We start from the raw sequence: 56,662 nt of genomic DNA, 5'->3' as shown, positions 1-56,662 counted from the left end.
CAACGCGGCCACCGATCCCGACCCGGACTGGACGCCGCTGCGGGTCACCGCCCCGTCGCCGGAGTACCCGTCGGGCCACGCCTGCTTCACCACGGCGGTCATGACGGCCCTGGGGTCGTTCTTCGGCCGTGACAACCTCACGTTCGCCGCGTACAGCCCCGCCTCCGGCACGACCCGCCACTACGACAGCCTTCAGGCGGCGACAGCCGAACTCCAGGAGGCGCGAATCTGGGCCGGCGTGCATTACCGCTTCGCCGCCGAGCACGGGCACCGGCTCGGGCTGACGGTCACCCGCGACGTCCTCAACCGCGCCTTCCAGCGGCGCTGACGCGGCCGTCGCTTCCACCACCGCAGGGAGGACAGCTCGGGACAGCACCGACACCGGGACGGTGACCGAAGCGCAGTTCAGCGGGGACGGGCCGCGGAGAGGATGACTGGTCTCCGGCCAGGAAATGGTGGTTGTTGCGGGCATGGTCCGGCACTGAGCGTCCAACGGAGTTTCTGGGCGAGGAGCTCGCGGGGCCGCTCACCGAGGCGACCGATGATGATCCAGACCTTGAGATGCGGACAGCAGTCGACATTCCGTTGCCGCTGCTTCTCGCCGAGTACGAGGAGCAGAGTGCCCGCTACCGTCGCCTGGTGTCCGAACACGACCTGGACTCGACGGCCAAGCGTCCCATCAGCGACGGCCGCCACGTCGATCTCCGGTGGGTGATCCTCCACCTCTTTGAGGAGACGTCCCGCCATAACGGCCACCTCGACGTCGTGCGTGAGCTCGTCGACGGGCGGACCGGCGCCTGACTGGTTCCAACACGAAGGAGCGAGAGACCTGATGGAACCCGTGGTGCCCGATCACGTGCCCCTGCCCGCGTCCTTTCCCATCGTGCCCGCGACCAATCCCGACGGCGGCTGGGGTAAGCGGCGCACTCCGCTGCCCGCGCCACCGCTCGACCTCGGCCCCGCGCGGTCCGGCGGAGAGATCGGCTACGTCGCACTGCGCACCCTCGTGTTGTCCACGCTGGCGCCGGAAGAGCGTCGAGCCCTGCGCGAAGGGCTTGCCCCCGACGAACGGGCCCGCCTCACCGCGCAGACGGCGGGCCCGGAAGGAGAGCGCCTCCTGATGGTCCGCGCGGGACTGCGGCTGCTCCTGGGACAGTTGCTGGACGCCGACCCGGGGGCCGTCGTCCTCGATGACGGCCCCTGTCCGCACTGTGGCCGGCTCCATGACCGCAGTGCGTGCTCCCCGGCCGGCCGTCGACTGCACTTCGCCACGGTCGGGCGAGAAGATCTCGTCGTGTATGCGGTCAGCCGCTTCCCCGTCGGGCTCGGGCTCGCTGTGACGGACGGACCCGACCGCGAGGCATGGCTGCGGGGCCGCAAGCCGGCCCGGCTCGCCGCGTCCCGAGAGGGGGTGGCTCGGGGACGGTGTTCGCGCACGCGGGACGGTTCGGTGGAGCACATCGTGCGCTTCGTCCATACGGCGCCAGAGCACTGCTGCGTCGTATCGGTGGTGTATGAGGTGCCCTTCAACGAGGACGCCCCCATTTCCCTGGACCCGGCGACCGACTAACGACAGCCGCGCAACCGGCTGTGGCGGCTGCGCATGCGGGGTACGACCACTGCGCAGGCCACGCTAGGAAGCCGCTCCGAACAGCGGCGCCTCGCCGGGCTCCATGTCGGGGCGGATACGGGTGAGCCGGACCGGGCGGCGCCAGCGTCCGGGCGCTGTCCCGGGCGCTGGCGACGGCGACTTCGGCGGCGACCTCGGGCACGACCAGGTGCACCGGCAACTGCTCCCGCGAGCCCCACCCCCACACGGAAGGTGCGCCCCGTCCACGGGCGACCGGTGTCCCCGGCGTGCAGCTGGTCGGCGACGGCGTGCCGGGCGGCCGCGCCCAACGTCGTGGTGCGGCCGGCGTACCGCAGGCGCCCGCTCTCGTCGCAGCGGCGCCCAACAATGCGGTGGTGGGCGCCCGCAGACTGCCGGTGACCACACCCTCGATCGCTTCCACGGTGTGCCGCGCCGTGTACTTGGTCCACCCCCGCCCGCCCGGCACATACCTGCTTGCCAGGGGCCGGAACACCAGACACTCGATGCCGACGGCCGTATAGTCGGCCAGCCACGCGGCCGCCTGCTCCGGGTCGGTCGTGGTCGGGCACAGCGACCACGGCGCCGACAGACCCTCCTCGAGAAACAACGCCTGAAGCGCGGCGTAGCGGTCACTGAAGGGGAGACCGGTCAGGTCCGAGCCGTGCACGCGCAGCAGCTCGAACGCGACCAGGTGCGCCGGGAACTCGACCGCCGCGCGGGCCGCGGCCGCACCACGGCGGTGCATGCGCTGCTGGAGACGCTCGAACGCGAGCCGGCCCTGCCGAGCAGCGCGTAAGCAACTCCTCCGGCAGTTACGGGGACGCCGAGCGATGGTCAACCCGTCGCGCACCGGCAGCATCACCGAGTTCACCCGCTCACCGACCGTGATGCAGGTCGTTCAGCCGCCGGAGCCCGGGCCATAGAGCGCGGCGATGTCTTTGGACGTCGTCCACCGGCTGTAGGTGGGCGACTGAGGCCAGCCCTCGGGCGAGTCCTGCCACTCCTCCTGCCGTCCGTACGGCAGGACGTCGATCAGCGGGAAGGTGTGACTGAGCTGTTCGGTGCCCCGGCCGTTGGTGTGCCAGGTGCGATAGACGGTGTCGCCGTCGCGCAGGAACACGTTGACCGCGAATCCTGCGTCGGGCGGTGCACCGACGTCGGCCCCGAAGGAGCTGTTGGCAGTGGAGTACCACGTCATCTGGTTGCCGACCCGCTGCTGGTCGGCGAGTGCCTCTTTGATCGGGCCCTGGGTGACGATGACGAATCGCGCATCGTAGTTGTCCAGGAACTCCAGGCGGGTGTACTGCGAGGTGAACCCCGTGCAGCCCGGGCACTGCCATTCCTTGCCGGCGAACCACATGTGGTTGTAGACGATCAGTTGCCTCTTGCCTTCGAAGACGTCCGCCAGCCGAACGGGGCCGTCCTCGCCCTCCAGGGTGTAGTCGGGCATCTCGACCATCGGCAGGCGACGACGCTCGGCGGCGATGGCGTCAAGCTCCCGCGTCGCGGCCTTCTCCCGGGTACGCAGCGCCTCGAGTTGGCGCTCCCAAGATGCGGCGTCGACGACGGGTGGTAGTGCGTGGGTGGTCAAGGTCCCTCACAGAATCGTGTGCAGCTTTCGCTCGTGCAGAGGTAGACCCCACCGGGCCCCGGAACTCATCGCCCCGAGCCGCCCCTTCGGCGCTCGCGTTGCCGGGCCGGCTGAGCGGCGGCGTACCCCGGTTCCCGAGCGCTCGCAGGCGGGTCGCTTCGATGTCGTGGGCGGTGACGGCTGCTGGCAGGTGGGTTTGTGTGTGGGAGCTGGCACCGCTTGTCGCTCAGACCCAAAAGGCCACCGCGAGCTGATCAGTCTTTGCTTTCCCCGGCAGTGGCTTGTGCGCCGTGCCGTGTCGGGTCAGTTGTCGAGGGGTCGAGTTCGTCGGCGGTACGGGCCCTGCGGGTGGGAGAAAACGTCAGTACGAGTGCCTGGATGACTGCTCCGGACAGTCCGGTCCACAGGGCGAAGCGATAGCTGACCTGGTCGGCGAGTACTCCGCCCAGTGGTGCCCCCACCGCTACCATTCCCCAGTTCATCGAGCGGATCGTCGCGTTCATCCGCCCGCGCAGCCGATCGGGTGTGACCGCCTGGCGGTAGCTCATCTCCACCGGGCTTTCGATGCCGATGGCCAGGGATACGAGGAAGAAGCCGAGCGACACGGAGGCAAGCGCCCACGGTCCACGCTCGGCCAGGACCAAAGGCAGCCAGCCGACGGCGGCGAGCAGGCGGAAGGCGATCACAGTGGCGCCGACGTCCAGTCTTGTGGCCACGCGCCCGGAGAGCGCACCGCCGAGTAGCACGCCGACACTCGCGAAGGCGTAGGTGACCCCCAGACCGAACTCCCCGATCTTGAGCTGTTGCAGGGCGAAGACCACGAAGACCGTGCTCACCATGCTGTTGAACAGGAGCATCGCGTGCGAGGTCAGGGCGATAGACGCCAGCGTGCGATGCCGGTAGACCCAGGCCACGCCCTCGCGCAGCTCGCTGCCCAGGCTGCGCCGTGCGCCGCGATCAGGGACAGGGTCGGGTGCCTTCACCGAGGCGAGGAGCAGGCCGGACATCAGATAGGTGAGGGCGTCCACCAGCACGGCAAGCGGCGCTCCCATGATTTTGATCAGTGCCCCGGCGATCAGCGGGCCGGTCGAGCCGGCCACCGCGTCGGCCTGTTGCACACGGGCGTATCCCGCGTTGAGCAGCTCTTTGGGTACCAGCTGTGGCACATACGACTGGTTGGCCGCCTCGAACAGCAAAGACAGCACCCCGAACGCGAAGACGAACATGCACAGCGCGGGGATGCTGAGCCGATCCAGCGCATACAGCACCGGTATCGCACCGAGCAGGACTGCCCTTGCGAGGTCCGTGGCGACCATCATCGGCTTGCGCCGCCAGCGGTCCACCACGACCCCGGCTATGAGCCCGAAGAGCAGATACGGAACCCAGCGGGCGGCATTGACGATGCCGACCTCCGTGGCGGATGCGCTCAGCACCACCGCGGTAAGGACCTGCAACGCCAGTCCCGTGACCTGAGAACCGAACGCAGACACAGCCGAGGCGGTCAAGAAGCGTACGTACCCAGGGACTTCCACCAGGCGCGGCATGATCGGACCGTATCAGCGAAGATCACCGGCAGATGATGGCGGAACAGGTCACCCAACGCCGGCAGAGATGCGCCAGTGTTGACGGCTCTCATCCATATTTCCGAGCGCTCTGATCGTTAAGTGCTCCCGAAGCCAGCGATAAACGTTGCCCGCTCTCGCTTGCGAAACCAATGCCTCGTGCAGCGGGATGAGGGGAGCCATCGCAGGGGTGTGGGGAGCCAGGGCACTCGTTCGGGCGTGGTTGGTCAGCCTGCTGTCGGGCTCTGCGGGTCCTGTGCTCGCGTGAATCCGTTGCTGCGTTCCACTTTTGCCACATGCAGTGTGTAGCTCTGGTACCACTGGGCTCGCCCGCGCTGTTGCGCCGCGCGGTGCTCGGCGTTGGTCCGCCACTGGGTGAGGGCGTCGGCGTCGCGGAAGTAGCTGACGGTGATGCCAAGCCCGCCGGGAGTCTGTGCGTGGTCCATCCCCAGGTACCCGGGGAGGTCTATCACCAGGTCTTCCAGGCGTGCGTTGGTCTGGCTGTAGTCGTTCTGGGTCTGGGTTCGCACCGTGGTGAAGACCGCTACGTAGTAGGGGGGTGCATAGGCTTCGACGGGCGTGACAGGTGCTTGGGGGTGACTGCTCACGGCGCCCTGGTGAGGGAGGATGCGCACAGTGATCCGGTGTCCTTTCCTGAACGGGATGCGTAGGGGATACGGCTCGTGGTCAAAGGTGTCCGAGCGGGCATTCTTGGTGCCGTGTGAGGGCTTGGGTTCGGGTATGGGCGAGCCGGTAGGATCCGGCGCCTTTTCGGCTGATCGCCCCACCCGTCCGCAGGCACAACGGCCCTGTCGCACCAGAGCCGATTGCGCGGACGGTCACGCGGTGGGCCGCCGTGCGTACACCTCGATCTCGATCTTCATGCGGGGATCGGCGAGGCCGCACATGAGCATCGTGGCGGCCGGCCGGGCCTGGCCGAAGGTGCGGCGCAGTACTGGCCAGCAGGGTTCGAAGTCGCCCCGGTCGGGCAGCAGATAGCGCACCCGTACCACGTCGGCGAAGGTGCACGTCGCCTCGGCCAGCGCGGCCTCGATGTTGCGCAGGCACTGCTCGGCCTGCTCCACCACGTCGTCGGAGATCGTCATGGTGGCGTAGTCGAACCCGGTCGTCCCGGACACATGAACCCAGTCGCCGTCGACGACAGCGCGGGCGTAGCCGATCCGCTCTTCGAACGTCGAGCCGCTGAGGATGGAACGTCGCTCCGTCATGCGCCGAACGCTAAGTGAGCAGCACAGATACGTCTAATACAGCTTTGGGTGTGGGGTGATATCCCTGAGCGTATGGAACGCCCTGAACTTCCTCTTCAGCAGCTGCACGCCTTCGTCGTACTCGCCGAGGAACTCCACTTCGGCCGCGCTGCCACCCGCCTGGGCATCGCCCAGCCGCCACTGAGCCAGCAGATCCGGCGCCTGGAGGACAAGGTCGGCCACGCGCTGTTCAGCCGCGGACCAGGAGGTATCACCCTCACCCCGGCAGGCCGAGAGCTCCTTCCTGCCGCCCGGCACGCCCTCAACGGCCTCGCGGACGGCCTGGCCGCTGCCCGCGATGTCGGCAGCGGCAGGACCGGCCGGCTGCGGATCGGCTTCGCTGCCTCCCTCGCCCTGACCGTCCTGCCCGGCCTGCTGCGAACCTTCCGGGAACGGTTTCCCGCCGTGGACCTGGACATCCAGGAAATGACCACCACGCCGCAACTGGCCGCTCTGCGCGAGAGGACGATGGACATCGGCCTGGTGCGCGAACCGCCGACCGACGACGCGGACCTCGGATTCGCGACCGTGCTGACCGAGCCGTTTGTAGCTGTCCTGCCGTCCGCGCACCCCTTCGCGGCGCAACGCGCCGTCCGCGTCGAGCAGTTGGCGGACTGCCCCTTTGTGCTTCTGCCACGCGCCGTCGGCCCCTCGCTGTACGATCAGATCACCGGGCTGTGCATCGCGGCAGGCTTCACGCCCCGGGTGGCACAGCACGCCGTGGAATGGCAGACCGTCTGCGCCCTGGTGGAAACCGGCCTGGGTGTGTCACTGGCCCCGGAAAGCATCCGCCGCATCCGCCTCAAAGGCGTTGCCTTCCGCAGGATCGAGCCCAACACCACTCGCACACGAGCCGCCGTCGCCTGGCGTAAGAACGACTCAAATCCCCTGGTCCCACGCCTCTTGGCCGCTCTCGATCGAGATCCCTCGGGAAGGCTTTAGGCCCATGTCACGGGGGCGTCGGGCGCAGCCGTTTCCGTGATGGCAGGGGCTCAGTTCCGCTGTCGGCTCTTCGAGCGGCGGCTGAGTTCGGCGGTGTACTGCGCGCGGGAACTGATAGAGGCGGCGGCCGAGCCGCGATGCCGTTGTTTTAGTTGCGGGCGTACGCTGCTTCGTAGTGCTTCCCGGGGGTGGTACGGGTGTCGGTGCGTTTTCGGGGCTAGGGCTGATGACCTGGGTGTATCGGCCTGGGCCAAACGCTAGACGCTCCAGGGCCGCAAGACCTGGTCCAGTGGACGCGACGCCCGCCTCGACGCGTTCGGCTGGCTCAACCGCTACAACATCCGACGCCGTCACTCCCGCCTCGGACAACGCAGCCCCATCGCCTACGAGACAGCACTCGACACAACAACAACTACCCTGGCCCAAGCCGCATAGCCCGTGTCCAAGATTCCGGGTCAAGGCCCCTCCGTACATACACCCCCCGTCCAGTTAATCTCCTTCGCCTCGCTGTGGCAGCGCATTTCGGCTGCTGATCGCTCTTCGGGCGGAAGAAGTATTGCCACCTGTGGAAACAGCCACTGAGCGTTTCCAGCGTTGACGTTCCGGCTGAGGACGGCAGCGGTGATGACCGTCATGCGGTTGGGGCTGCAGCGGGCTCTGCGGAAGACGCGCCAAGGCTGCTGCGCCTGCGCCAGGTTTTTGCACGGCCATGCTGCTGTGGGCCCAATGGCGGCTACGCCCGACCGCTTGGCGCCTGGGCGAAGGGGAAACTGCAGTTCACCTCGGAGGTCGGTAGAGGCCGCGTCCAGTCGATTCGGAGGCGTACGTGCCACCGGCGACAGCGGCGGATCACAGGCGTCATCTGGACAACTGAACCGAGGGCCCCCTTGTGTTGGGCGTGCCCCTGGTCAAGGGCGGGTGCCGCCCTCCCTGGCGACGGGTTCCGGTCAGGCGGTGTCACGATCCTGTAGCCCGGCTGCCGACCCCTGTCAGCATGCTGACACCGGTGTCTCCTCTTGTGCGGCTTTCGCGCTGGCATCGTCGAATTGGCCGGAAGCGATCCGGTGAGGAGTTCCGACCCTGGGGGAAATCGTGACCAGGACACTGCCCTGTAGGAAGTCATCCGTCCCCGCGCGGGTCGTCACCGCGCTGGGGTTCGCCCTCGTCGTGGTGCTGGTCTCGAGCGGGGCCGCGGCGGCGTCCGACGTCGAGGGGCCCGCGGCGTCGGCGCCGCTCGAGGAAGTCGCTGCGGCCCTTGTGGCCCAGCTCCTTTGCGAGCGGCCGGCCGAGGCCGTGGCCGTAGATCGCCACGCTGCGCTGGAACGGGCCCACCGCGGCGAAGCGGATGACCGGCCTGCTCGCCACTCTCCCGTCGCTGAGGCCCCGGTCTGCAAACTGGTCAACGGCTGGGACTAGGCGGACGCGATGCGGTTTCGCATTCTCGGGCCGCTGAGCATCACCGACGGCTCAGACAGCGCAGTACTCCAGCCTTCCAAACCCACCGTCCTGCTGGCCGTGCTTCTGCTGCACGCCAACACGGTCGTCTCCGCCGAGTACCTGCAACGGGCCATCTGGGGCGAGGAGCAGCCCGTCACTGCCCGGGCCGCGCTCCAGACCTGCGTCCTGCGGCTGCGGCAGCTCTTCACCCGGCACGGAGTGATCGAGACTTCCGTCGAAGCGGTGCCCGGCGGCTATCGGATCACCGCCGGACCGCGGGCCCTGGACCTGATCGGATTTCGGGACGGGGTGGCCCGGGCGGAGTCGTCCCGCACCCCGGAATCCGAACTCCATCTCCTCAAGGACGCGCTGTCGCTGTGGGAGGGGCCGCTGCTGGCCAACGTCCGCTCCGACGTGCTCCACCGCGACGAGGTGCCCCGACTCGAGGAGGAACGGCTGAGGACCTTGGAACGCGTCTACCACCTGCAGTTGCGTCTCGGCCACTGTGGCGAGGCGCTCGTCGAACTGTGGGGAGTGACCCGGAAGCACCCCGGCCACGAGCGGTTCCGCGAGCAACTGATCGAGGCCCTCTATCGCAGCGGCCGGCAGGCCGAGGCGCTGGCGGAGTACCGGCGGGTCAAGGAGTACCTGCACGATGAGCTGGGCGTGGACCCGTCCCCGGCTCTCCAGAGACTTGAACTGGCCGTCCTGCGCGGCGAGGACCTGGGTACCGCGGCCGAGGCACGGCCGAAGTCGTGGGCGCTCGCACCGGAACAGTGGGCGGGCGCCGCGCAGCCGGGACCGTCGCTGGTGGTCCCCGTGCCAGGGGTGCCGTCCTTCACCGGGCGGACGGCCGAGGTCACCGCTATGGTGGCCCGGCTCGCCGCGGCCGAGAACAGCGACGGCGAACCCGTGACCGTGCTGGTGTCCGGAGCGCCGGGCATCGGCAAGTCGGCCCTCGCCCACCACGTCGCCCACCTGGTGCGGGACAGCTTCCCCGCCGGTCGGCTGCTGGTAAGGATGGTCCACCCGGACGGGGTGCCGCGCAGTTCGTCCGCGGTGGCGGAGGATGTGGCGGCGGCCCTGCGCGGCCGTCGGCCCGGTGATGCGGCGCTGCTCGTCCTCGATGACGTGGTCGACGCCGACCAGGTGAGACCTCTGCTGTCGGCCCGTCTTGGCGGTGCCGCCATCGTCACCAGCCGGATGGGGCTCGCGAGTCTGATCGCCACACACGGCGGCTGGGTGCACCGGCTCTCCACCTTCGACGACGAGGACGCCTACCGGTTGCTGCTCGCCGTACTCGGTGCCGAACGCGTGGAGGCCGAGCCCGAGGCGGCCCGGCGACTCGCGGCGGCCTGTGGCCACTATCCGCTCGCCCTGCGCATCATGGCCGCCCGGCTGCTGACCCGCCCCGGGCTGCGGCTCGCCGACGGGGTCGACTGGCTGGCCGAGGACCCGCTCGCCCGGCTGTCGTTGGCCGACTCACCCCGGATGTCCGTCGCACACGTACTCCGCCAAGCGTTCGCCCGGATCGATCCCAGGCTGGCCGAAGCCTTCGTACGGATCGGGCGGCTGCCCCTGAACGCGCTGCGGGCACAGGACTGCGCACCGGTGCTCCAGATGGCGGCCCCCGAAGCCGAGAGCGTCCTGGAACGGCTCGCGGACGCCGGATTTCTGGAGGAAGGGCCGCCCGGCCCGTACCGGGTGCACGACCTGCTCCGCGTGTACGCACGCGGCCACGCCCCGAACGAACTCGACCGGACAGAGCTCCGGACGGCAGACCGGACAGAGAAGGTGTGATCCTCCATGGCTGAAGCCATCGCCGAAGAAATGACCGACAGGTTCGACTCGCTCGCTGGCACCCGGCCCCGCATCCGCCGGGACGTGCTGTTCACCGAGACCCCGGGCGGGGTTCTCTTCCACAACGCCGACGGCGGCTTCCATCTCACGGGCCGTACCGCCTACCGCTTCGCTTCCCTGCTGGTCCCGCACCTGGCCGGGCACCACCGACTGGCCGACGTCTGCCAGGGTTTCGGCCCGGCCCAGCGGGCCATGGCGGCCGAACTGGTCAAGACGCTGTACGAGCGGGGGTTCGCCCGCGACATACCGGAGGCCGAGGACGGCGACTTGGCCAGGCTCGGCGCGGACGTGACGCGGCGGTTCGGCGCGCAGATCGCGTACGTCGACCACTACGTCGACGGCGCCAGCGAGCGGTTCTCGCGATTCAGGAACACCCCGGTCGCGGTGCTCGGCGACGACGCCGTCGCGCGCTGGTGCGCGTTGAGCCTGGTCCGCAACGGCTGTGCGCGCATCGGCGTCACGACCGGCTTCGCCGATGTCGAGGCCGAGGCGCACGAGGCGAGCGCGGACGGCTGCACGGTGCGGCTCGACCGGATCGGTCCGGACGCGGGTGGTGAGGAGCGCACCGTCTGGGACCGTCTCGCCGAGTACGACGTGGTGGTCGTCACCGGTGTGGACTCCGCCGCCCGCGCCCAGCGGCTGCTCGCCGACGAGGTGCCCGAGGGTAAAACGCTGATCCCCGCCTGGACCTTCGGCGAGCGGGCCGTCACCGGTCCACTCTCCACCGCCGCTTCCACCGGCTGCCTGTGCTGCGCGGTGCTGCGGCTCGGCGGCAACGTCGACTCCGGTGCGGCCGCCGACCTGTGGAGCGGGATCGCGGCCGGTACCGTCGCCCCGGCGCCGGACGCCGGCGGTCCGCTGCTGGGTCCGGTCGCCGCGATGTCGGGCAACCTCCTTGGCTACGAGGTCTTCCGGATCGTCACCGGCGCGCTGCCCGCGGAGACGGACCGGCAGGTCCTCGTCCAGGATCTCGAGTCGCTGGACGTCATGGCCGAGCCGGTCCTGCCCCACCCGCGCTGCCGCCGCTGTGCCTTTCTCGCCGAGGAAGGCACAGCGGAGCTGCCCGAAGGGCTCTCGCTGCCGGTCACCCCGACCGTGGACACGGCCCGTGAGGCGCAGTCGCTGGTCGACGAGCTGAACCGGGTCAGCACCGCGCTGGTCCGCCCGTACACCGGGGTCTTCAGCCGGTACGACGACGAGGGCCTGACCCAGACCCCGTTGAAGATCAGCCGGGTCGAGGTGGCACTGGGCCACGGCGTGAGCCGCAGGATCGCCGCTTTCGACGTGCACCATCTCGCGGGTGCGCGCACGCGGGCGCTGTACGCGGCGGCCGAGACGTACGTGGAGCACGTGGTGCCCCTCGTGGCCACGCAGGACCGCGCCGGTGCGGTCGCGGCTGTCGGCCCCGACGCCCTGACGACGGGCGCGGGCACCGGCTGGACCGGGGAGGACGTCACCGCCTGGATCACGGCGACCTCGCTGCTCACCAAGGAGCCGGTCGCGGTGCCCGCGGCCGCCGTGCGCCCCTTCGGCGCGTACAACCGGCACCGGCTGCACCAGGCGACGGCCGCGGGCACGGGTGCCGGCGGCACGGCGGAGGAGGCGGCGGGACGCGGACTGCTGTCGGCGCTGGCCCATGACGCGCTGCTGCGCGCCGTCCGCGGCGCCGCCCAGACCGGCACCGTGACCGCCGACGCCGACCCGGAGCTGGTCTTCCTGCTCAAGTCGGCGGCCAACCTGGACATCGAGGCGGAGCTCGTCGATCTGGGCGAGGGCGCGCATTCCTCGGCCCAGGTCGTGCTGGCCCGCGAGACCGGCGGGCGCTGGGCGGTCGGCGCGGGCCTGTCTCGCCGGGCGGCGGCCTGTGCGGCGCTGCGCGACCTGCTGGGGCAGATCCAGCTCGCCGCGGAGGACGCCACGGAGGCGGTCGACACCGGTGACCCGCTGCTCCGGGACCTCGCTCCCGGCACGATCGCGGTGACGGGCGGTTCCGTTCCCGCGGACGGCACCGCCACCACGTTCGACGCGGTGCTCGAGCGGCTGCGCGGCGCGGGGCGGGACGTGCTCCATGTGCCCACCACCCCGGCCGACCTCCCCGAGGGTGGCATCAGCACGGCCCGGATCCTGCTCACCACCGCAGCCACGGGCGGCAGCGATGCCCGCTGAGACCACCGATCCGCTGGAGCGCTCCTGCGGGGACCTGGCTGAACGGCTCCGCCGTGGTCTTGCCGCCCACGGAACGGGGGCACCGCTCGACGTGGCGCCCCTGGGTGTCCACGACGCTTTCGCCGACGCGGCGCCGGACGCCGTGCCCGGCTCCGTACCCGTGCGGTTCTACGGGCGGCACGCCGTCGTCGGGCCCTTCCCGGACCCGGGCGGGAGCCGGCCCGGGGGTACGGTCGGATCCGACACGGTGGACGGATCCGACGGCGTGGACGGATCCGGCGAGGTGGACGAAACACTCGCCCGGCCGTGCGCCCGCTGTCTCGCACGGCGCTGGCAGGCTGTGCGGTCCATCGCGCTGCGGGAGGCACTCGAACTCGGCTCCGGTACCCGGGCCGCCGGCGAGTCGCCGTACGTCACCCCGTTCACCGCGTCCGCGCTGGCAGGGCTGATCGCCGCCCGGCTGGAGGGAACCGGACCGCGCACCGGAACGTTCCCCGCCATCCACCTCGTGGACCTGGCGACCTTGATGGTGCGTCACTACCCGCTGGTGCCCGACCCGGAGTGCCCTCACTGCGGCCGCAGTGAGCAGGACACCGCCCAGGCCGCGGTCCTCACCCTCCGCCCCGCCCCCAAGCACAAACCGGGCACCTTCCGGATACGTGACATCAGCGCGTACGAGCTGCCCGTCGAGCCCTACGCCAACCCCGTGTGCGGATCCCTCGGCCCCTCCGTCATCCACGACGTGTCGTCGCTGTCCACCTCCGCCACCATCGGCTGCTTCTCGATGCGGTCGGGCGAGTACCTCCGCGAGACGTTCTGGGGCGGACACGCCGACACCTTCGGGCAGAGCGAGCGGATCGGCGTACTGGAGGGCCTGGAGCGCTACGCGGGCATGCGTGCCCGGGCCAGGGCCGCCGGCGTCCGGGACTCCCTGACCGGACTGCGGGCGCGCGGCGAACACGCCCTCGACGCCCGGGAGTGCGGGCTGTACTCGCCGGAGTTCCACCGCGCCAACCCGCGTGTCGCCCCCTTCACACCCGACCGCGAGATCCCCTGGGTGTGGGGGTACTCCCTGCGCGACAGTCGGCCGATCCTGGTCCCCGAGGTGCTGACGTACTACCACGCGCCCGGCCTGGAGAACCGCTTCGTTCAGGAGAGTTCCAACGGCTGTGCCTCCGGCGGCTGTCTGGAGGAAGCCGTCTACTGGGGCCTGATGGAGGTCGTCGAACGCGATGCCTTCCTGCTCACCTGGTACGGCCAGGCGGCTCTCCCCGAGATCGACCCCCGCACCAGCACCCGGCCCGCCACCCGGCAGATGGTCGACCGGCTGGAGATGTACGGCTACGAGGCCCGCTTCTTCGACACCCGGATCTCCTTCCCGATCCCCGTCGTCACGGGCGTCGCCGTACGCCCCGACGGTGGCCTGGGCCGCATGTGTTTCGGCGCGGGCGCGGGACTCGACCCGGAGTCCGCGCTGGCCGGGGCGCTCTGCGAGATCGGCACCGACGCCGTCAACCTCCAGGGCCGCACCGAACGCGACGAGGCACGGCTGCGCGCCATGGCCACCGACTTCACCAAGGTCGAGGCGCTGCACGACCATCCGCTCGCGTACGGCATACCGGAGATGGGGGAGCACGCCCACTTCCTGATCGGCGCACCGGGCACACCCCGCCGGCCCAAACGCTCCATGAGCGAGCTGTACGCGAACGGTTTTGTGCTGCCCGTCTCCGACGACCTCCGCGACGACCTGACGCGCTGCGTCGAGGCGGTCACGGACGCCGGGTTCGACGTCGTCGTGGTCGACCAGACCATGCCGGAACAGCGGGACCTGGGGCTGACGACGGTCGGTGTCATCGTGCCCGGTCTGCTGCCGATCGACTTCGGTTGGACGCGCCAGCGCGCGCTCGGAATGCCGCGGCTGCGCACCGCACTGCGGGAGGCCGGCCTGCGCGAGCGCGATCTGGCGCCGGCCGACTTCAACCCGGCGCCTCATCCCTTTCCGTGACCCGGACGCCGGTCCCTCGTGGTGAGGGGCCGGGCGTGCGACCGAGCTCAGACCTCGAACGTGACCAAGGAGTTCACCATGGGGTACGCCCATGACTACGCCGCTGCCATCCTGCAGCGCGGCCGGGTCCCGATGCCACCGGCCGACTTCGTACCGAACTGGACCGACAGCCCGCGCAAGACCAAGTTCTACCCCGGCACGGACATCGTGCCGCTGCCCGACGGCGGTTGTCCGGCCGAGGCGACCCTGGACCGTGGACTGGCCGAAGTCCCGTACGGGGAGGCGTTGTTCGACCTCGACTCGCTCTCCGGCATGCTGCGCGACTCCTACGGACTCATTGGCCGCCGCCTCGGTGTGCAAGCCAACACCGACCTGAGCGCACTGCCGTCCTACCCGCTCGCCAACTGGTCGCGCGGCACGGCCTCCGGAGGCGGCCTGTACCCCGTCAGCGTCTACTGGGTCTCCGGGCCGGGCGGGCCGCTGCCGCCCGGAGTGCACCACTACTCGACCCGGCACCACGCCATGCGCCGGCTGCTCACCGGCGACGTCTGTGGCGAGGTGCGCGCGGCCCTCGGCGAGGACGCTCCCGGCGCGGACACCGACCAGTACCTGGTGCTCGGCATCAAGTACTGGCAGAACGCCTTCAAGTACAACAGCTTCTCCTTCCACGCCGTGAGCATGGACGCCGGCACCGTCGTGGGGACCTGGCGCATGTGGGCGCGAGCGCGGGGCCTGGACATCGAACCGGCGCTGTGGTTCGACGAAGAGCGGCTCGCCCACCTGCTCGGCGTGCGCACCGAACAGGAGGGCATCTTCGCGGTCGTCCCGCTGAACTGGCAGGGCGCGCAGGCGAGTTCACGGAACACATCGCCCGTTCCTGCCGCCGTGCGGCACCAGGACGTCGAGCGTTCCAGGACTGTCCTCACCTTCGACGCCCTCCGCAAGATGCAGGCCGCCACCGCCCGGCACGCGAGTCGGCGGCCCGCTCCCGGCGTGCTCGCCCCGGCCGCCGCCTTGCCCGCGGACCCGGCCCGGCCGCACGTCGCGCTGCCCGACGCCCGGCCGCTGGACACCGACGTACGCAGCGCGCTGCGCCGGCGTCGCAGCAGCTTCGGCCGTTTCGACGCACAGCGCCCCATCACCGGCGATCAGCTCGCCGCCTGCCTGGCCGCCGCGACGTGCGGGGCTCGGCTCGGCGGCGACACGGGAGATGCCCGGCTGGCGAAGCTGTACGCCTTCGTCAACCACGTCGAGGGGCTCGCCCCCGGCGCCTACGAGTACGACCCCGACAGCCGTGGTCTGCGGATGGTCCGGGAGGGCAGGCCGGGAAAGTTCCTGCAGAAGAACTACTTCCTGTCCAACTACAACCTGGAACAGGCCGGCGCGGTCCTCGTGCCCACGGTCCGTACCACCGCCGTCCTCGACACCGTGGGCGACCGCGGCTACCGGCTGGTCAACGCCACCGTCGGCGCCGTGTCCCAGGCCGTCTACACGGCGGCCTCCGCTCTGGAGCTCGGCTGCGGTGTCGCGCTGGGTTTCGACAACATCTCGTACATCGAGGAACTCGGCCTGGAGCACACGTGCGAGGCGCCGCTGCTGATCATGATGATCGGTAACGAGCGGCCCGCTCCGGCCGACTTCCGGTACGAGATCGCCTAGCCGTTGAGTACCGGAAGGGGGGAACCCTCGATGCCGTTCCTGATCCGGGTCGCCGGACTGCCCATCGAGACCGTGCACAGCCTGCGCTGCCCCGACAGCCGCCGTTGGGCCGACGAAGTGCTGGCCAGGACCGAGGAGTTGCGTGCCGTCGGCGAGCGCGTGGGCGATCTGCTGCATGCCCTCGTCGGCGCGAACGAGGACGATGCGGTGCGACGCAGGCTGCTGAAGCTGCGCCGCGAGGTGTTCAACAATCGGCTGCCGCTGGACGCTGACAGCGCTCTTGCTCTGGTCCGCGCCCTGGACCAGAAGGCGGGTGAACACCTCGCCGGCTGGCTGGCCGGCCGGCACCGGCTGGCGGGCCTTAAGGCCGAAGGCGCCGCACTGCTCGCCGCCGAGACCGGGCGCAGCCGCGCCGAACTGCGCCGCCTGGTGGGGGAGGAGCGGCTGCGCGGCGGCCTGCTGCTGGCCTCGCCCTCGCTGGACGCCCAGCTCGATGCCTTCGCGTCGACGGCACCGGAGCGTCCCGGCAAGAAGCAGCGCAAGATCGAGCGCTCCCTGCTGGCGTACCTGTACCGGACGGTGTGCAAGACCAGCCCGTTCAGCACCTTCACCGGCGTCGCCCTGGGCGAGTTCGGCCACGGCGGCCTGGAGGTCCGGATCGACGACGAGTGGACCAGCCACCCCAGGCTCAGCGTGGTCGCCGTGGCGCGGCTCGCCGAGGCCGTGGTCGCCGACCCCGTCCGCCGCGCCGACCTACCGGTGACGCCGGCCTCCGGCTGGGGGCGCGACGACGACCGGGTGCGCTATGTGCGGCGCTGGGTGACCGCGGGCGACGACGACACCGCCGTCACCTTCGACGCCGTCAAGGACCGGCTGTTCTTCCTGCGCCGCAGCGGCACCCTGGAGCGGCTGCTCGGCCTCTTCGAGGAGCGCGGGACGCTTCGCTACGGCGAGTTGTCCGCGTGGCTCGCCGCCGACCGTAACGCCCCGGCGGACGAGGTGGAGCAGTACCTGGATGCACTCCTGGATCTGGGCATGGTCCAGGTGCCGTGCCTGCGCACGGAGGTGCACGACACTGATCCGCTGCGGGCTTTCCAGGAGTCACTGCGGGCCCTTGGCCGCCCCTGGGCCGGGCAGTTGGCGGACCGCCTCGAGGCACCGATCGCCTGCGTCGACAGCTTCGCCGCGGCCGGCCCCGCCGAACGCGGGGAGCTGATGCGTCGGCTGCGCGAGGGGCTGCGGACCGTCCAGGAGGAGCTGGGCGCCGAACGCGCCCGGGTCCCGCAGACCGTGCTGTACGAGGACGCCGCCGCGGGCCGGGACGTCACGCTCGGCCTGGACGCCTGGACCAAGCTGGCCGCCAAACCGCTGAGCGCGGTGGAGGGGATCCTGCCCGCCTTCGACCTGACCCTGCCGCAGCGGATCACGTTCCAGGGCTTCTTCCTCGCCCGCTACGGTCCGGGCGGGCGCTGTGACGACCTGCTCAAGCTCGTGCACGACTTCCACGAGGACTTCTTCGATCAGTACATGTCGTTCACCGCCGGGCGTACGTCGTTCGACGCGCAGGGGCGGTACGTGCCCGAGGAGAACTGGCTGGGCCTGGCCCAGCTGAAGGCGCTCGACACCGCGCGCCAGTCCTTCGTGGATCGGATGCGGGCCTTGTGGGACGAGGCGGCAGGGGTGGCAGGGGTGGCAGGGGTGGACGGTACGGCCGGTGTCGACGAACTCGTCCTCGACGAAGCCTTCCTTGCCGACGTGGCAGGCGAACTGGCCGACGTGGCACCGAAGTTCGCCCCCATGAGCCACCACCTCCAGCTCGCCCACGACACCGGCGAACCGCTGGTCGTCCTCAACCGCTCCTACGGCGGGCTGTCGTTCCCCTTCAGCCGGTTCACGCACTGCTTCGAAGGGCTCGACGACCGGCTGCGCGAGAACGCGGACGGCCTGTGCCCGCCGGGCGCGGTGTTCGCCGAGGTCACGGGGGGCCCGGTCACCAGCAACCTGAATCTGCACGGCCGGCTGACCGAGTACGAGATCGTCTGCCCCGGAGAGAGGGGCACGCTGCCCGAGGAGTTCTGCCTGCGTCTGGACGACCTCTGCATCGAGCACGACGAGGCCGAGGACCGGCTGGTGCTGCGCTCGCTGCGGCTCGGCCGTGAAGTGATCCCCGTCTATCTCGGCTACCTGGTGCCCCTCGCCCTGCCGGAGCTGCCGCGCACCCTCCTGCTGCTCTCCCCGACCTCGATGGCTCCGCTCAACGTCTGGGGCGGCGTCCCGGAGAGCGAGCCCGTGGACCAAGTGACCCGGCGTCCGCGCGTGCGGCACGGCAGCGTCGTACTGAGTCGGCGCAGCTGGAGCGCGTCCGCCTCCGTACTGCCGCTGCACGCGCCGGGAATGTCGGACGAGGAGTGGTTCCTCGGCTGGCACCGCTTCCGACGGGCGCACCGGCTGCCCGACCGGGTCTTCGTGACGGTCTCCGACAGCGGGGCGCGCGGCGCTACCGGTGCCAAGCCGCAGTACCTCGACTTCGACAGCCCGCTGTCGCTCACCGCGTTCGAGGCGCTGCTCAAGAGCCCGGAGGCTCGCGTGGTGTTGAGGGAAATGCTCCCCGACGAGGACGGCCTGCACGCCGTCTCCCACCGCGGTCGCCATGTCGCCGAACTGGCGGTGGAGACCGCCGCCTTCACCGGCACGTCCACCGCTGCCACCGACATCGCCACTGCCGTCACCAGCCGACGGAGGACCACGTCATGACCAGCACCATCGTCTCGGGAGCCGGCGCGTGGCAGGCCACGCACGTCTTCTACGCCGCCAACCCGCGCCCCCTGCTCATCGAGTGCGTCCGCCCTCTGGTGGACGAACTGGAGGCAGAGGGACTGATCGCGAGCTACTTCTTCATCAACTACTGGCTGGAAGGCCCGCACGTCCGGCTCCGCCTCAAACCCGCCACACCCGAGGCGGGGCCGGAGGTACGCCGCCGCACCGAGCGGGCGATCGACGCCTTCCTCGCCGCGCGCCCCGCGCTGTACGAGGTGGACTCGGGCTTTCTCAACGACTTCTACAACACGCTCTTCGAGATCGAGTTCCCGGGCACCGAGCGCGGCCACTACATGGACGACCAGGGGCGCATGAAGCTGCGCCGCAACAACTCCCGCAGCGCCGAGGGGTACGAGCCGGAGTACGGCAAGTACGGCGGCCCGGCCGGCATCGAGCTGGCCGAGTGGCACTTCCGGCACTCCAGTGACCTGGTCATCGATGCCTTGCGAACGAAGAACCTCCATCTGCGCACGGTCCTGCTCGGTACCGCGGCCCAGCTGATGATGGTGATGTCCGGCTCCTTCCTGCCGGGTGATCAGGAGCTGGCCGACTACCTGGACAGCTACTACGAGTTCTGGCACAAAGCCTTTCCCGGCACCGGCTTCATCGGCACTACCGAGTACGACAGCAACTACGCGGCGATGGCACCCGACCTGGCCGCCCGCTTCGCCGGGATCCGCGCGGCCGTCGGCCGGGGCGAGCCCGGCGCACTGCCCGCCTTCCTGGCCGGTTGGGCCGAACACTGCGCCGAACTGCGGGACAGGGCCCGTGTGCTGGCGGCCGACGGTGACCTCGTGTTCCGGTCCTGGGACGGCGAACGGGACGAGACCGTCACCGATCCGGCGGTGGCCCTGCCGCTCCTGCTGTCCCCGTACATGCACATGACGAACAACCGGCTGCACGTCACCATCCGGGACGAGGCCTACCTCTCCCACGTGTTGGGCCGCTGCCTGCGCGAGAGGCCCACGGAGGCCAAATCATGAGCACCCGGCTCCCCCCGGAGGCATCGGTTGCTTCCGTGGAGCGCTACCGCCCGGAGCTGCGGCCGGAGGTACGGGTCAGCGACGAGCTGCTGCTGGGCAACGGGACCGTACATCTGATCAAGAACACCGAGAACGGGCAGTCCTTCAAGGTCGGGACCAGGGAGCACTTCCTGATCTCGCGGATGGACGGCTCGCGGAGCCTGGACGAGATCGGCGCGGAGTACGCGGGGCGCTACGGGCGGCGACTGTCCGACGCCAACTGGCAGCAGCTACTGGGGATGCTGGGCACCCGGGGGCTGCTGGCCGGGGCACCCGCGGCGGCCCCGGCACGGGACGCGGCACCAGAGGCACCAGAGGCACCGCAGAGCGGCACAGCGCCGAAGGCCGGACGGACGCTGCTGCGCGGCACGTTGCCGCTCGTCGCCGACGCGGACGCGACCGCGGGCCGACTGCACCACGCGGCCGGGTTCCTGCTGTCCCGCTGGTGGATGGTGCCGCTGCTCACCCTGGTCGTCGTCATGGAAGCCACCTTGGTCCTGCGGGCGGGCGAACTTGCACTGGCCACCCGGGAGACGTTCACCAACCCGGTCCTGCTCACCGCGACAGGCGCCCTGCTGTGGCTGAGCACCGCCCTGCACGAGCTGGCCCACGGTGTGGTGGCCAAGCACTACCAAGGCCGCGTCTCGGAGATTGGCCTGCGCTGGCGGCTGCCCTCGGTGATCATGTACTGCACCGTCGACAACTACCTGTATCTGCCCACCCGTTGGGCGCGCGTCGCGACAGCCCTGGCCGGTGCCGTGATGAACCTGCTGTTCCTGCTGCCGTTCTGCGCACTCTGGCTGCTGGCGCCTGTGGACGACGCCACCCAGGACGCCCTGGCGGGGCTGCTGTTCCTCGGCAGCATCCAGGCGTTCGCCATGCTGGTTCCCCTTCCGCCGCTCGACGGATACAAGATCGCCGGCCAGGCGCTGGGCGCGACCGAGCTGGCGGCGTCCAGCGCCGCGTATCTGCGCCTGGCCCTGCGCCGCGACGCCCTCGCGGCCGGTTACCCGCGCCGCGCCCGGATCGCGTACACCGCCTACCCGCTCCTCTGCCTGCTCGTCCTCGGCGCGCTCGTCGCGGGCGCGGTGTCCCTCACCTACTTCCTGCTCGCGACGCCATGAACACCGTGAGCACAGCACCCCGACCGACGCGAGCACCAACCCCAGGGAGAGTTCCATGACCGTCGCCTCCGCCCGGTCCGCCGCGGACGGGCCGGCCGTCGTCCTCGACGGCGTCCACAAGCACTACGGAAGCATCCACGCCGTCGACGGCATCTCGCTGACGGTGGCACGCGGCGAGTTCTTCGGACTGCTCGGTCCGAACGGCGCGGGCAAGACCACTCTGGTCGAGATCATGGAGGGGCAGCGGCAGGCGGACTTGGGCACGGTGTCGGTCCTCGGCGAGCAGCCCTGGCCGCGCAACGTCGCGCTGCTGCCCCGGTTGGGCGTGCAGACGCAGTCCTCGGCGTTCTTCGTGCGGCTGACCGCGCGGGAACACCTGCAGACCATGGCCGCGCTCTACCGGACCGACCGACAGGCGGCCGAACGCGCCCTGGCGAGCGTCGCGCTGACCGACCAGGGCGACCACCGGGTGGACGACCTGTCCGGCGGCCAGCGCCAGCGGCTCGCCATCGCCTCCGCGCTGGTCCACGGACCGGAGCTGATCTTCCTCGACGAGCCCACCGCCGCCCTCGACCCGCAGGCGCGCCGCGCCCTGTGGGAGGTGCTGCGCGACCTCAAGCGAGCGGGCCGCACCATCGTCTACACGACCCACCACCTGGACGAGGCCGAGGCGCTCTGCGACCGCGTCGCCATCATGATCCACGGCCGGATCGCCGCCCTGGACACCCCCAGGCGACTGGTGGCGGCGGGCAGTCCCACGACACGGCTGCTGGTTCCCGCCGAGCGGCTGACCCTGGAGGCCGCGCGAACGATTCCCGGGGTGGACCGGGTCGTCCAGGAGGCCGACGACATCGTGCTGGAGACCCTGCAGTCCGGCCCCGTGCTGGCCGCCATCGACGCACTCGTCGGTCTCCAGGGCGTACAGACCCGCACGGTGAGCCTCGAGGACGTCTACCTCGAACTCACCGGCACCCCCCAGTCGTAGACCCGGCGCACCGGCCGGCCTCACCGGCCGGGCACCTCGGCACCCAACAGCCACCACCGGAAACGGAGACACCGCCATGAGCGCATACGCGGCGCTGAGCCAGGCCGGGTACCGGGCCTACACCCGGGACAAGACCACCCTCTTCTTCACCTTCGCCTTCCCGCTGCTCTTCCTGATCGTCTTCGGGTTGATCTTCCAGGGCCAGGAGGTCGAGGAGAGCGGGAAGCCCTACATCAACTACATCGCCCCCGGCGTGCTGTCCTGGGGTGTCGCCAACGCCGCGGTGTTCGGCGTCGGCTTCACTCTCATGCAGTGGCGCCGCGACGACATCCTGCGGCTGGTGCGGATGACGCCGACCCGGCCCTCGAGCGTGCTCGGCTCCCGCTATGTACTGGCCCTCGCCATCGGAGTGGTCCAGGCGGTGCTGTTCGTCGCCGTCGCCGTGCTGCCGTCGTTCGGGCTGAGCCTGTCGGCCCGCTGGCCGCTGGCGCTGCCCGTGCTCGTGCTCGGCATCACCACGTTCCTCGCCATCGGCGTTGTCGTCGGCTCGTACGCCAGGACTCCGGAGGCCGTCGCAGCGGTTGCGAACTGCCTGATGCTTCCCATGGCGTTCCTGTCCGGATCGTTCTTCCCGCTCGACGCCATGCCGCAGTGGATGCAGACCCTGTCCCGGGTGCTGCCGTTGCGCTATTTCAACGACGGCGTCTCGGCCGCCCTCACCGGGACCGACGGGACGGGCGACATCGCCGTCGCCTGCGCAGTGCTCGCCGCGTTCGCCCTCATCCTGTGCGCCGTCGCGCTGAAGACCTTCCGCTGGAGCGATAAGTCATGACACCGACCACCGTGACCAGCGGGGCCGTCCCCGCCCTGGCAGCCTTGGCGGAGTTGGCCGCGAACACCCCGCTGGAGGGCGGGCGCGCCGTGCTCCAGCGGGCGCTGAGCGCGCGCCACGGGGCGCAGTACGGTGCGACGGGCGGGGCGCACGCTCTGCCCGCTCCACTGGTCGTGCCGCTCGGCGCCGCCGACACCCTGGGCTTTGGCCATCGCGACCCCTACGCCGCGATCCGGCCGGCGGCCACCGTCCACCTCACCTCCCGCGCCGCGCTGATCGGCCCGTGGGGAGGCGAACCGGGCACCACGGCCTGCGGCCAGTGCCTCGCCATGCGCTGGCAACGACTGCGCAGCCGCTCCGAACGCGAGGCCCTCGAACTCGGCCACGAGCCGAAGGGGGCGGTGCAGTGGCCGGTCCTCACGGACTACGCCGTCGACGCGGTCTGGGCGGCCTGTCGAGCGGTGCTTGGCGGGGCGGGGCGCGGAGTTGCTGGTCCGGCCGGGTCGGCTGCCGTCGCGGGGTCCGGGACGTCCACCGCAACTGCCGTGTCGGCAGCCGCTGTTGCGGAAGGGGGCCGTTCTTGGGCGGCTGTCGCCGGGGGCGAACGCCGCACGGTGGCCGCTCCCGTGGGTGCCCTCGCGCCGACCGCCGTACCTCGAAGTGCGGTTGCCGCGGCACAACGCCCCGTCGCCGACCGTATCCTGCCGCAGGTCACCCGGGTTGATCTCGTCACCCTGGCGACCGCCGGCTTTCCGATACTGCCGGAACCACTGTGTCCCTCCTGCGTGGCGACGCGTCCCGACACGGCCGAGTCGGCGCGGATGCGACTGGGGTCCGCGCCCAGGCCGGACCCGGTCGGATACCGGCTGCGGGCCCTGGACTCCTATCCGCTGCCGACCACCGCCTTGGCCAACCCGGTCTGCGGCGCCCTCGGCTCGGACACCTGGATCAACCCGGCCTCGACCACCACCGCTCCGGTCGCCGGGACGCACTTCGTGCGCGGATACGCCGGACTCAACGACGTCACCTGGAGCGGCCAGGCCAACAGCTACCGCACCAGCCGCACTCTCGCCTACCTCGAGGGCCTTGAGCGGTACGCCGGTACGCACCGACGCCGGGGCACCGAGCCGGTCGTCGACTCGTATCACCGCCTCGCGGACCACGCGCTGAACCCGGCGGCGTGCGGCTTCTACGCCCCGGAGACCTACGCGAGGGACCACCTCGTCAGCCCCTTCGACCCGGACCGGCCGATCCCCTGGGTGTGGGGGCACTCGTTGCGCGACGACCGTCCGATCCTCGTTCCGTCCCGGCTGGCGCACTACAGCGCCGGCGTGGACGCCGACAACTTCGTCTTCGAGTGCTCCAACGGCTGTGCCACCGGCGCCAGTCTGGAGGAGGCGATCTTCTTCGGACTGCTGGAACTCATCGAGCGCGACGCGTTCCTGCTCGCCTGGTACGGCCGGGCCCGCCTCACCGAGATCGACCTCGGCTCCTGTCGGGGCACGGTCCGCTCCATGCTCGACCGGGCCGCTCTGCATGGCTACGACGTGCACGCCTTCGACACCCGGATGGATCTCGCCGTCCCGGTCGTCACCGCCCTCGCCGTCCGCCGTGACGGCGGTTACGGCACACTCTCCTTCAGCGCGGCGGCCGGCTTCGACCCGGAGGGAACCGTTGATTCCGCGCTCTCCGAGGTGCTGACGTACATTCCCCATCTGCCCTACCAGGTCGCCGAGCGGCACAGCGAACTGAAGGACATGGCACGGGACTTCACCAAGGTGCTGCACCTCAAGGACCACGCCCAGCTCTACGGCCTGCCGCAGATGGCCGAGCACGCCCGCGAGTACCTGGAGCCCGAGGCCGTACTGCCGCTCGGTGAGGTGTACCGGGACTGGGAGCGCGTGCGGCCGCGCACCGGCGATCTGTTCAACGACTTGGCGCTGTTGCGGGACGAGCTGGTCCGCACCGGACACGACGTCATCGCCGTCGACCAGACGACCCCCGAGCAGCACCGGATGGGGCTGCACACGGTCAGTACGATCGTTCCGGGCCTGCTCCCGCTCGACTTCGGCTGGACCAGGCAGAGAGCTCTGCTGATGCCCAGGCTGCGGACTGCCCTGAGGGCGGCGGGCCGGCGTACGGACGATCTGCCGGAGTCGGACATCAAGGTCGTACCTCATCCGTTCCCCTGATGTCCGTTGTTCCGGCCCGCGTTCACCTGGGCCGCGGGCCAAGCGTGCTGTCGGTGCCGCAACGCCCGGCAGCCCCCTCCAGGACGGGTTCCCGTCGAGGAAGGGGCTGCCGATCGGAGACAGGCGCCGGATCAGGCGCTGCAGGAGGTGGTGCTGGTGGTGCTGGAGCAGGTCGACGTGGAGGAGGAGGACGTCGAACCGGCGAGGACGACCTCGACCGCGTCCGAGTAGTCCGAGATCTCGAAGGTCTCCGACTCCAGCTCCAGGATCTCGTCGGCGAGGGTGGCGAGCTCCGTCTTGTGGGCCATGGGGTTCTCCTTTGTCCGGCGGGCCCCGCCGGCTGCTGCGGCGGTGTTCCCCTTCGATGACCCCATTCCAACGGCGGCCACTGTCAGATCGGCCCGGCTCCCGCTCTCAGGTCGCTGACACCCCCTGACAGTGATCCGACAGAGATCTGGAGCACCCGGACCGCACGCTCGCGAGCAACGGACCAGTGAGGCAATGAGGAGGTGAGGACAGTGACCGGAACATCTGAAATCCCGCGGGACGTACTGCGGTCCGCCATCGAGCTCTACCTCGATCTGCACGCCCACCCGGAGCTCTCGGGCGCCGAGAGCCGCACCGCCGCACGCTTCGCCGCGCGGCTGGAGCAACACGGCTGCGTGGTCAGCCGCGACGTCGGCGGTCACGGTGTCGTGGGCGTACTGCGCAACGGCCCCGGTCCCACGGTGATGCTGCGCACCGAACTCGATGCGCTGCCCGTCGCGGAACGCACCGGTCTGCCGTACGAAAGCACTGTGCCCGGCGTCATGCACGCCTGCGGCCACGACCTGCACATGGCCGCGGCCGCGGGGGCGCTGATGCAGCTCTCCCGCGCCCGTGACACCTGGAGCGGCACACTCCTGGTCATCGGCCAGCCCGCCGAGGAAACGCTCGGCGGGGCCCGCGCGATGCTGGCGGACGGCCTGTTCGAGCACTTCGGCACGCCTGAGGTGGTCCTGGCGCAGCACACCGCCCCACTGCCCGCGGGCACGATCGCCCACGGCCGGGGACCGCTGATGGCCGGCAGTACCGCGATGGACGTCGTCATCCACGGACGCGGCGGCCACGCCGGTACCCCACACCTGACGGTCGACCCGGTGCCAACCGCCGCTTCCACCGTGCTGCGCCTGCAGACGGTCGTCTCCCGGGAGACCGCGCCGGGCGAACAGGTCGTGCTGTCGGTCGGCTCGCTCCACGCGGGACAGCGCGGCAACGTGATCCCGGACGACGCCGAACTGAGCCTGTGTGTAAGGGCCTTCTCCGAGGCCGCGCTGGACCGGGTGACGGCGGCCGTCGAACGGATCGTACGGGCCGAGTGCGAGGCCTCCGGCTGCCCGAAGGACCCCGAGATCATCGTCACCGCCCGCTCGCCCGTACTGATACCCGACGAGGCCACCACGGCGGCCGTACGCCGGGTGCACGAGGATCTGTTCGGCACGCACCGGGTGGCCGACTGGCCGGCCACGACAGCCACCGAGGACTTCCCGTGGTTCGCCGCCGAGACCGACGAAGTGCGCACGGCGTACTGGATGCTCGGCGTGACCGGCCTCAAGCAGTGGCGGGCGGCCCTGGCCGGAGGCCCGCCGGTGGAGTCGAACCACTCGCCGGGATTCGCCCCCGACATACGTACCGCCCTGCCGACCGGCATTGCGGCGATGGCCGCCGCCGCCCTGCATGTCCTGAACCCGTCGCGCACCGGACCGTCCAGGGGAGAGCGGACATGCTGACACCCGATCCCGCTTTGGACACGGTGGAGGTCGTCACCGTCCGCCGCGACAGATCGGCCCCCTCCGGCGAGACCACGGTGGTGCGCCTGCTGGGGCTGCTCCCGGCGGCCTGGTCCTGCACCTGCGAGGTCAGCCCCGACCGGGTCCGGCTGCGGATCGATCTGGCCGACGGCACCGACCGGAGCACGGTCCGCCACGCCCTGCGGGAGGTACTGGCGGACACGGCCCTGTACGGCTGGTACCAGGAGAACTGAGCGGACCCGGTGGGGATCCCGGTCGGATGAAACCCGGAGGGGCCTGGTCAGATCCAGCCACGCTCGCGCGCCAGCAGCGCGGCCTGCGCCCTACTGGCGGCACCGAGCATCTCCATGAGATCGGCGACGTACCGCCGGTACGTGCGGACCGAGACCCCCAACTCCCGTGCGCCTTCCTCGTCCTTGCCGACCGAGCACATCAGGGCGAGCACCCGCTGCTCGGTCCCGGACACGCCGGAAGCCACGTTGTCGCCGTCGGTCAGGTCCACCTGCGCCAGATCCTCGGCCTCGTCCCAGATTTTCTCGAAGAGGGCGATGATGTTGGCAACGATCCCGTTGTTGTTCGCCAGCAGCGCGCCGCGCGAGGTGTCCTGGGGATCCAACGGCACCAGTGCCGCCGCGCGGTCGTAGACGAGGATGCGCTCCGTGGTGTCCTCGACGACCCGGATCATGGCGCCGTGCGAGAGCAGCTCCCGAAGGTAGCCGGCGGTCGGGCCATCCTGAAGGACCTTGCGCAGCACGACACTGCGGATCCGTACGCCGCGGCGCAGACAGCGCAGGTCCAGTGGCCGTGACCGCTCGATGTTCTCCGGTGACATGCTGGTGTACGGCTCCACGGACAGGATCTCGTCGCGGGCGAAGAACGCCAGGTCGTCGATGCGGTCACGGATCTCGGAGAGGCCTTCCAACTGCTCGATGCCCTGCGGTGAGGGACTGCGCGCACCGAGCTCCGCACGGAGCCCGTCCACCACGTGCCGTGACCGAGTGACGCGCTGAAGCTCCTGGTGGAGCTCGTGCAGTCGTACGTCCACCAGCCGGGCCAGCGCCACTTCGGGATCCGTCGGAGAGATCAGCTCGTCCGTGCCGGTGGATTGCAACAGGCCCAGTTCGCAGAGTCGGCCGAGACAGCGCCGTACGGTGTCCGGATCTATGTGCAGACGCAGATGGATGCCATCTACAGGTGTATTCGGATTTCTCAGAAAATGACGGTAGATATCCTCTTCGGTCGCGGACACGCCGAACACCGACATCTCGTTCTCACTCACGTGGTCCCCCATCGCGTGGTACCCCGTCCGCGGGCCTGCTGGAGGTCACCCAGCCATCGGTCCACGGCTGCCGACGCGTTGGTTCTCAGCCTAAACAGAAGCCATACGGTTCGGACATCTCTCTGTTCGAATTCTTGGACAGAAGTATCGCCATCCTCGACTGCCTGCGACTGAAGGTGCGCTCGGCGCTGGTCACGTGCTCACCACCGCACGACGCACCGTCAGGGACCAGCCACGCCGGCAAGACCCGCCCCGGAAGTCTCACAGCTACCGGGATTCATTCGCAGTGCTCCGCCCTTCAGGACTCTGCTGAGAAGTCCGCGAATCGGCTTGTCAGGCTGCGGGCATGAGGGCTTCGAGGCGGGAGGTGCGGGTGCCGCCGAGTGGGGTGCCGGTCAGCCATCGGTCGATGCGGATGATGTTGAGCGCGGTGGCAGCGAGGACGTGGCCGAGGCGGGTTGTGGGCAGGTTGCGGTAACGGGTGCGGCGGAGTCTGGTGACACGTACGGCCTGGGAGATTGTGCCCTCGACGCCGGCGCGGATCGCGTAGCGTTCCTTCCACTCGTCGGTGTCCTGGGCCCGGCGGGCAGCTTCGAGAGCTTCGTATCGATCACGCGGCAGGAAGGTCAGCCCTCTGCCCCGGCGGCCGTTCGGGGGCTTGGTGCACTGTGTCTGCTTCGGGCAGGGGCCCGCAGTGCCCGGCGGAGAAGAACACCTTGATCACCGGAGTGCCGTTGCGGTGGTGTTTCTGCTCCCACCACTTGAAACTCCGTTGTCCGCCAGGGCGGTTGGCGCTTTTGGTGTCCCAGTCGATGGTGAATTCGCCGCGGGCGAAGCCCTGGTTCTGCCGGGACTGAAGACTGCTGTCGTGCGGGGCCGGGCCCAGCAGTTCCATGCCGCGCTCGTGTGCTGAGACGAACAGGGCGGCGGTGGTGTAACCAGCATCGACGACATGCACCTCGGGCGGCAGGTCTCGGTCAGATGGGCCTTGTAGCGGGTCCAGCCGGAGCCGCGCTTGATCCCCCAGCGGGCGTGGATGTCGTAGGGCGAGCACAACCGGTGATGGACTGGCGGAAGGTCCTTGCCCTCCCACCAGCGCACCCCCTTCTCGTCGCGGTGGTATTGCTGGATCCAGGCCTTCCGTAGCACCCGCACCGCCTCGATCTCACGCAGCCAGCAGGGCGCTGCGGGCGCGTGGACCGCTTCCATCAGGAAGAATCCGTCCTCGCCGACCTGCCGGGACCATTCCTCCCGGACCTCTTCGCCCTGGGGAAAGCGGTAGTCGTCCACGCGTGGCCCGTAGCGCTCGGCCCACTCGGCTGTGATCAGAGCGGACAGCCACGCCGGAGCCGCGACCGCCAGTGCTTCCAGCGCCGCTCGCAGCGTCTCACCGACAAACTCCATCCGGTTCAGTGTCCGCACCGCCGCCAGGACATGCGTGGAATCGGTCCGCTGCCGGCCGCCCGCCTTCAGCAGCCCCAGCTCCCGCAGGCGTTCCAAGACCAGCTCCAGCGTCTTCTGCTCCAGCCCGTGCTCGATCAGGCGGGCGCGGAACAGGCTCAGGACACTGGCGTCGAACCCCGGGTCGTCCAGCTCCAGGCCGAGGAGGAACTTCCAGTCCATGCGGGCTCGCACCTGGTCAGCGGCCTGCCGGTCGGTCAGCCCTTCCGCATACTGCAACACCGACACCGACACCGACACCGACACCGACACCGACACCGACACCAGCGCCAACGCCTCCGGTGACACGGCAGGACGCCCGCGCGCCGGAAACGCTTCGGCGAACGCCGCGTCCTCAAACAGCGGGCCCAACGCCTCACGGATCCGCACCGCGAGCGTCCCATGGGGAAACGCGGCCCGTACCACCCGGGCCGTAAGCTCCGGCACCCTCACGTCCGCCCGAGGCTCCAGCGACACCCTTCTCAACCCTCCCACGATCACAACAACCATGGAGGACCAACGACACCCGCCTGCTCGAATCACGCCTTTCTCAGCAGAGTCCTTCAGCCCGATGCACTGCGAATGAATCCCGGTAGCAGTCCTGCATCACCGCCCGCACGACCGCGGCTCGGACCGGCCGACGCGTACGGCGGCCTGGAGGAGTAGCCTGGTGTTACCGAGGGTATTTCGTGCACCGGCCGTCATGCTTGTGTCGTTTTCGGCGATTGATCACGCCGGGCCGGTCCGACCGACCCGGAGCAGGGTTCGCATCATGACTGCGACCGTTTCGTACGCGCCGGCCCTCGAAGGCCAGCCCTCTTCTCCGCCTCTCCGCATGCCGTCGGCTCTCACCGGTTCGGCTCCGGCTCTGCCGGACGGCGCCTCATCGACTGCCGTGTTCGACCCGCAGAGGACTCCCGTCTCGGCCGCCTGGTTGATGGCTGCCGCGAGCGCCCCACTGCGCATGTCGCCCACGGGCCGATTGATGGACGAGGCTGCGCGCCTGCGCACCGTGTCCGGGATCGACCGGGCTGTGGACGCCGTCTGGGACGCCGAAGGAGGCCGTGAGGCCCCCGGTCCGATCTCACGTCCACGGATCCCGGCAGTCACCGCTCCGGTACTCGGCGTCCCGGCAGTCGCTCTGCCGACACCGCATCCGGCACAGGGGATGTGAGGGCCATGGAGACCTTCGTGACCGCGGTGGTGCTCCTGGCGATGGTCGCTGTCGGGGTGCTCCTGATCCATCTGCTCAACACCCAGCACGACGAGCGCATCTCCGCTTTCCCCTACGGCCGCTCCCGGGCGACTGTCCGGGGGCCGGCGCCGTCGGCCCCGCAGGAGCCTCGCGGTCGTGCCGGAACGAGTGGCGCCGGTCATCGCCGCGAGTACCGCGACGGGGGACGCGGACGGCTCCGGCCGCGGCGCCGGACTCGGACGGCGGGGAAGTGAGTAGCTATGCTCCCCGCCACGCACCCCGTCAGGCTTCTGGCGGACACCAGCAGTGAGCCGGTGCTTCCCGGCACTGCGGTCCTGCGCATGGAGACGACAGCCAGGCGCACGGGGACCTTCGACGGAGCGTGGTGGCCGCGGACCCGCGACCTCACGAGCCAGCTGTCCGGTCTCCTCACCGCGCTGACGGCCCGCCTGGGCCCCATCGCCCGCGTGGGTCTCGACGCGAGCGACTGGGACGGGTCCCCGGGCCATCTGTTCGTCGACGGGCACATGGTTCGCATCGACTGGTCCGCCGTGGGCGACAACACCATGATCGTCACCCGTGGCGACCAGGACCACTTCCTGTTCCTTGTGATCCCGCCGGGCACCGGTATCGGCCCCGCGCACGCCGCGATGGTCATGGCCGTAGAGGACGACAACGCCGCCTCGGCGGAGCGGATCCTGGCCGCCACCGGCATCACCCGGGCAGACCGGAGCGACGTGCCGCAGAGTTTGCCCGGCTGAGCCGGACCGCTACGCAGAGCCTCGACAGCAGCCCGGGACCTCGGCCGCACCACGGACAACAGGCCGGGTACCCCGCGTGGCGTCCGCCTGCCGGCAATCTGACGATCACCGTCGACGCGGCCGACGCCGCAGCCACCATGGCTGACACTCCGGGCGCGATCCAACTGCGCCTGCTGCAGACCGTGGTGGACGTCTCCGCGGAGAAGAACAGCACGCTGGTCATGCCGTTCGCGGTGGAGATGCTCCGCTTCTTCGAGCACCAGAGCAGGGAAACCGAGAGTCGACGGAGACCGGATCGGCAGCCGCACGGCGATGGCGCGGGACCGGCGGGACAACTGGCCGACACACGCGGACTGAGCCGCCCCGGAAGCCGTGGCTGCCGGTCCACTTCAAGGGTCACCCGTGGTGTTCGTGGTCCCGGCGGTCCTCGCGCCGCCGGCGCGCACGGGTCTGGCGGCTGTAGCGCCGGTCCCAGCGATCCCTGCGATCCCGACGCTCCTGGTAGTCCCGGTAGTCCCCGAGGTCGGCACCGCCGTTACGGCTCCGTCCGCCGCCGCGATCGCGGGCATGGCGGGTGACGCCGTAGACCAGCACCGCCCCGGCCACCCACCAGATGGGATCGAGGAAGCCGAAGCCGAACAGGACCGCGATGACGATGAGCAGCAGGAGGAACATGGTGGGCCTTCCCGGCAGCGGGAAACAGCTTCGATACCGGGAACTGGGGCCTCACCCCACACGTAGTCCTGCCCAAAGGCTGCGGATACCGTGCGACGTCAGCGCGTCCGGCCTGGCATAGATGGTCGCTTGACACCTGTCGGGGAACTACTGCGAGAGGCTAGCGTGCGCCATGCCGCCCCTGCCCCCGGCAGCGTCGCACCGCCCGCGCGCCGGGGCCCTCTGCGCGCCAGTCGACATCCGTACCGTCGACGAGACCATCAGCACCGGTGACCGATTCACGTTTGTCAACGGCCATTTCGTTCTCCCCGTATGTGAGGTCCGGGGAGAGGCTTGACGACTCGTTCCCGGGGGCGGCCGCCTCCCACTGTCCCAGCCCCACCGGGTCCTGGTCCCCTGAATGGTGCCGTCTGGCTGATTCCGCTTCACCGCGCCCTGTCGCATCTGACACACAGTCACAACATCGCCACGGCCAGCGCGGAGGCCACGACGAGTACCGACACCGGCACTATGACCACGCGCACCCGGCCCATCCACTCCGCCAGCCCGTCCGTACACGTCACAGCGTGATCCTTGCGCCGACCGCGTCTACGGGTGTGTGTCCGTGATCGCGATGACCTCGTCGAGGTGGTCCAGGGCGGCCTGCAGGTCATCGATCTTGGCTTGGATGCGCGCGCGCTCGCCTCGCAGCATGGCTCGTTGCCCGTCGTCGGTGTGCCCCGCGTCCCAACACGGCAGGAGTTCGCTGATCCTTCGGCTGGTGAGGCCGGCAGCGAACATCTGCTGGAAGAAGCGGACCAGGGGGATGGCGTCCTGCCTGTACAGGCGCTGGCCCGACGGGCTGCGCTCCGCGATGAGCAGCCCTTGCTGCTCGTAGTAGCGCACGGCGCGCACTGAGACGCCGGCACCTCGTGCCACCTCGCCGATGCGGATCAACCGCTCGGCTGCGGCCGCTGCGACAGTCATGTGATTCCTCTCACCCCTGGCTCCGACGACCAGCACTTGCCTCTGACGCTAGCGTCAGGTTTTAGCGTACTGGCCATGGATATCAACAACTCCGTCGCTCTTGTCACCGGAGCCAACCGCGGCCTGGGCCGCGCCTTCGCCCAGCGTCTGCTCGAACGGGGCGCCCGCAAGGTCTACGCGACGGCCCGCCGACCGGAGACCGTGGACCTGCCCGGGGTCGAGGTGCTGCCCCTCGACATCACCGATCCCGCATCCGTGAGGGCCGCCGCCGCGGCCGCCCCGGACATCTCGCTCCTCATCAACAACGCGGGAATCAGTACGGGGACCGACCTGGTGACCGGTTCGCTGGACGCGGTGCGGCACGAGCTGGAGACCAACATGTTCGGCCACCTGGCAATGATCCGGGAGTTCGCGCCGGCGCTCGCCAGGAGCGGCGGGGGCGCGATCGTCAACGTCCTCTCCGCCATGTCGTGGTTCGGGGGCAAGGGCGCCAATGCCTACCACCTGACCAAGGCCGCCGCCTGGGCCATGACCAACGGCGTCCGCCTGGAGCTCACCGAGCAGGGCACGCTCGTCACAGCGGTACACCTCGGCCTGGCCGACACCGACATGGCGGCGGGCTGGCCCGTGGACAAGATCGCTCCGTCGGACCTGGCCGACGCGGCGCTCGACGGTGTTGAGGCGGGCTCCGCCGAGGTCCTCGCGGACCAGTGGAGTCGGGACATCAAGTCCCGTCTGCCGCTGACGCCGGAAGACTTCAACGCCGCAATGGAACGCGCGCTGGCGGCGCTGATGGCGGCCTGAGGCGCCCCTCAGACGGCTGCTTCTCCATCGACCTCTCGAACTCCTCTACTTGAGGTTGAACTCGTGGTGTCGTGTCGCTGATCAGGCGGGTCCGATGGTCAGGCCGGTCTCGGCGAGGCAGTCGTCTATGAGGTGACTGCGGTACTGGATGAGATGTAGGTCGCGTCGGATGCGCTGGTCGAGGTGTTCGGGGGTACTGAAGGGCCGCCGCATGAGGACCCCCTTGAGGTGTGGGTTGTCCAGATGTGGCCCAATGCTGACTGAGAAGCCGCATCTCAGCTTGGATCAGGCGGTTCGCTCCCGGCCGCACCGCGGGCGGATCTGGGATGCCGGGTGCGCGGTTAGCCCATGCCGCCCGCTGGATCCTGCTGGCCCAAGATGCACTACACGGATCCGCCTGGAGCTGGCTTGAGTGACTGGAGGAGCTCAAAACGGGGGTGCGCAGGTGATGTTGACGGGAAGAATGACCGCCATGACGTACGAAGGCTCCTCCATCGACCCGACCAAGCCCAGCATCGCCCGCGTCTACGACTACCTGCTCGGTGGCAAGGACAACTACGCCGTGGACCGTGAGATCGGCGACGTGTTCAAGCGCGACCTGCCCGGCTCGGTGGCCATTGCCTTTGCCAACCGCGCGGCCCTGACCCGGGCGGTCAGAGAGATCGCGAGGACCACCGGCATTCGGCAGTTCGTCGACCTGGGCAGTGGCCTGCCGACGGCAGACAACGTTCACCAAGTCGCGCAACGGCACGCCCCCGAGTCCCGGGTGGTCTACGTCGACAACGATCCCCAAGTCCTGGTTCATGGCCGGGCACTGCTGGAGAGCAACGAACGCACCCGCGTCGTCCCGGGCGATGTGCGTGATCCCGAAGGCATCCGCACTCACCCGGATACCGCCGAACTCATCGACTTCGCTCGACCGGTGGCTGTCATCCTCAGCGCCATCCTCCATCACGTCAACGATGACGAGGACCCGGCCGGTATCGTCCGCTACTGGCGCCAGCACGTACCCTCGGGAAGCTACTTCTTCATCAGCCACTTCCGCTCGGGCAACAACCCGGAGACCGTGGAGGCCGAGGCGGTCCTCCAGCAGACGTTCGGCCGCGGTCGGTGGCGCACCGAAGCGGAGATCGCCTCCCTGCTGGACGGCCTGGAGATCCTCGACCCAGGGATCGTTCCCGCGTCCTTGTGGCGTCCCGATGAGACCGATAGCCCACGGGACATCGGTCAAAGGAGAGAACTCACCGTCTGGGAACATCTCATCGCGGCCGGGCTGGCCCGGAAGGCCTAGTAATGGCGCTGCTGTTCCCCTTCGGTGCCCTGCAGTCGTGACGTGACCCCTCCTAAGATTCTCTGCACCCATACTTCGCTGATGGACAAGAGTCGTTCTTCGCCTGCCTACGCGCTGACGTAGGCATCGTTGAGCCAGGGCCGGAATCATGAGCATCGTGAAGCAGGGCGGCGCGGTGCGCCCTGGCGACACGATCAAGGCGGAGCTTCCCAGCGGGCCGCATCGGCCTCTGGAGCGGGTATGACGTCTCCTTGGGCTCGTCATCGAGCCGGACGCCGACGCACTGATGGAGGGCAGCGCATGCTCCTGCGCGGCCGGCGGCGACACCCCGAACTGACCTGCTCGGTTCACCCGAGCTCAGGCCTTGGTGTATCGCGTGGGGGCCCGGGCTTGCGAGTACGAGATGAGTACCCTGGAGCGATGCGATTGCGCTGGGACTGGCTAGGTCCGGTGGTGCAGGCGCCCTACGTTCCGACGATTGGGCCGGTCCACCCGTCCGTGCTGACCGAGGCCCTGTTCACGGACACTCTGATCGCGGCCTGCACCGATCGGTGGTTCTTGCGCCTACGACAAGGACATCCGCTGGTTGGACAGCAAGGACGAGACCGTCCTCATGGCGGGGATCGGCTGACGGACGGCGAACTGCCGGAAATCCGGGCGACGGCCACCGATCCGGCTGACACGCTGGCGCACATGACCACGCCACTGACCGCGAGACAACGACTCGCCGCGCTCCACAGCTATGCGGCCGTGAACGGTGAGGACTTCACCGGCCAGAACCTGGCTTCCGCTCGCACGTCGCGGCTGCGGTTCACCCGCTGCTCGTTCATCGGGGCCGATCTACGCCACGCCACTTTGGATGGGTGTTGGTTCAAGTTCTGTGACTTCAGCGACGCAGACCTGCGCGGGGCTTCACTGCGCGGGGTCAGCCTGGCCGGATGCGATCTGCGGGGTGCTGACCTGCGCGAAACCGATCTGACCGGCGCCAGGTTCGGAAGCGTGAACACTGGTGTGCCCCCGCTCGGGCTGACCTACGTCACTGGTGCCCGGTTCGAAGGAGCGTCCTTGCTCAACGTTCAAGCGGACGGCGTCATCGGGTGGCCACCGGGGCACGGCGCAAACGAGTAGGGCCTGCCTGGCGGCGAGATCACCATCTACAGCCGGAGTATCAGTATTACAGCGGCGCTTGGCACACGCTCACCACGTCGTCGTGCTTGTCACTGGAGGCGCACAGCACGGCGGTGACCTCGCCCGGGTCGCCCCGGTCCGCTACGGCGAGATCGTCGCCTCGATCGCGCTCTTCGAAAGCGGCCTGGATGTGGGTGAAATCGAGTTCGGAGAGTTCGGCTCGGCTGCCGGACAGTCGGTTCATGCCCTGGGCGGCCAGCACGGTGCCTCGGTGCCATCGGTTGAACTCGTCCAGCTGGTGGCCCGCTCGGCGGAGATCTGGCAGCTGTTCGGCCTCTACGCCCAGGCGGTGGCGGCCGCCTCCGGGAGACCAGCGCCGAGCTCGCCGTGCAGCGTGGCGCCCGCCGCTCGGCACTGGCCGAAGCGCTGTTCTCCGGTGTGATCTCCGATCGCATGACGCTGTGGGACGCGGCTCGCGAACTGGGCCTGCCGGAACGCGGACCGTGCGCCGTCGTCGCGGCGACCGCCGACTCCCCCGGCGAGGAGGAGCCGCTGCCCGGCGTGGAGACCGCTGTACACCAGGCACACCTGCCGTTCGCCTGGCGGCTTCTGCCCGATCAGCAGATCGGCCTCGTCGCATTCACCACACCGCAGGCAGAGGCCACCGGCCTGCGCATTCTGCGCCGCACCGGAGCCCGTGTCGGCGTCAGCCCTCGCTCCGGCTCGAACAGGTCGGTGTAGCGCACCCGCCGAGGCCGCACAACGCGCCACCCTGTCGCCGGAAGGAGCCGTCATCCTGGCTCGCGCACGACGAAGCAGCGAACCACTCGCCCTCGTCGCCGTACAGCTCGGCTGAGCTCAAGCTCAGAACTTCGCGGTCTTCCGTACCACCGTCGCTCACCGCCCTGCGGCCGGGAGGGAGCTGGGCGACTCCACTCGCTCCTGGGGACGCCGCGTTCTTCCCGGTGATTTCCCGCTGCTCCCCGAGGAGTGCACTGAAGAGTCCGGCTATGGCAAGGAGCGTCTCTACGACGGCCAAGGCGAGAGCCGCGTGCATCAACGTGAGGCTGCCGCTCTGGTAGTGGTGCTGGAGCTGGTTCGTGTGATCCGTCGCGGGCTGGACCGCCGGCCACAGGACATGGGTCGTCAGCATCACGACGTTGAGCATCGCCATGGCCGCCCATTTGCCTGGTCCTGATGACCGCCACAGCATGACCGCACAGCCGAGGCAGGTCAGTGCCAGCACCAGCAGGACGACGGCGAAACGGTCGACGTGCTGGCGCAGCATGGCCGCGTGGACATAGGCGGAGATCACGGTCAGGCCCGCGGCTACCCGGCGGATGGTCCCGTGCCCTGTGGGTGCGGTCACGGTCTTACGATCCGTGGCAGTGCGACGTCGTGCCGCGCGGTGCGTCGAGTGCGGGATTGCGGTCGAAGAAGCCGACGGGCTTGAGCTTGAAGCCGGTGTAGTCGACGGGCATGACCGGCCAGTCCTCCGGGCGTGGGAAGTGGGTGAGGCCGAAGGTGTGCCACAGGACCACGTCCTCGCCGTCCAGCGGGCGGTCACCGGCGACGAACGACTCCAGGCCGTCACCGCCGGGGCTCTGGTTGACGATCTCGCCGGCGGGCCACTTCTGAGCGGGGTCGTACTGCGTAGCCCACAGGTGGCGAGTGGCGAAGGCGCCGCGCTTGGCGATCACGCTGGACGGGTCGGCCAGCAGGGTCGGCTGTCCCTCCGGGTGGAGGGCGTAGGCCACGTCCTCGCCCAGGCGGTTCTGCTTGTCGGGGTTGCTGACCAGCCACGTACGCGAGCGAAGGTTGTCCGCCGTGCGGCGGGCGTCGAGTTCCGAGGTGAGCCGGGTGCGGGCCTGTCGGAAAGCGTTGCCGTGGGGGTTGGTGTCGCTGACCGGGACGGCCACGGCGTCGAGTTCGTCGACGGCGTTGCGGTGGCCGTCGACCGCCAGGTCGAGGCGGGCACAGAACAGGTGCTGGTGGAAGGGGGCGCCCAGACCGGGAGCCATCTGGGTGGCGAAGCCGTCCGGGCCGGTGTAGGCGGAGGTGAAGACGATGCCGGTCGCTTTGGCCTGCAGTTCGATGGTGCCGTCGAGGTAGAGGTACCAGTAGAAGCCGTAGTCGTAGTTGCCGATGGTGAGGAAGAAGGAGATGACCAGGCGCCGTGAACGGCGGGTCTCGGTCATGCCGTTGAAGAGGTCGGTGTGCTTCCACAGCACGCCGTAGTCCTCCTCGTGCAGACAGATCGCGTTCTTGACGATGCGGGGGCGGCCCTTCTCGTCGCTGATCGTGGCGTCGAAGTACGTGATCTCTCCGAGACAGTCGCAGCCCAGCTCCAGGGAGTTGGTGTAGCGGCCGAACATGTACTCGCCCTGGTCGAAGTAGTTGATCCAGTAGCGGGCGGGGGAGGGGTCACCGTACGGGACGACCATCTCGGGGATGGACGCCCGATAGACGACGGGTCGCACCTCACCGCCGTCGCGGAAGCCGAGCTGGTGCAGCACGAGTCCTTCACGGACATCGAAGGTGAAGCGGAACGACCAGTCTGCCCAGCTGATCAAATTGCCGTCCACGGTGAAGCTCGGGCCGTCGGGCTGGATGATCTCCAGGGCCTTGAGGTCGGTCCGCATCGGCGACGCATGCGGCCCTGCGTCCCACTCGCCGCGCTCCATCGGCACCGCGAGTTCGGCGCTGTCGACCACCTCGAAGACCTCGCCGGCCGTCAGGTCCACGTAGGCGCACACGCCGTCGATGGGGTGGGCCCACGGCAGGTCGGCCTCGTCGAGCTGGAGGAACGCCAGCACGCGGCAGACCCGTCGACCCGTCTCGTCCTCGTGGCCGAAGTTCCCGGCCGAGAGCGGGACGGCACGCACCTTCTCCGGGTCTATGCCCCGCTTGCCGAGGGCGCTCAGCCACTCCTCGCTGCGCAGCAGGATGGCCTCGATGTCGTCGAACTCCTCGTCGAGGATGGGGGCTTGCCCCTCGCCCGCCGCGTCCACGGTCCTCGACTCGACGATCTCGCCGCCCTCGCCGCTGGTGACATCGGCTACGGCGACGGTGGCGACCCCAGTCTCGCGGTCGATGAGGATCATGTTCACCCGGCGTCGTACGGCGTCGCCGTCGCGGTGGGCGAGGACCTCGTGCTTGGGCGCCTCCTCCAGCCCGACGTACACGAACCGGGTGGTCTCCGTCGTCAGTCCGGCCTGCTGGGCGGCCAGCCGCGCGGCGTCGATTTCCTCGGCTGCGAGGAGTGACAGGGGGTGGGTGGCCGAGGGGGACGTGCCCGTCCGCTCAGTCGAGGCGGTGGCGTGGGTCATGGCGCTTCCTTCGTGAGAGTTCGTTGATACGGACACGTCGCTTGTCGTCGGTCCGGGCGGCTGCGTGGCCGCTGGTTCAGTGGTCGTGCTGGGCGATCGCCCGCAGGAAGGCGACTGTTTCCATCTCGCGGTTGGTGGACTCCTCGCTGGACGTCCCGTATCTGCGGTTGGCGGACAGCTTCACGATGGTCGTGTTGCTGGCCGGGTCGACGTAGACGAACTGGTTGTAGACGCCGATCGCGCTGAACTCGCCGCGGTCCCCGGCCGGGATCCACCACTGGTAGCCATAGCCCAGGTCGAAGTGGTGCCCGCCGACCAGGGGACGGCCGGGCTCCAGGTGAGGGGCGGCGACGGTCACGGAGTCGCGCACCCAGTCCGCCGGGATGATCTGCCGGCCCTGCCATACGCCACCGTTGCGGTAGAGCTCGCCGAGCCGCGCGTAGTCGCGGGCGGTCAGGTTGAGGCCGGCGAAGGACAGCTCCGTGCCGGCGGGGTCCACGATCCAGTAGCCGGGCTCGGCCATACCGAGGGGCTCGCCCAGCTTCTCCCGCATGTAGTCCGCGACCGAACGTCCGGTGGCCCGTGCCACGAGCGCTCCCAGCACCTGTGTCTCGCCCGAGTTGTAGCGACAGAGGGTGCCTGGCTCGCTCTCGCGGACCATGGTGGCGACGAAGTCGTCGAGCGTTCCGCCGATGCCCAGCGCGGCCATGGTGAGCAGGCAGACGTCCGAGGTCGGGTCGTTGTAGTCCTCGTTCCAGCGGGCGCCCGAGGACATCCGCAGCACGTTCTTGATGGATACGCCGTCGTACGCGGAACCGGGTTGCACCGGCACGTAGGAGCTGATCGGCTCGTCGATGCTCCCGATGTGTCTTTCAGCGACCGCGATCCCGATGAGCGCCGAGAGGAAGCTCTTGGCCACCGACATCGACAGCCACTGGACGTCCGGTCCGCCGGTCAGGGCGTAGCGCTCGTACCGGGTGACGCCATCGATGAGGACGAGCAATGCCGCCGTGTCGGTGTCGGCCATGAACTCCTCGGCCGATCGCACGGTGCCGTCGAACTCGTAGGTCTCGGGCAGGGCGATCGGAACACCCTGCGGCCAAGCGTGGGGCTTGGGCGAAGAAGCCATCTCGCGGGTGTCGAGCAGGTCCTTCACCCGGGAGAAGTTCTCGTGCTGCGGCGCCCCGGTGAAGAGGTTGAGATCGGCCAGGGTCTGGCGCTTGTGATCGGTCATGGTCGTCCTTCGATCGATGAGGAGGAGATCGGCGCTCACCATTGCCCGCTTCATCGGGGGAGTGGGCTCAGCGCCGGCTGAGCGGACTGCCCGGGTGTGCCGTGTCTGTCGAGCCTGTTGCGCGACCGTGGCCGGCCCGGCTTCGGGGCTTGCGTGGATAGCGGATTCGAGCAGGTCCGATGAGCGAAAAAGTAGCAGTACCATTCGGTTAGGACAACCACTTGGTACGCTTAATGTCCCCTAGGCGTGGAGTGAGGATCGGTGGCGATGAGTACGGAACGGGTCGACGGGCGAACACTGCGCTTCCAGCACCGGAGACCGGAGCTACTGGCGGCGGTGACTGAATACGTCCTGGCCCACGGCGTCACCGACCTGTCCCTGCGCCCGCTGGCCCAGGCACTCGGAGTCACCCACGCGACGCTGCTGCGGCACTTCTCCTCGAAGGAGGAGCTGATCATGAGCGTCGTGGACAAGATCCGCACCGACCTCGCCGACCGGCTGACCGGCGACGAGGAGCTGCGCGCGGCCAAGTCGGCAGTAGAGCTGGTGACGGCCCTGTGGCCGCGGCTGTGCGAGCCCCGGGAGCAGCGTCAATTCCTGCTCCTGTTCGAAATGGTCGGGTACAACGGCTGGAAGCCGGAAGACGACCGTGGCTCGGCGCGGTCGCTTGTCGGCGACTGGCTGGACATTCTCATCGAAAGGCTCATGCAGGACGGCTGGCCGTCCGAGGACGCCTCCGCACTCGCCACGCTCCTGCTCGCCCAGGTCAGGGGCCTCCAGCTCGACCTCCTCGTGTCCGGGGACCGGCCGCGGGTCGATCGTGCGCTCGAATTCTCGCTCCGGCTTCTGGAGCGTCCGGCAGCGCGTGATACGCCGGGCTCTCACGGCTGAGGGCCGCCGTGCACGCCGTAGACGGCATCGGTCGCGGGGCAAGGCGATCAGGCGGAAGCAGGCCCGAGGTCCCAGGGAGTGGCCGTAGCGAGCCAGTACGTCGTGGAAGGACAGGGCAGCGGCGAACAGGCTGGCAAGCAGCAGCACTTGGGCGATGTCCGCCACCACGGAGCCGAGACGGTGCCGCACTGCCCATCGGTCTGGCAGGCATGGGCCCGAGCTGGGGTGATCTCACCACCATCGAGTTCGCCGCGCTGCCGGGCCGGGAAGTCGACGGCTTCGTGCCGCCTCCGGGCTTCGTCCAGACGTGACCTACCAACTCGAGAACCAGGAGAACGACGATGATCAGCCCGACCCGCAACTTGTCACGCGTACTGACGGATTCCGTGTCCCGCTATCCGCAGCGCACCGCGATCGTCTTCGGTGACGACCGCATCACCTACGCCGCCCTCGACGCCGCGGCCAACCGGGTCGCGAACCTGCTCGTCTCGCGCGGCATTCAGCCGGGTGACAACGTCGCACTGTCCTGCCCCAACCTGCCCCACTTCACCAGCATCTACTTCGGCATCCTCAAGGCCGGAGCCGCGGTCGTGCCGCTGAACGTGCTGCTGAAGGCCCGCGAGGTCGCCTACCACCTCACCGACTCCGATGCGAAGGCGTACTTCGCCTTCTCGGGCACGCCGGAGCTGCCGATCGGGCAGACCGCGTGGGAGGGATTCCAGGCCACCGAGGGCTGCAGCGAGTTCTTCCTGATCGAGAACGGCGACGCGTCGTGGGCCGGGGACGGCACGCCGGAGTCGTACGCCTCGGTCGTCACCGAACAGCCGGTGACGTTCCGGACGGTCCAGCGCGACGAGGACGACACCGCGGTGATCCTCTACACCTCCGGCACGACCGGCCGGCCCAAGGGCGCGGAGCTGCGGCACCGCAACGTGTACGACAACGCACTCGCCGGCACCGACCTGTTCGTCGCGGATCCCGAGCGTCCCGACACCTACCTGTGCGCGTTGCCGCTGTTCCACGCCTTCGGCCAGACCGTCATCCAGAACGGCGCCCTCGCCTTCGGCGGCACCATCGTGATGCAGCCGAGGTTCGAGGCACCGGCGACCCTGCGTCTCATGCTCGACCATGACGTGACGTTCTTCGCCGGCGTTCCGACGATGTACTGGGGCCTGCTCGCCGCGCTCGACGACACGGTCGACGTCGCCCGCCTGGCCGCGAACCTTCGCGTGGCGGCGGCCGGTGGCTCAGCCCTGCCCGGCGAGATCCACAAGCAGTTCGAGGACCGCTTCGGCGTGACGATCCTCGAGGGATACGGGCTGTCCGAGACCTCTCCGATCGCCTCCTTCTCCCGGTTCGGGGAGGAGCCCCGCGTCGGATCGGTCGGCGTGCCCATTCCGGGCGTGGAGATGAAGCTGATCCGCGACGACTGGACCGAGGTCACAGGCGGCCCCGACGAGATCGGGGAGATCGCGATCAAGGGGCACAACGTCATGAAGGGCTACTACAAACGCCCCGAGGCGACGGCCGAGGCGATCTCGGAGGGCTGGTTCCGCTCCGGCGACCTTGCCCGCAAGGACGAGGACGGCTTTTACTACATCGTCGACCGGTCCAAGGACATGATCATCCGCGGCGGCTTCAACGTCTACCCGCGCGAGATCGAGGAAGTGCTCATGGAGCACCCCGCCGTCTCGCTCGTCGCCGTCATCGGCGTACCGCACGACTCCCACGGCCAGGAGGTCAAGGCCGTCGTGGTGAAGAACGCCGGGAGCGGCACGAGTGAGGAGGAGCTCGGCGCCTGGGCGAAGGAGCGCCTCGCCGCGTACAAGTACCCGCGCATCGTCCAGTTCGTCGACGCGCTGCCCCTGACGCCCACCGGCAAGATCCTCAAACGCGGACTCGCCTGAGCACCCTGGACATTGTCGCATTCGGGCCGACGATCTGACCCGGCCAACGGTCAAGTGCCGCCGACGTTCCCCCGTGGCGACCGGACTGCCGGCCGGCCGATGGCGGCGACGCGGAGCGTCGCGGATTCAGGTCCGGCGGAGCCGGACGGTGCTCACACGGGCCGGTTCTGCTGTTCGATGTACTGCCTGACCACGCTGAGCGGGGCGCCGCCGACGGTTCCGGCGAAGTAGGAGCCGGACCACAGCTTGTTGGCCCTCCAGTAGTGGCGTATCAGGTCGGGGAACTCCTGGCGCAGGCGGCGGGAGGAGAGGCCCTTGAGGGAGTTGACCAGTTTGGTCACGGCGATCTTGGGCGGGAAGTTCACCAGCAGGTGGACGTGGTTGTCCTCGCCGTTGAAATCCATCAGCTCGCATTCGAAGTCCGTACACACCGACCGCATGATCTCTTCCATACGCCTCAAGTGGGCCTCGGCGAACACCTCGTGCCGGAACTTGGTGACCAAGACCAAGTGGACGTGCAGCTGTCAACTTGACCCGGCCCTGAAGGACCGGGCTTGGAGGTAGTGCCCGGCTGGCTGCCGGGTTGGACTCCTCCGTCCAGACACCCCTATCGGGTGGCAGGGACGCGTGACTCACGCCCCGCGTTCCACACGCTCTCGCCACGCGCGGCGATGTTGTGGGAAGCATTCCGGTCGGCGTGGACAACGACCCCGCACCCCCGGCAGATGAAAAGCCCCTGGTCGACACGGTTGCGTTTGTCGACGTGGCCGCACTCGGCGCATGTCTGCGACGTGTACGCGGGATCGACGAAGACCAGGGGCACGCCTGCCCGCTTGGCCTTGTAGACGATGAAGTCTGCGAGCTGGGCGAACGCCCAGGAGTGGAGTGCGACCCGTTGGGGCTTGCGGAGCCGTACCCGGGAGCGGATGCCCTTGAGTTCTTCGAGGGACAGGCCGCGCCCGGTGCGTTCAGCCTCGGTCACGATCGTCTTGGAGATGATGTGGTTCTGGTTGGCGACGTGCCGCGCCTCTTTGCGGGCACGGGCCTTGAGTCGCCGCTGGGCGCTCTTGGTGCGCTTCTTCTGGAGCTTGGCACGCAGGACAAGCTGTCGCTTGCGGTACCTGCCCAGCCCCCGCCCGGCGGCGAGGTAGCCGGTGGACGTGGTGGCGATGTTGGCGATGCCGAGGTCCACGCCGATGAAGCCGTCCGGCCCGTACTGCTCGGCCTCGGGTACCTCGCAGGTGGCGATCAGGTAGAAGACGCCGTCACGCTCGATGAGGTCGGACTCTCCCTGCCGGTGCGCCCGGAGCGTCTTGAGCGCGTCGGCGGAGCAGACAAAGCGGACGCTCTTGAGCCGTCCGGAAGTGGTCCAGATGGACACGGTCTGCTGGTCGTACTGCCAGGAAAGGCACCGGTCGTCGTACGCCTGGGCGGCCTCGGGCCGGAAGACGATCGGCTTGGACTCCGCCTTACGGCGGCGCTTGGAGCCTTCCTTCCCAAGATTCCCGGCCCGAACGTTGGCCTTGAGTGTGGTGTAGGCGTCGCGCACCTTCTTGATGGTGTGCTGCGCGGCCTGCGCCCCGAAGCCCCGGGCCTTGAGTTCGGCGTAGGTGTGCTTGCGCAACTCGTACTCACGCGGAACACCGTGCTCGAACGCCACCTCCGACACCCAGTTCGCGGCGTCGTTGACCGTGCGCAGGGTCGACTCGAGTACCGACGCCTGGATGGCATCCGGCACGAGTTTCACCTGCACGACGATCTTCACGGGAACGAATATAGCATTGCTCTATGTCACCTCGATGGGAACCAAACCCCGATATCCGCAGGGGCCGTAGCGTCGTCTACACCCTTCATGCGCACTTGGTCTTCACCCCCAAGTACCGGCGCGGACCGTTCACCGACGACATCCTCAAGCGCTGCGAAGAGGTCATGCGGGATGTGTGCGCGGACTTCGGCGCGGACCTGCGCGAGTTCAACGGCGAGCGCGATCACGTACACCTGCTGGTGCATTACCCACCGAAGGTCGCCATCTCCCGACTCGTCGGCAGCCTCAAGGGCGTCTCCGCCCGCCGCTTGCGCCAGGAGTTCCCCGGCCACATCCGCCGGTACCTGTGGGGCGAGCACTTCTGGTCTCCGTCCTACTTCGCCGCATCATGCGGCGGCGCACCGCTCGCCCTGGTGAAGGAGTACATCGCGAACCAGAAGCGTCCTGACTGAGGTCAACAGTGCAGACCCGTGCGCCCGCGCGGGTCAGAGCAGCCGAGAGAAGCGATTCCTCCCGGGCGTGAACGCCCGGGGTTCCTCGCTAGTCCCGTATTTCGCGGGTCGCTGATTCGTATGGTGTGACCGGCCCGGGGGTGTCCCGGGCCGGGGTGGCGGCGTTAGGCCGGGTGTGTCGATGACTTCCCGGTCCCCGCGGCCACGGTCTGTCCGTCAGCGTCAGCGTCTTGAAGTGGCGGTGACGTCCGTGGTGGAGAAGCGTCTGGGCGCTCTGCCTGTCGCTGCCGAGTTTCTGCGCCGGCTGGATGTCGCCGGGATCGTCGACGAGGTATGTCCTGGTGGCGCGAGTGCGCTGGTGACGCACGGGCAGGTGATCGAGGCGTTGGTGGCCAACCGGCTGACTTCGCCCGCGCCGCTGGTGCGGGTGGAGGACTGGGCCAGGTGCTGGGCGGTGGAAGAGGTCTTCGGGATCGAGCCCGGTCTGCTCAACGATGATCGTCTGGCCCGGGCGCTGGATGCGATCGCTCCGCACCTGGAGCACATCGCGGGCACGGTCGGGGCACGGGCGATCGGTGAGTTCGGGATCGATGTGGCCCGGATGCACTGGGACATGACCAGCATGTCCGTGCACGGGGCCTTCCCGGTTGAGGGTCAGGACGAGGACTTCCCCGTCATCGGCTACGGGCATCCCAAGGACCGGCGCTTCGATCTGAAGCAGGTCCAGGCCGGACTCGCGGTGTCGGCCGACGGCGGCATCCCGCTCCATGCCCGGGTCTTCGGCGGTGGTGCGGCCGAGGTCAGCCAGGTCGTCGGCGCGATGAAGGACCTGCGGGCCATGGCCGGTGAGCGCGGCTTCCTGATGGTCGCCGACTCCAAGCTGGTGTCCTACTCCAACGTCGGTGCCCTGCTGGCGGCCGGGGTTGAGTTCATCGCCCCGGCCCCGGCCGTGCAGGTCAAGGACGAGGTCTATGCCGCTCTGGATCTCGCGCAGGCCACCGTCGTGGACTGGACGCCGGACCGGGAGGCGGGCAAGCCCACCGAGCGGCGTGAGACCTACCGCGTGCTGGAGGACACCCACACCCTGACCGGGCCCCGCAAGAGCGATCCTCACCTCACCGTGCGACGGATCCTGGTCCACTCCACCGCGAACGCCGCCGGCCAGCAAGCCGCCCGGGACAGACGCCTGGCCAAGGCCGCCCAGGACCTGAACAAGCTCACCACCGCAGCCGGCGGACGCCACTACAAGACCCGGGAGAAGATCGTCGCCCGGATCGGTGTCATCGCCGCCAAGCGCCGTGTCACCTCCTGTCTGCGCTGGGCCGTCACCGATAACGAGGACGGCACCCCGGTCCTGGCCTGGCACTTCGACACCGACGTGCTGAAGGCCGAAGCTGCTGTCGACGGCTGGTACGCACTGCTGACGTCCGTCCCCGCCGACCAGGCGGACGCTGGACAGGCCCTGATCCACTACAAGGGCCAGGGGGCGGTCGAGCGCAGATACCACGACTTCAAGGGCCCGCTCGCGGTCGCGCCAGTCTTCGTGCAGCACAACCGGCGCGTCGCCGCCCTGATTCAGGTCATCTGCCTGGCCCTGCTGGTCTTCTGCCTGATCGAGCGGCAGGTCAGACGGGCACTCGGCCCCGAGCAGACCATGAGCGGCCTCTACCCCGACAACCGCCGCGTCCGCCCCACCGGCCGCATGATCTTCTACCACCTCGGCGAACTCACCCTGCGGATCGGCAACGTCACCGACCCGCCCACCGTCCAGATCACCCGCGGCGTCCAACTCCACCTTCTCGACCTCCTCGACACCGACATCGGACAAACCCGCTGGCCGCAGACCTGAAACGGTGAACCGCGAAGTCCGGGGCTAGATCATGCTGAACGCAGTTCCTCGAAGCGCGTCAGCTGCTGGCCTGGGTCGGCGATCCGATAGAACGCGTCGCGGCGGGGTTCGTATCCATGGTCATCCCCTTGTCTTCACTGTAGAGGGGCATCGGGCCGCAGAGGCAAACCTCCGGCCCGGTCTGCGGCGTACGTTCAGGCCTGCGCGGTGCCGCCGTCGACGCCGGCGCGAACGCGGAACCGTCTACTCCCTTGAGCCCGGCGAATGCGGTGCCCATGACACTGGCGCGCCCACTGCCCGGCATTGCCACCGAGTTGTGGATCTTCCTGGGAACGTTGTCCTCTACGTGCTCGCACGCTGGTTCTTCGCCTGGCAGCGAGCCAGGCGTGAGGGCGACAGCCACCCCATGCGTACCGCGTTCGCCGAAGAAGACGATCCTGGCGCAAGCCACGCGGCCATGGTCGGCGGATTCCCCTCCTACCGGCAGTTCTTCGGCTTCGTCGGAAGCGCCGTCGCAGTGGTTCTCGTCGCCGCCCTGACCGAAGGCTGGCTGCGCCACGTCCTGCTACGGATCATCGTGCTGTGGAGACGGTTCGACTGTGGGCACCACGATGAGTGGAATCAACATCGCCAGGGCATGTGGGGACGGCCGGTGGCCGCGGCCCGCCTGGGCCGCCCCCCGGCCGTCCCCACACGGCTTCCAGGGCGCTTCCCCGTTTTCGTCCTGGCTCACCATGCGCCGGTCACGGATGGTTGCTGCCCCATGGCATCGGCGGGGCGGTCGTGGGCTCTCCGTCCGCGTCGCACGCTTCCGGATCCGACGGCGGGAGCAGCCTGTACATGCCGATCCGGTCGGTTCTGAACCGCACATCCTCGCTCCCGGTGGAGGCCGAGCGGCCGATCTCCTCGGGCAGTTCGGTCTCGGACAGGCGCGCACCCGCGTACGCCGCCATGAGGACGCCGGTACAGGCGCCGCGTTCCCCGGCGGAAAGGCCGGGAGGGAAGCCGATGCCCCGGTCCTCGGTTCCGTCGGTGGCCAGCTGGTAGCGCAGCGCGGACGTCATGTCCGTCCCCGATGCCGTGGCGGTGAGCTCCCAGAACTCGACCTGCACGGTGACCGGTTCGCACAGCGGCCCGCCGTCGTCCGTGTCGCTCGGACGGATCACGACGGCCGCGGCCTCATCAGCAGCGCTCCCATCGGCCGTGGCCGCAGGGAACGACACACTGGGGCGCAGCCACCGCGCCTCGTCCCTCGCCGACCAGCCGCCGTTCTCGCGGCAGCCACCGGCCTCCGCGCCGTCGGCCGTTCCCGAACAGCCGGCCGTCAGCAGGGCGAGCGACGCCGCCAACGAGATCAACGACCCGTGTGCGACGTGGGTTGTGGACATGGTCTCCCTCGATCGGAGCGGGCGAGGCGTGGGCACCTCGCGGATTGTGCGGGGAGCAGTCTTCGCGGACCGTGCCGGCAACCGGGGGCCCGGGAACCTCATGTGTCCGACCTGTGACCAACGGAAGCCGCTGGTGTCCGGCGGCTTCCGAGCCGTCCGTCTCGTGGCAGGGACCCGGATGGGCTGGGCGAGAGATTGATTGCCAGGCAATCGACATGATTTCGGCGATTCGTCGCCGAATTCTCCAAACCGTTGAGCATTTGTCGTTCGCTCTTCACGCTTTCCCTGTCAAGTGCCCCGAGGTACGGCCTCGGGACGTCACCGCTTCAGAAGCGAGTCGAGCATGGTGAGTGTCCGTTCGTCCTTGGCGCAGTTGCCCCCCTACGTCCCTGGCCGCAAGCTGCCCGGTGCGGTCGTGCTGGCCAGCAACGAATCCCCTTACGGGCTGCTGCCCGGGGTTGCCGGAACGCTCTCGGAGCTGGCCGCGGGCGTGTCGCGGTACCCCGACATGAGCGCCACTTCACTCGTCCAGGTCCTGGCCGCGCACCACGGTGTCGAGCCGGAGCGGATCGCGGTGGGCGCCGGCTCCTCCGAGGTCTGCGGACAGCTGCTGCACTCGGTCGTCGACCCTGGCGACGAGGTCGTCTTCGGCTGGCGGTCCTTCGAGGCGTACCCCATCCTCACGGCGGTCGCCGGCGGTACGGCGGTGCGGGTTCCGTTGCGGGACCACGCGCTGGACCTCGACGCCATGGCCACGGCGATCACCGGCCGGACCCGGCTGGTCTTCGTCTGCAACCCCAACAACCCCACCTCCACCGCGGTCGGCGAGCGCGCGCTCAGTGACTTCGCGGACCGGGTTCCGGACGACGTGCTGATCGTCGTCGACGAGGCCTACCGGGAGTACGCCGATCCGGCCCTGGTCCCCGACGCCCTCGCCCTGCTCGGCGACCGGCCGAACGTGGCGGTGCTGCGGACCTTCTCCAAGGCGTACGGCCTGGCGGGACTGCGCGTCGGCTACTGCGTGGCGCCGCCGGAGCTCACCGCCCATGTACGCAGGACCCAAGTGCCGTTCAGCGTCAGCGCGCTTGCCCAGGAGGCCGCCGTCGTCGCCGTCGGGGAGCGCGCGGAGGCAGCCCGCCGTGCGGCACTCACAGTCGCCGAACGGGCGCGCGTCACCCTGCGGTTGCGCGCGCTCGGTTTCGAAGTGCCGCACTCCCAGGCCAATTTCGTCTGGCTGCCGCTCGGAGACGACAGCGCGGACTTCGCCGTGCACTGCCTCGACGGGAAGGTCGTCGTCCGTCCGTTCCTCGGTGAAGGAGTCCGGGTGACCATCGGTCTGCCGGAGGAGAACGACGCCCTGCTCGCGCTCGCCGCTGCCTGGAGAGGCTGAAGGCCATGCGTCTCAGTCCCTATGAGCGGCATCGTGAGCTGCTGCAGGAGGCCGTACGGGCCCTCGCGGCCGGTGAATGCCGTCGGCCCTTCACGGAGGCGACCGGGCAGGATGCCGCCGACGCGGGCATGAGGTCGACGCGAACGGCGGGGAAGGTCTTCGGCTCCCTGCTGGGACGGCCTTTCGACCTCGACCAGCCCGGAGAACTCGGCCGGGTGACCACCGAGTCCTCCCCGTACGGCACAGGCACGTACGGCATGGGCATCGGCTACCCGCGCTGCGACCCCGCGGCGCTGGTGGCGGCGGCCGGGCGGGCGGCGGCCGGATGGCGTGCCGCCGGGCCGTACCAACGTGCCGGGCTGGCCGTGGAGATACTGCGCCGACTGAACACGCGCAGTCATGAGCTGGCCCTCGCGGTGCACCACACCACCGGCCAGCCGCCGGAGGCGGCGTTCCGGGCCGCCGGGCCGCGCGCCCAGGACCGCGCGTTGGAGGCTGTGGCCCATGCCTTCGCCGAGTCGGCGCGCGTCCCTGCGGACCTGAGTTGGGAGAGCCCCCGGCGCAGTGGGCAACCGCCGGCGATGCGGGGCACCTGCACCCTGGTGCCCCGGGGAGTGTCGCTGCTCATCGGCTGCCCCGACTATCCGCTCTGGAACGGCTATCCGGGCCTGTTCGCCAGCCTGGTGACCGGAAATCCCGTGATCGTGGCCCCGCATCCGCGCTCCGTGCTGCCCCTGGCGATCACTGTTCGCGTCGCGCGGCAGGTGCTGGCGGAGGCCGGGCACGCCCCGGACATCGTGACCCTGGCGGTGGCGGAACCGGAGGAACGGCTGCACCGGCGGCTGGCCACGGACCCGGCGGTGCGCATCGTCGACTTCACAGGCTCGGCGCGGTTCGCCGACTGGCTGGAGCAACACGCCCGCCAGGCCACCGTGTTCGCCAACCGGACCGGCCTGAACACCGTGATCGTCGACTCCACCGAGAACTACCGGGGTCTGGTGAGCGGCCTCGCCCGTTCCCTGTGCCTGTGCAGCGGCACGTTCCGCACCACGCCGCAGAACATCCTGGTGCCGACGACGGGCATCGTGACCGACGAGGGGCACAGGAGCCTCAGGGATTTCGGCGCCGACATCCGCGAGGCCGTGGACCGGCTGCTCGGGCATCCGGCACGTGTGACGAGGCTGCTGGGCGCGATCACCGGCAACGAGGTGCGGGCCGCGCTGGCGCAGGCCGCCCAGTACGGTGCGGTGCTGTCCGCGTCCCGGCCCCTGCACCATGCGGACCATCCCGGCGCCGATCTGCGCAGCCCGCTGCTCGTCCGGCTGGGAGCGCGGGACGAGCGGATCTACGCCAGGGAATGGCCGGGTCCGGTCTCGTTCCTGGTGGGCACAGACTCGACCTCGCACAGCCTTGCGCTGTTCCGCTCCACCGTGGGGCGCCACGGAGCGCCGTACGCCGCGGTGCACTCGACCGACCCGCTGGTACTGGCGGTCGCCGAGTCGGCGGCGCTGGACGCCGGAGTGCATCTGGTGCAGAACCTCGCGGACGACTTTCCCGCCGATCCCTCCTCGGCCGGCGCGGACCTGCCCGCCGCGGGTGCCCACTTCGTCACGGGACGGTTCCGGGTGGTGCGGTCCCGGCGCCATGTGGAACCGGTGGCCCCGGCTGGTGTCCTGGCCCCGGTCCTGATGGCGAAGCCGGCTCGTGTCCCCGTGCCGGACGTCGGCTCCGCCACCGCACTGCTCGACGTCTGAGGGTCGTGTCCCGGGCGCCCGTCAGGCGGTCCAGTCGGCCCCGCGGCCCCGCACCTCGTCGAAGACCAGCCAGGTGCGGGTCGAGCGCACCCCCGGCACCGCCTGGATGCTCTCCAGCACGACCCGGCGCAGCGCCAGGTTGTCCGGTGCACGGACCAGCACCAGGACGTCGAAGTCGCCGGTGACGAGGGCGACATGCTCGACGTACGGCATGTCGCGTAGCTCGCGCGAGATGTCACGCCAGGCGTCCTGCTCGATGGTCAGCGTCACGTAGGCGCTCGTGCCGAGTCCCGCCCGCTGTGGATTGAGCTGCGCGGTGAAGCCGGTGATGACCTCCTCGGCCACCAGTCGGCCGATACGCGTGTACGCGTTGGCGCGTGAGATGTGCACGTCCTCCGCGAGCGCCCGGACCGAGACCCGGCCGTCCCTGAGCAACCGGGCCAGGATCTGCCGGTCGATGTCGTCGAGCGGAACGGCAGTTCGTCCGGGCACCGACCCCGGCGGTGAGGTTTCCTCGGACACATTGGTCTCCACGTGCACTCGATTCGGCAGTTCATCGCCACTTCGGCCGAAGTATTGAACACATATTCCGTTATGGCGACCATTCTCCTGTCAAGTGTCCAGAGAAAGCGAGTGCCCTCCATGTCCGTGAAGAGCCTCCGACAGACGGTCCAGGGCCTCCTGCCGTCCCTCACGCCGGTGCGGTTCGTGGCCGAGGACGGCACTCCGGTGGCCAAGGTGCCGGCCGGATACACCGAGCCCCCGGTCGAGACCCTCCGCGACGCCTACCGGCGGATGGTCCTGGGCCGCCGCTTCGACACCCAGGCGACCGCGCTCACCAAGCAGGGGCGGCTCGCGGTCTACCCGTCCAGCCGGGGCCAGGAGGCCTGTCAGGTCGGTGCCGTGCTCGCGCTGCGCCCCGACGACTGGCTCTTCCCGACCTACCGGGACTCCATGGCCCTGGTCACCCGCGGCATCGACCCCCTCGAGGTGCTGACGCTGCTGCGCGGCGACTGGCACTGCGGCTACGACCCGGCCGCCACCCGCGTCGCCCCCCAGTGCACCCCGCTGGCCACCCAGGTGCTGCACGCCACCGGCATGGCGGAGTCGTTGCGCCGGAAGGGCGGGGACGGCGTGGCGATGGCTCTCGTCGGGGACGGCGCCACCAGCGAGGGCGACTTCCACGAGGCGCTGAACTTCGCTGCCGTCTTCCGTGCGCCGGTCGTCTTCTTCGTCCAGAACAACAAGTACGCGATCTCGGTGCCGCTGGCCCGGCAGACCGCGGCGCCCGCCCTCGCGTACAAGGGAATCGGCCACGGCGTGCGCTGCGAGCAGGTCGACGGCAACGACCTGGTCGCCGTGATGGCGGTGCTGACCGCGGCCGTCGAACATGCCCGCGCCGGGCACGGCCCCTTCCTGGTCGAGGCGCACACCTACCGAATGGACGCGCACACCAACGCCGACGACGCCACCCGCTACCGGGACGACGAGGAGGTCGAGCGGTGGAGGGCCGCCGACCCGCTCAGCCGGCTGGAGGCACACCTGCGGGCCCGTGGCGCGCTCACCGACGAGGACGTCGCGGCGGTGAGGGAGGAGGCGGAGGCACTGGCCGCCGAACTGCGCGCCGGCATGAACGCGGAAACCGTCCCCGACCCACTGGAGCTCTTCGACCACGTCTACGCCGAGCCGACGCCGCAACTACGAGAACAGCGCGCCCTGTTGGCGGCCGAGCTGTCCGAAGCCGACGAACCCACCACGTTTCAGACTCAGGAGGACTGACGGCCATGGCCAAGGTCACGATGGCGCAGGCGCTGAACACCGCTCTTCGCGACGCACTGCGTGAGGACGAGCGCGTACTCGTCTTCGGCGAGGACGTCGGCCCCCTCGGCGGTGTCTTCCGGATCACCGACGGACTGACACGCGACTTCGGCGAGCAGCGGTGCTTCGACACCCCGCTGGCCGAGGCCGGCATCGTCGGACTGGCCGTCGGCATGGCGATGGGCGGCTTCCGGCCCGTGGTGGAAATGCAGTTCGACGCCTTCGCGTACCCCGCCTTCGAGCAGATCGCCTCGCACGTCGCCAAGCTGCGCAACCGCACCCGGGGACGCCTCACGCTGCCGATGGTGATCCGCATCCCGTACGCGGGTGGCATCGGCGGAGTCGAGCACCACTGCGACTCCAGTGAGGCGTACTACGCGCACACGCCGGGACTGAAGGTCGTCACCCCGGCGACGGCCGAGGACGCGTACTGGTTGCTGCGCGACGCCGTGGCCGACCCCGACCCGGTCGTCTTCCTGGAGCCGAAGAAGCTGTACTGGTCGAGGGAGGACACCGACCTGGAACGGCGCGCCGTGCTGCCGTTCGGGCGGGCGGCGATCCGGCGGGAGGGCCGTGACGCCACGGTCGTCGCGTACGGGCCGTCGGTTCCGGTGGCCCTGGCCGCCGCGGAAGCCGCCGCGGCCGAGGGCATCGAACTCGAGGTCGTGGACCTGCGGACCCTGGTGCCCTTCGACGACGAGACGGTCACGGCATCGGTGCGCCGGACCGGGCGCTGCCTGGTCGTCCAGGAGGCCCAGGGCTTCGCGGGCGTCGGGGCGGAGATCGCCGCACGCGTGCAGGAGCGCTGCTTCCACTCACTGGCCGCACCTGTCCTGAGGGTCGCCGGCTTCGACATCCCTTATCCGCCGCCGAAGTTGGAGCACGCGCACCTGCCCGGCGTCGACCGGATCCTCGACGCCGTCGACCGCCTCCAGCTCACCGACGAGCCGGACACCCGGCACCTGCTGAAGGGAGCGGTCGCATGACCACCGCACCGCTCCGGGAGCAGCTGTTCCGGCTGCCCGACCTCGGCGAAGGACTGGCCGAGGCCGAGATCGTCGAGTGGAAGGTCGCGGTCGGCGACACGGTGACGATCGACCAGATCGTCGTCGAGGTCGAGACCGCCAAGGCAGCGGTCGAGGTACCGGTCCCGTACGCGGGCACGGTGCTGCGACTGCACACGGAGGCGGGCACGGCGCTGGCGGTGGGGGAGCCGCTGATCACGGTGGGCGCGGACCCCTCCGGCGGTGTCGGCGCCTCTGAGGGGTCGGGTGGCGGCCCCCGTCCCGCGGCGCCGGGCGGGTCGGTTTCGGCCGAGGCGGCCGCGGAGCGTTACCGGGAGGAGGAACAGGCCGGTTCCGGCAACGTCCTGATCGGCTACGGCACCGGCCACGGCCCAGCGCTTTCGCGCCGCCGCCGTCGGCGCGCCGCCGTGGTGGTCCCGGGCGAGGCGTCCGGGGGCGCGAGCGCCCCAAGCGCCAGTGCCGCGGCTGCTGACGTCGAGGCCCTGATCGGCGTCGGAACACCGGCGTACGACGGCCATCCCGCCCCGGTCACGGCAGGACCGCAGGGCCCGGCCGAGAACCCCACGCCGCACGCACCCCGGGTGATCTCGCCTCTCGTACGGAGGATGGCCCGGGACCACGGTGTCGACCTCGCCGGTCTGGCGCCGTCCGGTCCCGCCGGCGTCGTCCTGAGACGGGACGTGGAGCAGGCCATCCTCCGGGCCGCCACGCAGGCGCCGACGGAACCCGTCTCCGCACCGAACACCCCGGCGCGGCAGGCATCGGCTCCCGCCCCGGAGGCACGAAGGGCCCCCGACGGTGCCGAGCGCATACCGCTGCGTGGAGTACGGGGTGCCATCGCGAACAAGCTCTCCCGCAGCCGCACCGAGATCCCCGACGCCACCACCTGGGTCGACGTGGACGCGACCGGGCTGCTCCAGGCCAAGACGGCGCTGGAGGCCGCCGAACCAGGCCGCCGCATCGGGCTGTTGGCCCTGCTGGCCCGCATATGCGTCTCCGGCCTCTGTCGCTACCCGGAACTGAACTCCACGGTGGACACCGAGCGGCGGGAGATCGTCCGCGTCAGTGAGGTGCACCTGGGTTTCGCCGCCCAGACCGAACGCGGCCTGGTCGTCCCCGTCGTCCGTGACGCCCACCGCCTGACGACCGTACAACTGGCCGCCGAACTCGCCCGGTTGACCGAGCTCGCCCGCAACGGGAGTCTGCCCCCCGACCGTCTGACCGGCGGGACCTTCACCCTCAACAACTACGGCGTGTTCGGCGTGGACGGCTCCACGCCCATCATCAACCACCCGGAGGCCGCCCTGCTCGGCGCGGGCCGCATCGTCGACAAACCCTGGGTGGTGGACGGCACGCTGGCCGTCCGCAAGGTCATGCAGCTCTCCCTCAGCTTCGACCACCGGGTCTGCGACGGGGGAGTAGCCGGAGGCTTCCTGCGTTTCGTGGCCGACTGCGTGGAGCGCCCGGCGATCCTGCTC

General features: G+C 69.7%; 51 protein-coding genes and 4 pseudogenes (2 of these 55 cut by a window edge). 33 read left to right on the top strand and 22 right to left on the bottom strand.

The genetic code is table 11. From position 1 onward, the window contains the following. The 3 genes from OHU89_RS00575 to OHU89_RS00565 form a co-directional block, all read left to right on the top strand. Window positions 1-328: the 3' end of a vanadium-dependent haloperoxidase gene (locus tag OHU89_RS00575; RefSeq protein WP_405638781.1), read on the top strand. The gene continues 962 nt to the left of window position 1, outside the view; only the last 328 of its 1,290 coding nucleotides appear in the window; its start codon lies beyond the left edge, outside the window; its stop codon occupies window positions 326-328. Between the two features lie 131 nt (window positions 329-459). Next, complete coding sequence (locus tag OHU89_RS00570; protein ID WP_405638779.1) at window positions 460-801, top strand: DUF664 domain-containing protein; 342 nt, start codon at window positions 460-462, stop codon at window positions 799-801. Window positions 802-832: 31 nt separating this feature from the next. Next, a complete protein-coding gene (locus tag OHU89_RS00565) occupies window positions 833-1,570 on the top strand; it encodes a hypothetical protein (RefSeq protein ID WP_405638777.1) in 738 nt (245 codons plus the stop codon). On the opposite strand, the gene OHU89_RS00560 is transcribed toward OHU89_RS00565, so the two are convergent. The 5 genes from OHU89_RS00560 to OHU89_RS00540 form a co-directional block, all read right to left on the bottom strand. Further along, window positions 1,527-2,336: an ATP-dependent DNA ligase gene (locus tag OHU89_RS00560; RefSeq protein WP_405654230.1), complete on the bottom strand. Its 810-nt coding sequence runs from the start codon at window positions 2,334-2,336 to the stop codon at window positions 1,527-1,529. The two genes, OHU89_RS00565 and OHU89_RS00560, sit on opposite strands and share 44 nt — an antisense overlap. Before the next feature lie 153 nt (window positions 2,337-2,489). Next, window positions 2,490-3,182, bottom strand: coding sequence for a DUF899 domain-containing protein (locus tag OHU89_RS00555; protein ID WP_405638774.1), 693 nt, complete (start codon window positions 3,180-3,182; stop codon window positions 2,490-2,492). Window positions 3,183-3,436: 254 nt separating this feature from the next. Further along, on the bottom strand, window positions 3,437-4,726 hold the full coding sequence (locus tag OHU89_RS00550; RefSeq protein ID WP_405638771.1) for an MFS transporter: 1,290 nt from the start codon (window positions 4,724-4,726) through the stop codon (window positions 3,437-3,439). A gap of 245 nt (window positions 4,727-4,971) precedes the next feature. Beyond that, the gene (locus OHU89_RS00545) at window positions 4,972-5,352 is read right to left on the bottom strand and encodes an antibiotic biosynthesis monooxygenase family protein (protein WP_405638769.1); all 381 of its coding nucleotides are present in this window, start codon (window positions 5,350-5,352) and stop codon (window positions 4,972-4,974) included. 231 nt (window positions 5,353-5,583) lie between these two features. Continuing rightward, window positions 5,584-5,973, bottom strand: coding sequence for a RidA family protein (locus OHU89_RS00540; RefSeq protein ID WP_405638767.1), 390 nt, complete (start codon window positions 5,971-5,973; stop codon window positions 5,584-5,586). Window positions 5,974-6,045: 72 nt separating this feature from the next. Between OHU89_RS00540 and OHU89_RS00535 the strand changes: the two genes are divergently transcribed. Then, a complete protein-coding gene (locus tag OHU89_RS00535; RefSeq protein ID WP_405638764.1) occupies window positions 6,046-6,954 on the top strand; it encodes a LysR family transcriptional regulator in 909 nt (302 codons plus the stop codon). Window positions 6,955-8,073: 1,119 nt separating this feature from the next. Here OHU89_RS00535 and OHU89_RS00530 read toward each other — a convergent pair. Continuing rightward, window positions 8,074-8,319, bottom strand: a complete 246-nt coding sequence (locus tag OHU89_RS00530; RefSeq protein WP_405638762.1) for a hypothetical protein — start codon at window positions 8,317-8,319, stop codon at window positions 8,074-8,076. Between the two features lie 60 nt (window positions 8,320-8,379). Between OHU89_RS00530 and OHU89_RS00525 the strand changes: the two genes are divergently transcribed. The 10 genes from OHU89_RS00525 to OHU89_RS00480 all read left to right on the top strand — a co-directional run bounded on the left by OHU89_RS00525 (window position 8,380) and on the right by OHU89_RS00480 (window position 25,053). After that, entirely contained in the window at window positions 8,380-10,191 is a 1,812-nt protein-coding gene (locus tag OHU89_RS00525) for a BTAD domain-containing putative transcriptional regulator (protein WP_405638761.1), read from the top strand. Between the two features lie 6 nt (window positions 10,192-10,197). Further along, on the top strand, window positions 10,198-12,417 hold the full coding sequence (locus OHU89_RS00520; protein WP_405638759.1) for a TOMM precursor leader peptide-binding protein: 2,220 nt from the start codon (window positions 10,198-10,200) through the stop codon (window positions 12,415-12,417). Then, on the top strand, window positions 12,407-14,422 hold the full coding sequence (locus tag OHU89_RS00515) for a TOMM precursor leader peptide-binding protein (protein WP_405638757.1): 2,016 nt from the start codon (window positions 12,407-12,409) through the stop codon (window positions 14,420-14,422). The genes OHU89_RS00520 and OHU89_RS00515 overlap by 11 nt, the downstream gene beginning before the upstream one ends. A 78-nt stretch (window positions 14,423-14,500) precedes the next feature. Then, complete coding sequence (locus OHU89_RS00510; RefSeq protein ID WP_405638754.1) at window positions 14,501-16,081, top strand: nitroreductase family protein; 1,581 nt, start codon at window positions 14,501-14,503, stop codon at window positions 16,079-16,081. Between the two features lie 30 nt (window positions 16,082-16,111). Continuing rightward, a complete protein-coding gene (locus OHU89_RS00505; RefSeq protein ID WP_405638752.1) occupies window positions 16,112-18,835 on the top strand; it encodes a lantibiotic dehydratase in 2,724 nt (907 codons plus the stop codon). Continuing rightward, window positions 18,832-19,881: a lantibiotic dehydratase C-terminal domain-containing protein gene (locus OHU89_RS00500; protein WP_405638750.1), complete on the top strand. Its 1,050-nt coding sequence runs from the start codon at window positions 18,832-18,834 to the stop codon at window positions 19,879-19,881. Before OHU89_RS00505 ends, OHU89_RS00500 begins: the two co-directional genes overlap by 4 nt. After that, entirely contained in the window at window positions 19,878-21,044 is a 1,167-nt protein-coding gene (locus tag OHU89_RS00495; protein ID WP_405638748.1) for a M50 family metallopeptidase, read from the top strand. The genes OHU89_RS00500 and OHU89_RS00495 overlap by 4 nt, the downstream gene beginning before the upstream one ends. Window positions 21,045-21,099: 55 nt before the next feature. Then, window positions 21,100-22,029, top strand: a complete 930-nt coding sequence (locus OHU89_RS00490) for an ABC transporter ATP-binding protein (protein WP_405638746.1) — start codon at window positions 21,100-21,102, stop codon at window positions 22,027-22,029. Between the two features lie 76 nt (window positions 22,030-22,105). Next, window positions 22,106-22,861 carry an ABC transporter permease gene (locus tag OHU89_RS00485; RefSeq protein WP_405638743.1) on the top strand — a complete coding sequence of 252 codons (756 nt, stop codon included), beginning with the start codon at window positions 22,106-22,108 and terminating at the stop codon, window positions 22,859-22,861. Beyond that, on the top strand, window positions 22,858-25,053 hold the full coding sequence (locus OHU89_RS00480; protein ID WP_405638741.1) for a TOMM precursor leader peptide-binding protein: 2,196 nt from the start codon (window positions 22,858-22,860) through the stop codon (window positions 25,051-25,053). Before OHU89_RS00485 ends, OHU89_RS00480 begins: the two co-directional genes overlap by 4 nt. Window positions 25,054-25,184: 131 nt before the next feature. Here the strand turns inward: OHU89_RS00480 and OHU89_RS00475 are convergent, their stop codons facing one another. Beyond that, entirely contained in the window at window positions 25,185-25,361 is a 177-nt protein-coding gene (locus OHU89_RS00475) for a thiazolylpeptide-type bacteriocin (RefSeq protein ID WP_327714408.1), read from the bottom strand. A gap of 210 nt (window positions 25,362-25,571) precedes the next feature. On the opposite strand from OHU89_RS00475, the gene OHU89_RS00470 reads away from it, so the two are divergent. Next, the gene (locus OHU89_RS00470; protein WP_405638738.1) at window positions 25,572-26,822 is read left to right on the top strand and encodes an amidohydrolase; all 1,251 of its coding nucleotides are present in this window, start codon (window positions 25,572-25,574) and stop codon (window positions 26,820-26,822) included. Next, entirely contained in the window at window positions 26,816-27,076 is a 261-nt protein-coding gene (locus tag OHU89_RS00465; protein ID WP_405638736.1) for a hypothetical protein, read from the top strand. Before OHU89_RS00470 ends, OHU89_RS00465 begins: the two co-directional genes overlap by 7 nt. Before the next feature lie 47 nt (window positions 27,077-27,123). On the opposite strand, the gene OHU89_RS00460 is transcribed toward OHU89_RS00465, so the two are convergent. The 3 genes and pseudogenes from OHU89_RS00460 to OHU89_RS00450 form a co-directional block, all read right to left on the bottom strand. Next, the gene (locus OHU89_RS00460; RefSeq protein WP_405638733.1) at window positions 27,124-28,122 is read right to left on the bottom strand and encodes a helix-turn-helix transcriptional regulator; all 999 of its coding nucleotides are present in this window, start codon (window positions 28,120-28,122) and stop codon (window positions 27,124-27,126) included. A 333-nt stretch (window positions 28,123-28,455) separates the two neighbouring features. Then, window positions 28,456-28,794, bottom strand: a pseudogene (locus OHU89_RS00455) (transposase); the annotation flags it as partial. A 48-nt stretch (window positions 28,795-28,842) separates the two neighbouring features. Further along, a complete protein-coding gene (locus tag OHU89_RS00450; protein ID WP_405638731.1) occupies window positions 28,843-30,009 on the bottom strand; it encodes a transposase in 1,167 nt (388 codons plus the stop codon). A 732-nt stretch (window positions 30,010-30,741) separates the two neighbouring features. Between OHU89_RS00450 and OHU89_RS00445 the strand changes: the two genes are divergently transcribed. The 3 genes and pseudogenes from OHU89_RS00445 to OHU89_RS00435 all read left to right on the top strand — a co-directional run. Continuing rightward, entirely contained in the window at window positions 30,742-31,011 is a 270-nt protein-coding gene (locus tag OHU89_RS00445) for a hypothetical protein (RefSeq protein ID WP_405638729.1), read from the top strand. A 6-nt stretch (window positions 31,012-31,017) separates the two neighbouring features. Further along, window positions 31,018-31,518, top strand: coding sequence for a DUF5994 family protein (locus OHU89_RS00440; protein WP_405638727.1), 501 nt, complete (start codon window positions 31,018-31,020; stop codon window positions 31,516-31,518). Window positions 31,519-31,643: 125 nt separating this feature from the next. Further along, window positions 31,644-31,776 (top strand): annotated as a pseudogene (locus OHU89_RS00435) (slipin family protein); the annotation flags it as partial. Window positions 31,777-31,914: 138 nt separating this feature from the next. On the opposite strand, the gene OHU89_RS00430 reads toward OHU89_RS00435, so the two are convergent. Both OHU89_RS00430 and OHU89_RS00425 read right to left on the bottom strand, forming a co-directional pair. Beyond that, entirely contained in the window at window positions 31,915-32,193 is a 279-nt protein-coding gene (locus OHU89_RS00430) for a hypothetical protein (protein ID WP_405638725.1), read from the bottom strand. 588 nt (window positions 32,194-32,781) lie between these two features. Next, window positions 32,782-33,159, bottom strand: a complete 378-nt coding sequence (locus tag OHU89_RS00425; protein WP_405638722.1) for a MerR family DNA-binding transcriptional regulator — start codon at window positions 33,157-33,159, stop codon at window positions 32,782-32,784. Window positions 33,160-33,234: 75 nt separating this feature from the next. Between OHU89_RS00425 and OHU89_RS00420 the strand changes: the two genes are divergently transcribed. Next, window positions 33,235-33,963, top strand: a complete 729-nt coding sequence (locus tag OHU89_RS00420) for an SDR family oxidoreductase (RefSeq protein WP_405638720.1) — start codon at window positions 33,235-33,237, stop codon at window positions 33,961-33,963. An 81-nt stretch (window positions 33,964-34,044) separates the two neighbouring features. Here the strand turns inward: OHU89_RS00420 and OHU89_RS00415 are convergent. Continuing rightward, window positions 34,045-34,170 (bottom strand): annotated as a pseudogene (locus OHU89_RS00415) (IS630 family transposase); the annotation flags it as partial. 256 nt (window positions 34,171-34,426) lie between these two features. On the opposite strand from OHU89_RS00415, the gene OHU89_RS00410 reads away from it, so the two are divergent. The 3 genes and pseudogenes from OHU89_RS00410 (at window position 34,427) to OHU89_RS00400 (ending at window position 36,382) form a co-directional block, all read left to right on the top strand. Beyond that, on the top strand, window positions 34,427-35,254 hold the full coding sequence (locus OHU89_RS00410; protein ID WP_405638718.1) for an SAM-dependent methyltransferase: 828 nt from the start codon (window positions 34,427-34,429) through the stop codon (window positions 35,252-35,254). Between the two features lie 136 nt (window positions 35,255-35,390). Beyond that, window positions 35,391-35,498: pseudogene (locus tag OHU89_RS00405) on the top strand (MOSC domain-containing protein); the annotation flags it as partial. 176 nt (window positions 35,499-35,674) lie between these two features. Continuing rightward, the gene (locus tag OHU89_RS00400) at window positions 35,675-36,382 is read left to right on the top strand and encodes a pentapeptide repeat-containing protein (RefSeq protein WP_405638716.1); all 708 of its coding nucleotides are present in this window, start codon (window positions 35,675-35,677) and stop codon (window positions 36,380-36,382) included. A 46-nt stretch (window positions 36,383-36,428) separates the two neighbouring features. Here the strand turns inward: OHU89_RS00400 and OHU89_RS00395 are convergent, their stop codons facing one another. Next, the gene (locus OHU89_RS00395; RefSeq protein ID WP_405638714.1) at window positions 36,429-36,644 is read right to left on the bottom strand and encodes a hypothetical protein; all 216 of its coding nucleotides are present in this window, start codon (window positions 36,642-36,644) and stop codon (window positions 36,429-36,431) included. Between the two features lie 125 nt (window positions 36,645-36,769). Here OHU89_RS00395 and OHU89_RS00390 point away from each other — a divergent pair, with 125 nt between their 5' ends. After that, window positions 36,770-37,123, top strand: coding sequence for a hypothetical protein (locus OHU89_RS00390; protein WP_405638711.1), 354 nt, complete (start codon window positions 36,770-36,772; stop codon window positions 37,121-37,123). On the opposite strand, the gene OHU89_RS00385 is transcribed toward OHU89_RS00390, so the two are convergent. The 3 genes from OHU89_RS00385 to OHU89_RS00375 all read right to left on the bottom strand — a co-directional run bounded on the left by OHU89_RS00385 (window position 37,089) and on the right by OHU89_RS00375 (window position 40,945). Then, window positions 37,089-37,751, bottom strand: coding sequence for a hypothetical protein (locus tag OHU89_RS00385; protein ID WP_405638709.1), 663 nt, complete (start codon window positions 37,749-37,751; stop codon window positions 37,089-37,091). The genes OHU89_RS00390 and OHU89_RS00385 overlap by 35 nt on opposite strands. A gap of 4 nt (window positions 37,752-37,755) precedes the next feature. Continuing rightward, window positions 37,756-39,711 (bottom strand): primary-amine oxidase, encoded by a 1,956-nt coding sequence (locus tag OHU89_RS00380; RefSeq protein WP_405638707.1) that lies wholly within the window; start codon window positions 39,709-39,711, stop codon window positions 37,756-37,758. A 76-nt stretch (window positions 39,712-39,787) separates the two neighbouring features. Next, the gene (locus OHU89_RS00375; RefSeq protein ID WP_405638705.1) at window positions 39,788-40,945 is read right to left on the bottom strand and encodes a serine hydrolase domain-containing protein; all 1,158 of its coding nucleotides are present in this window, start codon (window positions 40,943-40,945) and stop codon (window positions 39,788-39,790) included. A 267-nt stretch (window positions 40,946-41,212) separates the two neighbouring features. On the opposite strand from OHU89_RS00375, the gene OHU89_RS00370 reads away from it, so the two are divergent. Both OHU89_RS00370 and OHU89_RS00365 read left to right on the top strand, forming a co-directional pair. Then, on the top strand, window positions 41,213-41,836 hold the full coding sequence (locus tag OHU89_RS00370) for a TetR/AcrR family transcriptional regulator (RefSeq protein ID WP_405638703.1): 624 nt from the start codon (window positions 41,213-41,215) through the stop codon (window positions 41,834-41,836). A 341-nt stretch (window positions 41,837-42,177) separates the two neighbouring features. After that, on the top strand, window positions 42,178-43,743 hold the full coding sequence (locus OHU89_RS00365; RefSeq protein WP_405638701.1) for a long-chain-fatty-acid--CoA ligase: 1,566 nt from the start codon (window positions 42,178-42,180) through the stop codon (window positions 43,741-43,743). 152 nt (window positions 43,744-43,895) lie between these two features. On the opposite strand, the gene tnpA (OHU89_RS00360) is transcribed toward OHU89_RS00365, so the two are convergent. Beyond that, window positions 43,896-44,264, bottom strand: coding sequence for an IS200/IS605 family transposase (gene tnpA / locus OHU89_RS00360; protein WP_405654227.1), 369 nt, complete (start codon window positions 44,262-44,264; stop codon window positions 43,896-43,898). 86 nt (window positions 44,265-44,350) lie between these two features. After that, window positions 44,351-45,520 (bottom strand): RNA-guided endonuclease InsQ/TnpB family protein, encoded by a 1,170-nt coding sequence (locus OHU89_RS00355; RefSeq protein WP_405654224.1) that lies wholly within the window; start codon window positions 45,518-45,520, stop codon window positions 44,351-44,353. An 11-nt stretch (window positions 45,521-45,531) separates the two neighbouring features. On the opposite strand from OHU89_RS00355, the gene tnpA (OHU89_RS00350) reads away from it, so the two are divergent. Further along, window positions 45,532-45,960: an IS200/IS605 family transposase gene (gene tnpA, locus OHU89_RS00350; RefSeq protein ID WP_266898953.1), complete on the top strand. Its 429-nt coding sequence runs from the start codon at window positions 45,532-45,534 to the stop codon at window positions 45,958-45,960. A 235-nt stretch (window positions 45,961-46,195) separates the two neighbouring features. Next, complete coding sequence (locus OHU89_RS00345) at window positions 46,196-47,809, top strand: IS1634 family transposase (RefSeq protein WP_405638699.1); 1,614 nt, start codon at window positions 46,196-46,198, stop codon at window positions 47,807-47,809. Between the two features lie 58 nt (window positions 47,810-47,867). Here OHU89_RS00345 and OHU89_RS00340 read toward each other — a convergent pair whose 3' ends face one another. Both OHU89_RS00340 and OHU89_RS00335 read right to left on the bottom strand, forming a co-directional pair. Further along, window positions 47,868-48,368, bottom strand: coding sequence for a hypothetical protein (locus tag OHU89_RS00340; RefSeq protein WP_405638697.1), 501 nt, complete (start codon window positions 48,366-48,368; stop codon window positions 47,868-47,870). A gap of 184 nt (window positions 48,369-48,552) precedes the next feature. Then, a complete protein-coding gene (locus OHU89_RS00335) occupies window positions 48,553-49,197 on the bottom strand; it encodes a hypothetical protein (RefSeq protein ID WP_405638695.1) in 645 nt (214 codons plus the stop codon). A gap of 343 nt (window positions 49,198-49,540) precedes the next feature. On the opposite strand from OHU89_RS00335, the gene hisC reads away from it, so the two are divergent. Both hisC and OHU89_RS00325 read left to right on the top strand, forming a co-directional pair. Then, window positions 49,541-50,587: a histidinol-phosphate transaminase gene (hisC, locus tag OHU89_RS00330; protein WP_405638693.1), complete on the top strand. Its 1,047-nt coding sequence runs from the start codon at window positions 49,541-49,543 to the stop codon at window positions 50,585-50,587. Window positions 50,588-50,592: 5 nt separating this feature from the next. After that, entirely contained in the window at window positions 50,593-52,341 is a 1,749-nt protein-coding gene (locus tag OHU89_RS00325; RefSeq protein WP_405638690.1) for an aldehyde dehydrogenase family protein, read from the top strand. Window positions 52,342-52,362: 21 nt separating this feature from the next. Here OHU89_RS00325 and OHU89_RS00320 read toward each other — a convergent pair whose 3' ends face one another. Continuing rightward, window positions 52,363-52,863 carry an Lrp/AsnC family transcriptional regulator gene (locus tag OHU89_RS00320; protein ID WP_266882503.1) on the bottom strand — a complete coding sequence of 167 codons (501 nt, stop codon included), beginning with the start codon at window positions 52,861-52,863 and terminating at the stop codon, window positions 52,363-52,365. Between the two features lie 120 nt (window positions 52,864-52,983). Between OHU89_RS00320 and pdhA the strand changes: the two genes are divergently transcribed. The 3 genes in view from pdhA to OHU89_RS00305 are tightly spaced (at most 5 nt apart) and all read left to right on the top strand, a layout consistent with a single transcriptional unit that may run on beyond the window. Next, the gene (gene pdhA, locus OHU89_RS00315; protein WP_405638688.1) at window positions 52,984-54,120 is read left to right on the top strand and encodes a pyruvate dehydrogenase (acetyl-transferring) E1 component subunit alpha; all 1,137 of its coding nucleotides are present in this window, start codon (window positions 52,984-52,986) and stop codon (window positions 54,118-54,120) included. A gap of 5 nt (window positions 54,121-54,125) precedes the next feature. Continuing rightward, window positions 54,126-55,145, top strand: coding sequence for an alpha-ketoacid dehydrogenase subunit beta (locus OHU89_RS00310; protein WP_405638685.1), 1,020 nt, complete (start codon window positions 54,126-54,128; stop codon window positions 55,143-55,145). Beyond that, window positions 55,142-56,662: the 5' portion of a dihydrolipoamide acetyltransferase family protein gene (locus tag OHU89_RS00305; protein WP_405638683.1), read on the top strand. The gene runs 12 nt beyond the window's last position; the window shows 1,521 of its 1,533 coding nt (coding positions 1-1,521); it begins with the start codon at window positions 55,142-55,144; its stop codon lies beyond the right edge, outside the window. Before OHU89_RS00310 ends, OHU89_RS00305 begins: the two co-directional genes overlap by 4 nt.

It is taken from the genome of Streptomyces sp. NBC_00019 (assembly GCF_045041015.1).
Lineage (GTDB): Bacteria > Actinomycetota > Actinomycetes > Streptomycetales > Streptomycetaceae > Streptomyces.
The sequence above is the reverse complement of the archived record's forward strand: the minus strand, read 5'-3'. Positions and strand labels throughout refer to the sequence as shown.

What these genes read in the sequence shown, in the direction of transcription:
- OHU89_RS00565 (WP_405638777.1), top strand. Translation starts at nt 833, where the DNA reads ATGGAACCCGTGGTGCCCGATCACGTGCCCCTGCCCGCGTCCTTTCCC.
- OHU89_RS00560 (WP_405654230.1), bottom strand. Translation starts at nt 2,336, where the DNA reads ATGCACCGCCGTGGTGCGGCCGCGGCCCGCGCGGCGGTCGAGTTCCCG.
- OHU89_RS00550 (WP_405638771.1), bottom strand. Translation starts at nt 4,726, where the DNA reads ATGCCGCGCCTGGTGGAAGTCCCTGGGTACGTACGCTTCTTGACCGCC.
- OHU89_RS00540 (WP_405638767.1), bottom strand. Translation starts at nt 5,973, where the DNA reads ATGACGGAGCGACGTTCCATCCTCAGCGGCTCGACGTTCGAAGAGCGG.
- OHU89_RS00535 (WP_405638764.1), top strand. Translation starts at nt 6,046, where the DNA reads ATGGAACGCCCTGAACTTCCTCTTCAGCAGCTGCACGCCTTCGTCGTA.
- OHU89_RS00525 (WP_405638761.1), top strand. Translation starts at nt 8,380, where the DNA reads ATGCGGTTTCGCATTCTCGGGCCGCTGAGCATCACCGACGGCTCAGAC.
- OHU89_RS00520 (WP_405638759.1), top strand. Translation starts at nt 10,198, where the DNA reads ATGGCTGAAGCCATCGCCGAAGAAATGACCGACAGGTTCGACTCGCTC.
- OHU89_RS00515 (WP_405638757.1), top strand. Translation starts at nt 12,407, where the DNA reads ATGCCCGCTGAGACCACCGATCCGCTGGAGCGCTCCTGCGGGGACCTG.
- OHU89_RS00510 (WP_405638754.1), top strand. Translation starts at nt 14,501, where the DNA reads ATGGGGTACGCCCATGACTACGCCGCTGCCATCCTGCAGCGCGGCCGG.
- OHU89_RS00505 (WP_405638752.1), top strand. Translation starts at nt 16,112, where the DNA reads ATGCCGTTCCTGATCCGGGTCGCCGGACTGCCCATCGAGACCGTGCAC.
- OHU89_RS00500 (WP_405638750.1), top strand. Translation starts at nt 18,832, where the DNA reads ATGACCAGCACCATCGTCTCGGGAGCCGGCGCGTGGCAGGCCACGCAC.
- OHU89_RS00495 (WP_405638748.1), top strand. Translation starts at nt 19,878, where the DNA reads ATGAGCACCCGGCTCCCCCCGGAGGCATCGGTTGCTTCCGTGGAGCGC.
- OHU89_RS00490 (WP_405638746.1), top strand. Translation starts at nt 21,100, where the DNA reads ATGACCGTCGCCTCCGCCCGGTCCGCCGCGGACGGGCCGGCCGTCGTC.
- OHU89_RS00485 (WP_405638743.1), top strand. Translation starts at nt 22,106, where the DNA reads ATGAGCGCATACGCGGCGCTGAGCCAGGCCGGGTACCGGGCCTACACC.
- OHU89_RS00480 (WP_405638741.1), top strand. Translation starts at nt 22,858, where the DNA reads ATGACACCGACCACCGTGACCAGCGGGGCCGTCCCCGCCCTGGCAGCC.
- OHU89_RS00475 (WP_327714408.1), bottom strand. Translation starts at nt 25,361, where the DNA reads ATGGCCCACAAGACGGAGCTCGCCACCCTCGCCGACGAGATCCTGGAG.
- OHU89_RS00465 (WP_405638736.1), top strand. Translation starts at nt 26,816, where the DNA reads ATGCTGACACCCGATCCCGCTTTGGACACGGTGGAGGTCGTCACCGTC.
- OHU89_RS00445 (WP_405638729.1), top strand. Translation starts at nt 30,742, where the DNA reads ATGGAGACCTTCGTGACCGCGGTGGTGCTCCTGGCGATGGTCGCTGTC.
- OHU89_RS00440 (WP_405638727.1), top strand. Translation starts at nt 31,018, where the DNA reads ATGCTCCCCGCCACGCACCCCGTCAGGCTTCTGGCGGACACCAGCAGT.
- OHU89_RS00430 (WP_405638725.1), bottom strand. Translation starts at nt 32,193, where the DNA reads ATGTTCCTCCTGCTGCTCATCGTCATCGCGGTCCTGTTCGGCTTCGGC.
- OHU89_RS00425 (WP_405638722.1), bottom strand. Translation starts at nt 33,159, where the DNA reads ATGACTGTCGCAGCGGCCGCAGCCGAGCGGTTGATCCGCATCGGCGAG.
- OHU89_RS00420 (WP_405638720.1), top strand. Translation starts at nt 33,235, where the DNA reads ATGGATATCAACAACTCCGTCGCTCTTGTCACCGGAGCCAACCGCGGC.
- OHU89_RS00410 (WP_405638718.1), top strand. Translation starts at nt 34,427, where the DNA reads ATGACCGCCATGACGTACGAAGGCTCCTCCATCGACCCGACCAAGCCC.
- OHU89_RS00400 (WP_405638716.1), top strand. Translation starts at nt 35,675, where the DNA reads ATGCGATTGCGCTGGGACTGGCTAGGTCCGGTGGTGCAGGCGCCCTAC.
- OHU89_RS00380 (WP_405638707.1), bottom strand. Translation starts at nt 39,711, where the DNA reads ATGACCCACGCCACCGCCTCGACTGAGCGGACGGGCACGTCCCCCTCG.
- OHU89_RS00375 (WP_405638705.1), bottom strand. Translation starts at nt 40,945, where the DNA reads ATGACCGATCACAAGCGCCAGACCCTGGCCGATCTCAACCTCTTCACC.
- OHU89_RS00370 (WP_405638703.1), top strand. Translation starts at nt 41,213, where the DNA reads ATGAGTACGGAACGGGTCGACGGGCGAACACTGCGCTTCCAGCACCGG.
- OHU89_RS00365 (WP_405638701.1), top strand. Translation starts at nt 42,178, where the DNA reads ATGATCAGCCCGACCCGCAACTTGTCACGCGTACTGACGGATTCCGTG.
- tnpA (WP_266898953.1), top strand. Translation starts at nt 45,532, where the DNA reads ATGTCACCTCGATGGGAACCAAACCCCGATATCCGCAGGGGCCGTAGC.
- OHU89_RS00335 (WP_405638695.1), bottom strand. Translation starts at nt 49,197, where the DNA reads ATGTCCACAACCCACGTCGCACACGGGTCGTTGATCTCGTTGGCGGCG.
- hisC (WP_405638693.1), top strand. Translation starts at nt 49,541, where the DNA reads ATGGTGAGTGTCCGTTCGTCCTTGGCGCAGTTGCCCCCCTACGTCCCT.
- OHU89_RS00325 (WP_405638690.1), top strand. Translation starts at nt 50,593, where the DNA reads ATGCGTCTCAGTCCCTATGAGCGGCATCGTGAGCTGCTGCAGGAGGCC.
- pdhA (WP_405638688.1), top strand. Translation starts at nt 52,984, where the DNA reads ATGTCCGTGAAGAGCCTCCGACAGACGGTCCAGGGCCTCCTGCCGTCC.
- OHU89_RS00310 (WP_405638685.1), top strand. Translation starts at nt 54,126, where the DNA reads ATGGCCAAGGTCACGATGGCGCAGGCGCTGAACACCGCTCTTCGCGAC.